The 56,898-nt window shown below is 70.5% G+C and carries 52 protein-coding genes and 2 pseudogenes (1 of these 54 cut by a window edge); 25 read left to right on the forward strand and 29 right to left on the reverse strand.

Features of this window, described 5'->3' with window-relative positions:
* From C5H89_RS09510 to C5H89_RS09530, 5 genes and pseudogenes are all read right to left on the reverse strand, one after another.
* A pseudogene (locus C5H89_RS09510) lies at nt 1-379 on the reverse strand (30S ribosomal protein S12 methylthiotransferase RimO); the annotation flags it as partial.
* A gap of 128 nt (nt 380-507) precedes the next feature.
* Nucleotides 508-2,313 carry a helix-turn-helix domain-containing protein gene (locus C5H89_RS09515; RefSeq protein ID WP_104106736.1) on the reverse strand — a complete coding sequence of 602 codons (1,806 nt, stop codon included), beginning with the start codon at nt 2,311-2,313 and terminating at the stop codon, nt 508-510.
* Entirely contained in the window at nt 2,313-4,898 is a 2,586-nt protein-coding gene (locus tag C5H89_RS09520; RefSeq protein WP_104106737.1) for a DNA translocase FtsK, read from the reverse strand. Before C5H89_RS09520 ends, C5H89_RS09515 begins: the two co-directional genes overlap by 1 nt.
* Before the next feature lie 81 nt (nt 4,899-4,979).
* The gene (locus tag C5H89_RS09525) at nt 4,980-5,840 is read right to left on the reverse strand and encodes a M56 family metallopeptidase (RefSeq protein ID WP_104106738.1); all 861 of its coding nucleotides are present in this window, start codon (nt 5,838-5,840) and stop codon (nt 4,980-4,982) included.
* An 18-nt stretch (nt 5,841-5,858) separates the two neighbouring features.
* A complete protein-coding gene (locus C5H89_RS09530; protein ID WP_104106739.1) occupies nt 5,859-6,239 on the reverse strand; it encodes a BlaI/MecI/CopY family transcriptional regulator in 381 nt (126 codons plus the stop codon).
* A gap of 130 nt (nt 6,240-6,369) precedes the next feature.
* Between C5H89_RS09530 and C5H89_RS09535 the strand changes: the two genes are divergently transcribed.
* The 3 genes from C5H89_RS09535 to cydD are packed head-to-tail and all read left to right on the forward strand — an operon-like array spanning nt 6,370 to nt 12,303.
* Nucleotides 6,370-7,815, forward strand: a complete 1,446-nt coding sequence (locus tag C5H89_RS09535; protein WP_104106740.1) for a cytochrome ubiquinol oxidase subunit I — start codon at nt 6,370-6,372, stop codon at nt 7,813-7,815.
* 20 nt (nt 7,816-7,835) lie between these two features.
* Nucleotides 7,836-8,849, forward strand: a complete 1,014-nt coding sequence (gene cydB, locus C5H89_RS09540) for a cytochrome d ubiquinol oxidase subunit II (protein ID WP_104106741.1) — start codon at nt 7,836-7,838, stop codon at nt 8,847-8,849.
* A gap of 4 nt (nt 8,850-8,853) precedes the next feature.
* Nucleotides 8,854-12,303 (forward strand): thiol reductant ABC exporter subunit CydD, encoded by a 3,450-nt coding sequence (gene cydD, locus C5H89_RS09545; protein ID WP_104106742.1) that lies wholly within the window; start codon nt 8,854-8,856, stop codon nt 12,301-12,303.
* A 19-nt stretch (nt 12,304-12,322) separates the two neighbouring features.
* Here cydD and C5H89_RS09550 read toward each other — a convergent pair whose 3' ends face one another.
* The 6 genes from C5H89_RS09550 to C5H89_RS09575 are packed head-to-tail and all read right to left on the reverse strand — an operon-like array spanning nt 12,323 to nt 17,771.
* Nucleotides 12,323-14,014, reverse strand: coding sequence for a ribonuclease J (locus C5H89_RS09550; RefSeq protein ID WP_104106743.1), 1,692 nt, complete (start codon nt 14,012-14,014; stop codon nt 12,323-12,325).
* Between the two features lie 11 nt (nt 14,015-14,025).
* Nucleotides 14,026-14,922 carry a 4-hydroxy-tetrahydrodipicolinate synthase gene (gene dapA, locus C5H89_RS09555; RefSeq protein ID WP_104106744.1) on the reverse strand — a complete coding sequence of 299 codons (897 nt, stop codon included), beginning with the start codon at nt 14,920-14,922 and terminating at the stop codon, nt 14,026-14,028.
* 28 nt (nt 14,923-14,950) lie between these two features.
* A complete protein-coding gene (locus tag C5H89_RS09560) occupies nt 14,951-15,877 on the reverse strand; it encodes an LLM class F420-dependent oxidoreductase (protein WP_104106745.1) in 927 nt (308 codons plus the stop codon).
* A 57-nt stretch (nt 15,878-15,934) separates the two neighbouring features.
* On the reverse strand, nt 15,935-16,321 hold the full coding sequence (locus C5H89_RS09565; protein WP_240181785.1) for an NUDIX domain-containing protein: 387 nt from the start codon (nt 16,319-16,321) through the stop codon (nt 15,935-15,937).
* A 4-nt stretch (nt 16,322-16,325) separates the two neighbouring features.
* Nucleotides 16,326-16,838 (reverse strand): dihydrofolate reductase, encoded by a 513-nt coding sequence (locus C5H89_RS09570; protein WP_104106747.1) that lies wholly within the window; start codon nt 16,836-16,838, stop codon nt 16,326-16,328.
* A 9-nt stretch (nt 16,839-16,847) separates the two neighbouring features.
* Complete coding sequence (locus C5H89_RS09575; protein WP_104106748.1) at nt 16,848-17,771, reverse strand: LysR family transcriptional regulator; 924 nt, start codon at nt 17,769-17,771, stop codon at nt 16,848-16,850.
* Nucleotides 17,772-17,848: 77 nt separating this feature from the next.
* Here C5H89_RS09575 and C5H89_RS09580 point away from each other — a divergent pair, with 77 nt between their 5' ends.
* Nucleotides 17,849-18,559, forward strand: coding sequence for an aspartate/glutamate racemase family protein (locus C5H89_RS09580; protein WP_104106749.1), 711 nt, complete (start codon nt 17,849-17,851; stop codon nt 18,557-18,559).
* On the opposite strand, the gene C5H89_RS09585 is transcribed toward C5H89_RS09580, so the two are convergent.
* From C5H89_RS09585 to gcvT, 5 genes are read right to left on the reverse strand one after another with little or no spacing between them, the layout of a single operon-like run.
* A complete protein-coding gene (locus C5H89_RS09585) occupies nt 18,556-19,365 on the reverse strand; it encodes a thymidylate synthase (protein ID WP_104106750.1) in 810 nt (269 codons plus the stop codon). The genes C5H89_RS09580 and C5H89_RS09585 overlap by 4 nt on opposite strands.
* A gap of 36 nt (nt 19,366-19,401) precedes the next feature.
* Nucleotides 19,402-20,232, reverse strand: coding sequence for a PhzF family phenazine biosynthesis protein (locus tag C5H89_RS09590; protein ID WP_104106751.1), 831 nt, complete (start codon nt 20,230-20,232; stop codon nt 19,402-19,404).
* A 12-nt stretch (nt 20,233-20,244) separates the two neighbouring features.
* Entirely contained in the window at nt 20,245-20,748 is a 504-nt protein-coding gene (locus C5H89_RS09595; RefSeq protein WP_104106752.1) for a GNAT family N-acetyltransferase, read from the reverse strand.
* An 11-nt stretch (nt 20,749-20,759) separates the two neighbouring features.
* On the reverse strand, nt 20,760-21,011 hold the full coding sequence (locus C5H89_RS09600) for a hypothetical protein (protein ID WP_104106873.1): 252 nt from the start codon (nt 21,009-21,011) through the stop codon (nt 20,760-20,762).
* Between the two features lie 2 nt (nt 21,012-21,013).
* Nucleotides 21,014-22,171, reverse strand: a complete 1,158-nt coding sequence (gene gcvT, locus C5H89_RS09605) for a glycine cleavage system aminomethyltransferase GcvT (protein WP_104106753.1) — start codon at nt 22,169-22,171, stop codon at nt 21,014-21,016.
* 67 nt (nt 22,172-22,238) lie between these two features.
* On the opposite strand from gcvT, the gene C5H89_RS09610 reads away from it, so the two are divergent.
* Nucleotides 22,239-23,783, forward strand: coding sequence for a leucyl aminopeptidase (locus tag C5H89_RS09610; RefSeq protein ID WP_240181786.1), 1,545 nt, complete (start codon nt 22,239-22,241; stop codon nt 23,781-23,783).
* Here C5H89_RS09610 and C5H89_RS09615 read toward each other — a convergent pair.
* Nucleotides 23,780-24,148: a hypothetical protein gene (locus C5H89_RS09615; protein ID WP_240181787.1), complete on the reverse strand. Its 369-nt coding sequence runs from the start codon at nt 24,146-24,148 to the stop codon at nt 23,780-23,782. The genes C5H89_RS09610 and C5H89_RS09615 overlap by 4 nt on opposite strands.
* A gap of 137 nt (nt 24,149-24,285) precedes the next feature.
* Here C5H89_RS09615 and lpdA point away from each other — a divergent pair, with 137 nt between their 5' ends.
* Together lpdA and sucB are read left to right on the forward strand one after the other, a co-directional pair.
* Nucleotides 24,286-25,665: a dihydrolipoyl dehydrogenase gene (gene lpdA, locus C5H89_RS09620; RefSeq protein ID WP_104106756.1), complete on the forward strand. Its 1,380-nt coding sequence runs from the start codon at nt 24,286-24,288 to the stop codon at nt 25,663-25,665.
* Between the two features lie 37 nt (nt 25,666-25,702).
* Nucleotides 25,703-27,526, forward strand: a complete 1,824-nt coding sequence (gene sucB, locus C5H89_RS09625) for a 2-oxoglutarate dehydrogenase, E2 component, dihydrolipoamide succinyltransferase (protein ID WP_104106757.1) — start codon at nt 25,703-25,705, stop codon at nt 27,524-27,526.
* Nucleotides 27,527-27,553: 27 nt separating this feature from the next.
* Here the strand turns inward: sucB and C5H89_RS09630 are convergent, their stop codons facing one another.
* On the reverse strand, nt 27,554-28,594 hold the full coding sequence (locus C5H89_RS09630) for an SGNH hydrolase domain-containing protein (RefSeq protein ID WP_162799309.1): 1,041 nt from the start codon (nt 28,592-28,594) through the stop codon (nt 27,554-27,556).
* Nucleotides 28,595-28,637: 43 nt separating this feature from the next.
* On the opposite strand from C5H89_RS09630, the gene C5H89_RS09635 reads away from it, so the two are divergent.
* The gene (locus tag C5H89_RS09635; RefSeq protein ID WP_162799310.1) at nt 28,638-29,534 is read left to right on the forward strand and encodes a TIGR01777 family oxidoreductase; all 897 of its coding nucleotides are present in this window, start codon (nt 28,638-28,640) and stop codon (nt 29,532-29,534) included.
* On the opposite strand, the gene C5H89_RS09640 is transcribed toward C5H89_RS09635, so the two are convergent.
* Nucleotides 29,520-30,059 (reverse strand): hypothetical protein, encoded by a 540-nt coding sequence (locus C5H89_RS09640; protein ID WP_104106760.1) that lies wholly within the window; start codon nt 30,057-30,059, stop codon nt 29,520-29,522. The two genes, C5H89_RS09635 and C5H89_RS09640, sit on opposite strands and share 15 nt — an antisense overlap.
* Before the next feature lie 79 nt (nt 30,060-30,138).
* Here C5H89_RS09640 and lipB point away from each other — a divergent pair, with 79 nt between their 5' ends.
* From lipB to C5H89_RS09655, 3 genes are all read left to right on the forward strand, one after another.
* Nucleotides 30,139-30,894, forward strand: coding sequence for a lipoyl(octanoyl) transferase LipB (gene lipB, locus C5H89_RS09645; RefSeq protein WP_104106761.1), 756 nt, complete (start codon nt 30,139-30,141; stop codon nt 30,892-30,894).
* Nucleotides 30,895-30,931: 37 nt separating this feature from the next.
* Nucleotides 30,932-31,903 carry a lipoyl synthase gene (gene lipA, locus C5H89_RS09650; RefSeq protein WP_104106874.1) on the forward strand — a complete coding sequence of 324 codons (972 nt, stop codon included), beginning with the start codon at nt 30,932-30,934 and terminating at the stop codon, nt 31,901-31,903.
* Between the two features lie 62 nt (nt 31,904-31,965).
* Nucleotides 31,966-32,673, forward strand: a complete 708-nt coding sequence (locus C5H89_RS09655; RefSeq protein WP_101524784.1) for a DUF4191 domain-containing protein — start codon at nt 31,966-31,968, stop codon at nt 32,671-32,673.
* Between the two features lie 22 nt (nt 32,674-32,695).
* Here the strand turns inward: C5H89_RS09655 and C5H89_RS09660 are convergent, their stop codons facing one another.
* Both C5H89_RS09660 and C5H89_RS09665 read right to left on the reverse strand, forming a co-directional pair.
* Nucleotides 32,696-33,523 carry a DUF6612 family protein gene (locus C5H89_RS09660; protein WP_104106762.1) on the reverse strand — a complete coding sequence of 276 codons (828 nt, stop codon included), beginning with the start codon at nt 33,521-33,523 and terminating at the stop codon, nt 32,696-32,698.
* 38 nt (nt 33,524-33,561) lie between these two features.
* Nucleotides 33,562-33,954 (reverse strand): RDD family protein, encoded by a 393-nt coding sequence (locus tag C5H89_RS09665; protein ID WP_240181788.1) that lies wholly within the window; start codon nt 33,952-33,954, stop codon nt 33,562-33,564.
* A 190-nt stretch (nt 33,955-34,144) separates the two neighbouring features.
* On the opposite strand from C5H89_RS09665, the gene glnA reads away from it, so the two are divergent.
* The 6 genes from glnA (at nt 34,145) to C5H89_RS09695 (ending at nt 39,769) form a co-directional block, all read left to right on the forward strand.
* The gene (glnA, locus tag C5H89_RS09670; protein ID WP_104106764.1) at nt 34,145-35,563 is read left to right on the forward strand and encodes a type I glutamate--ammonia ligase; all 1,419 of its coding nucleotides are present in this window, start codon (nt 34,145-34,147) and stop codon (nt 35,561-35,563) included.
* Between the two features lie 326 nt (nt 35,564-35,889).
* Entirely contained in the window at nt 35,890-36,159 is a 270-nt protein-coding gene (locus C5H89_RS09675) for a helix-turn-helix domain-containing protein (protein WP_104106875.1), read from the forward strand.
* Nucleotides 36,160-36,267: 108 nt separating this feature from the next.
* Nucleotides 36,268-37,350: a site-specific integrase gene (locus tag C5H89_RS09680; protein WP_104106765.1), complete on the forward strand. Its 1,083-nt coding sequence runs from the start codon at nt 36,268-36,270 to the stop codon at nt 37,348-37,350.
* Nucleotides 37,351-37,734: 384 nt separating this feature from the next.
* A complete protein-coding gene (locus C5H89_RS09685; RefSeq protein WP_104106766.1) occupies nt 37,735-37,905 on the forward strand; it encodes an IS3 family transposase in 171 nt (56 codons plus the stop codon).
* 350 nt (nt 37,906-38,255) lie between these two features.
* The gene (locus C5H89_RS09690; protein ID WP_104106767.1) at nt 38,256-38,477 is read left to right on the forward strand and encodes an IS3 family transposase; all 222 of its coding nucleotides are present in this window, start codon (nt 38,256-38,258) and stop codon (nt 38,475-38,477) included.
* Nucleotides 38,478-38,881: 404 nt separating this feature from the next.
* The gene (locus C5H89_RS09695) at nt 38,882-39,769 is read left to right on the forward strand and encodes an HAD family hydrolase (protein ID WP_104106768.1); all 888 of its coding nucleotides are present in this window, start codon (nt 38,882-38,884) and stop codon (nt 39,767-39,769) included.
* 15 nt (nt 39,770-39,784) lie between these two features.
* On the opposite strand, the pseudogene C5H89_RS09700 reads toward C5H89_RS09695, so the two are convergent.
* The 3 genes and pseudogenes from C5H89_RS09700 to C5H89_RS09710 all read right to left on the reverse strand — a co-directional run.
* Nucleotides 39,785-39,868 (reverse strand): annotated as a pseudogene (locus C5H89_RS09700) (peptide-methionine (R)-S-oxide reductase); the annotation flags it as partial.
* A gap of 496 nt (nt 39,869-40,364) precedes the next feature.
* The gene (locus C5H89_RS09705; RefSeq protein WP_104106876.1) at nt 40,365-41,411 is read right to left on the reverse strand and encodes an MsnO8 family LLM class oxidoreductase; all 1,047 of its coding nucleotides are present in this window, start codon (nt 41,409-41,411) and stop codon (nt 40,365-40,367) included.
* Nucleotides 41,412-41,593: 182 nt separating this feature from the next.
* Nucleotides 41,594-43,243, reverse strand: a complete 1,650-nt coding sequence (locus tag C5H89_RS09710) for an FAD-binding protein (protein ID WP_104106769.1) — start codon at nt 43,241-43,243, stop codon at nt 41,594-41,596.
* Nucleotides 43,244-43,344: 101 nt separating this feature from the next.
* Here C5H89_RS09710 and C5H89_RS09715 point away from each other — a divergent pair, with 101 nt between their 5' ends.
* Nucleotides 43,345-43,950, forward strand: coding sequence for a TetR/AcrR family transcriptional regulator (locus C5H89_RS09715; protein WP_162799311.1), 606 nt, complete (start codon nt 43,345-43,347; stop codon nt 43,948-43,950).
* Nucleotides 43,951-44,657: 707 nt separating this feature from the next.
* On the opposite strand, the gene C5H89_RS09725 is transcribed toward C5H89_RS09715, so the two are convergent.
* The 4 genes from C5H89_RS09725 to C5H89_RS09740 all read right to left on the reverse strand — a co-directional run bounded on the left by C5H89_RS09725 (nt 44,658) and on the right by C5H89_RS09740 (nt 49,087).
* Nucleotides 44,658-46,097 carry a HAMP domain-containing sensor histidine kinase gene (locus tag C5H89_RS09725; RefSeq protein WP_205304944.1) on the reverse strand — a complete coding sequence of 480 codons (1,440 nt, stop codon included), beginning with the start codon at nt 46,095-46,097 and terminating at the stop codon, nt 44,658-44,660.
* Between the two features lie 74 nt (nt 46,098-46,171).
* On the reverse strand, nt 46,172-46,864 hold the full coding sequence (locus C5H89_RS09730; protein WP_104106772.1) for a response regulator transcription factor: 693 nt from the start codon (nt 46,862-46,864) through the stop codon (nt 46,172-46,174).
* Between the two features lie 321 nt (nt 46,865-47,185).
* Entirely contained in the window at nt 47,186-48,415 is a 1,230-nt protein-coding gene (locus tag C5H89_RS09735; RefSeq protein WP_205304945.1) for a hypothetical protein, read from the reverse strand.
* A 408-nt stretch (nt 48,416-48,823) separates the two neighbouring features.
* Complete coding sequence (locus C5H89_RS09740) at nt 48,824-49,087, reverse strand: metal-sensitive transcriptional regulator (RefSeq protein ID WP_104106773.1); 264 nt, start codon at nt 49,085-49,087, stop codon at nt 48,824-48,826.
* 262 nt (nt 49,088-49,349) lie between these two features.
* On the opposite strand from C5H89_RS09740, the gene C5H89_RS09745 reads away from it, so the two are divergent.
* The 4 genes from C5H89_RS09745 (at nt 49,350) to C5H89_RS19135 (ending at nt 52,280) form a co-directional block, all read left to right on the forward strand.
* The gene (locus tag C5H89_RS09745; protein WP_104106774.1) at nt 49,350-49,682 is read left to right on the forward strand and encodes a rhodanese-like domain-containing protein; all 333 of its coding nucleotides are present in this window, start codon (nt 49,350-49,352) and stop codon (nt 49,680-49,682) included.
* A gap of 3 nt (nt 49,683-49,685) precedes the next feature.
* Nucleotides 49,686-51,107, forward strand: coding sequence for an MBL fold metallo-hydrolase (locus C5H89_RS09750; RefSeq protein ID WP_205304946.1), 1,422 nt, complete (start codon nt 49,686-49,688; stop codon nt 51,105-51,107).
* Between the two features lies 1 nt (nt 51,108).
* Nucleotides 51,109-51,930, forward strand: coding sequence for a sulfite exporter TauE/SafE family protein (locus C5H89_RS09755; RefSeq protein WP_104106775.1), 822 nt, complete (start codon nt 51,109-51,111; stop codon nt 51,928-51,930).
* Nucleotides 51,931-52,118: 188 nt separating this feature from the next.
* On the forward strand, nt 52,119-52,280 hold the full coding sequence (locus C5H89_RS19135; RefSeq protein WP_205304947.1) for a hypothetical protein: 162 nt from the start codon (nt 52,119-52,121) through the stop codon (nt 52,278-52,280).
* A 436-nt stretch (nt 52,281-52,716) separates the two neighbouring features.
* Here the strand turns inward: C5H89_RS19135 and C5H89_RS09760 are convergent, their stop codons facing one another.
* A complete protein-coding gene (locus C5H89_RS09760; protein WP_104106776.1) occupies nt 52,717-53,214 on the reverse strand; it encodes a DUF2199 domain-containing protein in 498 nt (165 codons plus the stop codon).
* Nucleotides 53,215-53,369: 155 nt separating this feature from the next.
* Here C5H89_RS09760 and C5H89_RS09765 point away from each other — a divergent pair, with 155 nt between their 5' ends.
* The 3 genes from C5H89_RS09765 to C5H89_RS09775 all read left to right on the forward strand — a co-directional run.
* A complete protein-coding gene (locus C5H89_RS09765) occupies nt 53,370-55,043 on the forward strand; it encodes an insulinase family protein (protein WP_162799313.1) in 1,674 nt (557 codons plus the stop codon).
* A gap of 317 nt (nt 55,044-55,360) precedes the next feature.
* On the forward strand, nt 55,361-56,608 hold the full coding sequence (locus tag C5H89_RS09770) for a potassium transporter TrkG (protein WP_240181790.1): 1,248 nt from the start codon (nt 55,361-55,363) through the stop codon (nt 56,606-56,608).
* Nucleotides 56,601-56,898 carry the beginning of a TrkA family potassium uptake protein gene (locus C5H89_RS09775; RefSeq protein WP_205304948.1) on the forward strand. The gene runs 374 nt beyond the window's last position, so 298 of the gene's 672 nt are visible here — the first part of the coding sequence; it begins with the start codon at nt 56,601-56,603; the stop codon falls past the right edge of the window. The genes C5H89_RS09770 and C5H89_RS09775 overlap by 8 nt, the downstream gene beginning before the upstream one ends.

The following is a 56,898-nucleotide window of genomic DNA, read 5'->3' on the forward strand; positions in this document are numbered from 1 at the left end:
AGGGCACGTGCGGCACGTGCTTCTCACCGGCCACGATGGAGCGCAGCCGGGCCGCGATGTCGGGGTAGTCGTCGAAGCCCAGCACCGCGTCAGCCTCCGGCAGGGACTCGGCGAGGTCCTGGCCGTAGCGCTCGGCCATGCAGCCCACTGCCACCACGGCCTTGGGGCGACCGTGCTCCTTGAGGTCGGCCGCGTCCAGCAGGGTGTCGACGGAGTCCTTCTTCGCGGCCTCCACGAAGCCGCAGGTGTTCACCAGGACGGTGTCGGCGTCCTCCGGGTCGGCGACGAGCACGAAGCCATCGGCCTCGAGCCGTCCGGCCAGCTCCTCGGAGTCGACCTCGTTGCGGGCGCACCCGAGCGTCACCACGGCCACGCTCATCGGGGTCGGTGCGGAGGGTGCGGTCTCGGGGAGGATCTCGGTGGTCATAGGGGTACGAGTATGCCGCGCCCGGAGCGGTTGAGCGGATTCGGCAGGCCTGTCGGCCCCGGTGAGGCCGGACACGTCACTCAGCCTCCGGCGTAGGTGCCCTGTCCGGCCTGTCCGGACTCACCGACGGGGCCGCGGTCCCGGCCGTCCACGACGACCGTGACCGCCCCGTCGCTGGACTGCACCCGCAGCGGCGGAGAGGCGTTGACCTCGGTGCTCTCGCCGATGGCCAGGTTGCCTCGGAACACCTCGGCGCCGGAGCTGTCCCGGACCACCACGCGGGCACCACCGGTGGGAGCGGAGATGACCACCGGCACGGGGTCTGCGACCACCGCGCTGCCACCGTGCGGGCCGCCGGAGCCGTTGAGCACCGGAGTGCCGGTCACCTCGGGCGAGGAGTCCATCACCAGCCGTGCCACGGACCAGGCCAGCACCAGCGCCATCACCGCGGCGACCAGGATGGACCAGTTGGGACCACCGCGGGTGGCCCGGATCGACCCGTTCGACCCGGTCGCCAGCTCGGCCTCGAAGACGCGTCGCGGGTCGATGGGGGCGTGCGCGTACCGCTCGTCGTACGCCGTGAGCAGCGGAGCGACGTCGATCCCCAGCACCCGGGCCAGGGTCCGCAGGTGCCCCCTGGCGTAGAAGTCACCGCCGCAGGGCACGAAGTCGTCGACCTCGATGGCCTCGATGACGTGGGGACGGATCCGGGTGCGCTCGGCCAGCTGGTCGACGGTCAGCGACAACCTGGTCCGGGCCGCGCGCAGCTCCGGCCCCACCACGGGGTCGGCGGCGGGCTCCACCACGAAGTCGTGGAAGACCAGCGGTGCGACCGGCTGGCCCTCGCGGGCGATCGGACGGACCCGGTCGCCCCACGTCTGGTCGTCCTCCACCAGCTCCACCCGGGCCCGGGGAAGCACCTGGGTCTCGTCCTCCCGGGAGGGGTGCAGCACCTCGGCGCGCGAGGCCGGGACACCCTCACGGGCGGCCTCAGGCGTGGTGCTGGCCTCGGGCTCGTCCACCGGGGCCGGCTCCCCCGAGCGATCCCCGGTGGCCTCGTCGGTCTCGCTGGCCTCGTCGGTACCCCGGGACGGGAGCCGCGCGGAGACGCGCGACAAGGCGCCGGCGAGCAGCGGCCGCGGGTCCCGGACCCGGGGACGGACGACGGTCTCGTCCGCCACGTCCGCGTCCGGCTGCTCCTCGGAGCCGCCGTCGAAGTCCTCGACGTGCTCGGGCCTCGGCTCAGCGACCAGCCCGACGTCCTGCTGGTCCTCATCGGGACGCTCGGGCCCCTCGTCCAGGACCACGACCTCGGCACCCCGGTCGACGAGTCGGGCCAGGGCGGCCGCGACGTCGTCACCGGCGCCGTGGACGCGGGTCGTCAGGCCCAGCGGCAGCGCCAGGGGGCCGCCGTACAGCTTGGTCGACAGGGTCGCCTGTCGGGAGCCGCTGCGGTCCAGCTCGGCGAGCAGCAGGTCAGGGTTGCGCGGCACCACGCGAAGGCGGCCGTCGCGCAGCAGCCCGCGGCGCGGCAGGTGCTCCACGCGCTCCACCGCCGACCAGGGCAGACCTCGCCAGGTACGACCCAGTCGCAGCCGCACTCCTTGGGCGTCGGCCACCAGCAGGGGCGTGCGTGCGTCGACGAACGAGGCCAGCCAACCGGTCCCGATCGCGCCCAGGACCCCGAACAGGGCCCAGTCCAGCACCGCGGCGGTCTCCACGGCGCGCGCCAGGAAGGCGATCGCCAGCGCGGAGGCCAGCACGCCCACGGCCGCGGCGACGCCGGCGTTGCGGCGCACCTCGACGACGTCCGCGGCCAGGCTCAGGGACGGTCCGTCGACCGCCTCCTCGCCCGTGTGCTCCAGGTGCTTCTCGACTGCGCCCATCACTCTCCCTCCAGCGTCGCGATCACAGAGTCGATCTCGTCCGGCTTGACCAGCACGTCCCGGGCCTTGGAGCCCTCGCTGGGACCGACAACGCCGCGACTCTCCAGGATGTCCATCAGACGCCCGGCCTTGGCGAAGCCCACGCGCAGCTTGCGCTGGAGCATCGAGGTCGAGCCGAACTGGGTGGAGACGACGAGCTCGATGGCCTGGACCACGAGGTCCATGTCGTCCCCGATGTCGTCGTCGAGGTCGCGCTTGGCCGCCGCGGGTGCAGTGACCTCCTCGATGTACGTCGGCTCCAGCTGCTGCTTGCAGGCCTCGACCACCGTGTGGATCTCGGCCTCGGTGACCCAGGAGCCCTGGACACGGATCGGCTTGGACATGCCCATCGGCAGGAACAGGCCGTCACCCTGCCCGACGAGCTTCTCGGCGCCCGGCTGATCCAGGATGACTCGGCTGTCGCCGAGGCTGGAGGTGGCGAACGCCAGCCGGGAGGGCACGTTGGCCTTGATCAGACCGGTGACCACGTCGACCGAGGGGCGCTGGGTGGCCAGCACCAGGTGGATGCCGGCGGCTCGCGCCAGCTGGGTGATCCGGACGATGGCGTCCTCGACGTCGCGCGGCGCCACCATCATCAGGTCGGCGAGCTCGTCGACGATCACCAGCAGGTAGGGGTACGGCGAGAGCTTGCGCTCGCTGCCGAGGGGCACCTCCACCTTGCCCGCGCGCACGGCCTTGTTGAAGTCGTCCACGTGACGGAACCCGAAGTTGGCGAGGTCGTCGTAGCGCATGTCCATCTCGCGCACGACCCACTGCAGCGCCTCGGCCGCCTTCTTGGGGCTGGTGATGATCGGCGTGATCAGGTGCGGGATGCCCTCGTAGGCGTTGAGCTCGACCCGCTTGGGGTCGACCATGATCATCCGCACCTCGTCGGGGGTGGACCGCATCAGGATCGAGGTGATCATCGAGTTGATGAACGACGACTTTCCCGAGCCGGTGGCGCCGGCCACCAGCAGGTGCGGCATCTTGGCCAGGTTGGCCACCACGAAGCCGCCCTCGACGTCCTTGCCGAGGCCCGCGATCAGCGGGTGGTGGTCCGAACGGGCGGTGTTGGAGCGGAGCACGTCGCCGAGGGAGACGATCTCCTTGTCCACGTTGGGGATCTCGATGCCGATCGCGGACTTGCCGGGGATCGGGCTGAGGATCCGGACGTCGGCGGAGGCGACCGCGTAGGCGATGTTCTTCGACAGCGCCGTGACCTTCTCCACCTTGACCGCCGAGCCGAGCTCCACGATGTACCTGGTGACCGTGGGTCCCCGGGTGTAGCCGGTGACCTGGGCGTCGATGCCGAACTCCTCCAGCACCTGGGTGAGGCGGTCCACCACGGCGTCGCTGGCCTTCGACTTCGGCTTGTGCAGCGACCCGGGCTTGAGCAGGTCGCTGACGGGCAGCGAGTAGGTGATGTCGCCGGACAGGGCGAGCTGCTCCACCCGAGGCGGCAGCGGGGTGTGCGGCGGCGGCTCCACCTCGCCGGTGGGCTCGTCGGGGGTGCCGCCGGGCTGCAGGATGTCCAGCCCCTCGTCGCCCTCGGCCAGGGCGACGTCGACCGGGTCCGGCTTGCGACGGCGCTTGCGGACCTCACGGTCCTCCAGCACCGGGGTGTCGTACGCCGGGTCGCCCATGTCCTCGTCCAACGGCTCGGAGGACTTGCGCTGACGGATCGGCCGGGTCGACTCCTCGTCGGCCAGGTCGTCGTGGTGGCGACCCAGCAGCCGGTCGCGCAGCTCGGCGAGCCGGTCGGGGATCAGGTAGACCGGAGTGGCGGTGATGACCAGGAGGCCGAACACGCCCAGCAGGCCCAGGATCGGGATGACCACCCAGGCGGTGCGGAACAGGTCCAGCAGCAGGCTGGAGACCACGAAGCCGACCGCTCCCCCGGCCTGCTGGAGGGCGTAGGCGTCGCCGACCTCGGGCTGCGGGTTGCCGTTGGCGATGTGGACCAGGCCGAGCACCCCGAGGACGAGCGCCGTCCAGCCGATCACCTGACGGCCGGCGGGCCCGTTGTGCTGGGGGTCGCGCAGCGTGCGCCAGCCGATCCAGGCCAGCCACAGCGGCACCGCCCAGGCGACCTTGCCGACCGAGCCCGCGGTGACCGAGCGCACCAGGTCCATGGCACCGCCCGGCGGCTGCCACCAGACGGCTCCGGCGACCACCAGGGCCATGCCCAGCAGCGCGAGCCCTACGCCGTCGCGCCGGTGCTCGGGCGCCAGGTCGCGCGCACTGTGCCCCACGCTGCGAGCGGTGGCACCGACGCCGTGCGCCAGGCCGAGCCAGAGCGCGACCGTGCCACGGCCGAGGACACCGAAGCCGCGGGCCACCGGGCCGGGGCCGCTGCGCACGGCTCGGGGCGCGGGGCGGCGGGCCGCAGTCGATCCGCGCGCTGTCCCTTTGTTGCCCGTCTTCGGGGCAGGACGCTTTGCGCTGGAGGCTCTGGTGGAGCCTGTACTCCGTGATCGGGTGCTCGAACCCTTCTTGGACGTGCTCGAGCTCCGCGACCCCGGCGGGGAAGACGTACGGGTCGCCATGGTCGTGACAGTAGTTGATCAGTCACACCAGTCACACGCACCACAGGTGCGTGTCGCACCGCGGTCCGGGTGCGCCTCAGGTCACAGCGAGCCCAGCCAGGGCGCCACCACCAGCGCGGTCGGCAGTGCCAGCACCGCCCACGCCGTGCCCAGCACCGCGACGCCCTGGGCCGGCCGGGGGCGGCGGTCGGCCAGCACCCGGACCCGCTCGATCAGGTCCGACCCCGAGGCGCCCATCGCTCCCTCGGGCGCCCGACCCTGGGCCATCGCGAGCAGCGCCCCGCCGAGGTCCTGGGCCCGACCGACCCGGAGTGCGGCACGGTCGGCCAGGATCTCGACCAGGAGTCGGACCTCGCGGAGAGCGTGGTCGCTGGAGACCCAGGCGGGGAACGCCCGGTGCAGCACGGTGAACGCCTCCAGCACCAGGTCGTGACGGGCGGCCAGGTGGGCCCGCTCGTGGGCCAGCACCGCAGCCAGCTGGGGAGGCTGGAGAGTCGTCATGGCGGCGGCCGAGACGATCACCCTGGCCCGCGACCGGCCTGGCAGGCAGTACGCCACCGGTACGGCGTGGTCCAGCACGTGCACACCGGAGTCCCGGTCGGCGAGCAGGTCGACCTGCTCGCGGTGGTGGCGACGCAGGGCTCGCAGCGAGGTGCCGACCTGGTGGCCGCTGAGCAGCAGCCGGCCGGCGACCAGCAGCGTGACGACCAGCGCCACGCCGGCCACCAGCAGCGAGGGCAGCTCGGCGGCCCGGCGCCAGGCCCGATCGGTGACCAGGGAGAGTCCGGACCCCAGGGCGGCCAGCACCGCCGCCAGGGCGACCGCCTGCCACAGCACCATGGCCGAGAACGGCGTGTGGTGCAGCCGGCGGGCACGCGCCATCAGAGCGGGGACAGGGCCCGCCAGCAGCACGGCGAGCGCGCCGAGGAGAAGGGGGGTCATCGCGTCGTCGCCGACGCCTCAGCTGTCCAGCGCGGCCAGGGCCGCACGCAGGGCGGCGACCTCGTCGGCACTGGCGTCCTCGACGAAGGCCACCAGGGCCGGCGTCCGTTCCTCGGCTCCGAGCTCGGAGAGAGTGCCCCGCATCAGCTCCGCGGTCATCTCGGCTCGACTGGCTCGCGCTCGGTAGCGGTAGGCGCGCCCCGCCTTCTCCTGCACGACCATGCCCTTGCGGGCGAGACGATCCATCACGGTCATGACCGTCGTGTAGGCGACACCTCGGTCGTCGGCGAGCAGCGCGTGGACCTCGCGCACCGTGGTGTCGACCCCTTCGGGCAGGTCCCACATGACATCCATGACGGCCCGCTCGAGGTCTCCGAGTCCTGCTTTGGTGTGTGGCACCCCCCGAGCATACCTACGGTTCGCAACGTACTACCCTCCGACGTACTACATTGCGTCGTACGTCGTCGCGTAGTTGGTCGTGCGGCGTGAAGATCGGATCGCGAGGCGGTCCTGGAAAGCTGGAGGAAACGTGGAAGTCCTCGACATCGCTCGATGGCAGTTCGGCATCATCACCGTCTACCACTTTCTCTTCGTGCCCCTCACGATCGGCCTCACCGCCATCGTCGCGGGCCTGGAGACGGCCTGGGTGCGGACCCGCAAGGAGGAGTACCTGCGGCTGACGAAGTTCTTCGGCAAGCTGCTCCTGATCAACTTCGCCCTCGGCGTGGTGACCGGGATCGTCCAGGAGTTCCAGTTCGGCATGAACTGGTCCGACTACTCCCGGTTCGTCGGAGACGTCTTCGGCGCTCCCCTGGCCATCGAGGGCCTGCTGGCCTTCTTCCTCGAGTCCACCTTCCTGGGCCTGTGGATCTTCGGCTGGGACAAGCTGCCCCGCGCGGCGCACGCGGCCTGCATGTGGCTGGTCCACCTGGGCACGCTCGCCTCGGCGTACTTCATCCTGGCGGCCAACAGCTGGATGCAGCACCCGGTTGGACACACCTACAACGCCGAGACCGGGCGAGCCGAGCTGGTGGACTTCGCCGCGGTGATGTTCAACAAGGTCCAGCTCGTGACGTTCCCGCACGTGGTCCTGGCCGCCTACATGACGGCCGGCGCCTTCATGGCCGGTGTCGCCGCCTACCTCTACGTCAGCGGCAAGCACCGCGACGACCGTCCGCTGTACCGCAAGGCGATCCGGATCGGTGCGGTGATCGCGCTGGTCGGCGGGATCGGCGTCACGGTCTCCGGTGACATCCAGGGCAAGATCATGACCGAGGTCCAGCCCATGAAGATGGCCGCGGCCGAGGCCCTCTACGACACCACCAGCAACGCACCCTTCTCCGTCCTCACCTGGGGAGACCTCGACGGGTCCGACCCGCAGCACATCATCGAGGTCCCCGGTCTCCTCTCGTGGCTCGGCACCGGCGACATCAACGGCGAGGTCAAGGGCATCAACGACCTGCGCGACCAGTACGCCGAGGAGTACGGGCAGGACCCGGGTGCGGCGTACTACCACCCCACCGACTACGTGCCCGTCGTCCCCGTCACCTACTGGTCCTTCCGGTTCATGATGGGGCTGGGCATGGCCGTGGGCGCCGGGGCTATCGCCCTGCTGTTCGTCACCCGCAAGGGCGGACGAGGCGCCACCGGCCGGTGGGTGGCCTGGCTCGGGCTGGCTCTTCCGATCGGCGCCGTCGCCGCGAACTCCTTCGGCTGGATCTTCACCGAGATGGGCCGTCAGCCCTGGGCAGTCTTCGGGTTGATGACGACTCAGTCCGCGGTCTCCCCCGGTGTGAGCGTCTTCGAGGCGGCCACCTCGCTGATCGTGCTCACCCTGCTCTACGCGGTGCTCGCAGTCATCGAGCTCGGCCTGCTCATCAAATACGTCAAGATCGGCGCCGAGCCCTTCTCCGAGCCGCCGGAGGCCCCCGTAGGCGGCCACGACGACGACCGGCCCATGGCCTTCGCCTACTGAGGGAAGAGAGAACAACGATCATGGAACTGACAACTGTCTGGTTCGCCCTCATCGCGATCCTGTGGATCGGCTACTTCACCCTGGAGGGCTTCGACTTCGGTGTCGGCATGCTGCTCCCGGTCCTGGCCCGCGACGAGAAGGAACGCCGGGTCATGTACAACACGATCGGTCCGGTCTGGGACGGCAACGAGGTCTGGGTGCTGGTCGCCGGAGGTGCCACCTTCGCGGCCTTCCCCGAGTGGTATGCCACGCTGTTCAGCGGGTTCTACCTTCCGCTGCTGCTCATCCTGGTCGCCCTCATCATCCGCAACCTGGCCTTCGAGTACCGCGGCAAGCGGGACGACGCCAGCTGGCGCGCACGCTGGGACCTCGCCGCGATCGTGGGCTCCTGGCTGCCCGCCGTGCTGTGGGGCGTGGCCTTCGCCAACATCGTGGCGGGGGTGCCGATCGACGTCGACAAGGAGTTCACCGGCAACCTGTTCACGCTGCTCAACCCCCTCGGCCTGCTCGGCGGGCTGGTGACCGCGGCTCTGTTCGCCACCCACGGCGCCCTCTTCGTGGCGCTGAAGACGGACGGTGAGATCCGGTACCGGGCCCGCACGCTGGCCGGGCGGCTCGGGCTGGTCGCGGCGGTCCTCGCGGTGGTCTTCATGGTCTGGATGCAACTGAAGACCGGATCGATCGGCTCCGCCGTCGCGTTCGTCGCGGCTGCGCTGGCCCTGATCGCCGGGCTGGCGGCCAACCGGGCCGGCCGCGAGGGCTGGGCCTTCCTCGGCACCTTCGTCACCATCGCGCTGGCGGTGGCGGGGCTCTTCCTCGCGCTCTTCCCCGACGTCATGCCCTCGACCACGGACCCGGCCTTCTCGCTCACCACCACCAACGCCGCCGCCACGGCGTACACGCTCAAGATCATGACGTGGGTGGCGGTGATCTTCACCCCGATCGTGCTGGGCTACCAGGCGTGGAGCTACTGGGTGTTCCGCCGGCGCATCTCGGTCGAGCACATCCCCGAGGCAACCGCGGTGGGGCGCTGACGCCATGAAGCCGGTGGATCCCGCGCTCCTGCCCCACCTCCTGCCGGCCCGGCGCCCGCTGGCGCTGGGCCTGGCCGCCAGCATCACGGTGGGACTGCTCGCCGTCGCCCAGGCCGTGGCGGCCGGCCTGCTGGTGGTGCGCCTGGTCACCGACCCGGGCGCGGGCCAGTGGCACGGCCCGGCCCTGGTGCTGGCCGTGGTGGTGGCGCTGCGGGCCGGCGCCGGCTACGTGGTGGACGTCAGCGGGGCTCGGGCCGCGACCCTGGTCTCGACCGCGCTGCGCCGTCGCCTGCTGGCGGCCGCGGCCGCGATGGACCCGTGGGAGCTGAGCCGGCACCGCACCGGTGAGCTCGCTGCCCTGGCCACCCGCGGCACGGCCGCGGTCGAGCCCTACCTCACCCGCTACCTGCCGTCGCTGGTCCTGGCGGCGGTGCTGCCGGTGACCACGGTGGCGGCGATCTTCGCCCTCGACTGGCTCGCGGGCCTGATCGTGGTGGCCACCCTGCCCCTGGTGCCGGTGTTCGCGATCCTGATCGGCCTGAGCACCCGCGACCGGGCCGCCCGCCAGTGGCGAGAGCTGGCCACCCTCTCGGGCCACTTCCTCGACGTGGTCCGTGGGCTGCCGACCCTGGTCGCGCACCGCCGGGCAACCGCCCAGTCCGCCTCGATCCGCGGCATCACCGACCGGTACCGCCGGGCCACCCTGGACACCCTGCGGATCGCCTTCGCCTCCTCGGCCGCCCTGGAGCTCCTCGCCACCATCTCGGTCGCCCTGGTCGCGGTCACCGTAGGCCTGAGGCTGGCCAGCGGAGGCATCGACTTCGAGACCGCCCTGATCGTGCTGCTGCTCGCGCCCGAGGCCTACTGGCCCTGGCGGCGGGTCGGGGCGGAGTTCCACTCCGCCGCCGAGGGCACGGCCACCTTCGAGGCCGCCAACGAGCTGCTGCTGCGCTCCGGTACGGCGCTGTCCGCGGTCACCGGGTCCGGGGACTCCCCCGCTGCAGGGCCCGAGGCGAGCCCGCTCGGCAGGCCCGTCCACCTGGAGCTGGACCGCGTCGGCTTCACCTACCCGGACCGCCGCCAGCCCGCGCTGGACCCCGTCTCCGCCCGACTGCCGGCCACCGGCCTCGTCGCGGTGACCGGCGCCTCCGGCGCCGGCAAGTCGACCCTGCTCGCGGTGCTCTCGGGCGAGCTCGCTCCGAGCCTCGGCACCGTCCGGGTCAACGGCCGGGACCTGGCCGACCTCTCCCGGGAGGTCTGGCGAGCCACGCTGGCCACCGCTCCCCAGCGCCCCTGGCTGAGCGCCGGGACGGTGGCCGAGAACCTCCGGGTGGCGCACCCCGGAGCCGACGACGCCCAGCTGTGGCACGCCCTGGAGGCCGTCGACCTGGGCGAGGTCGTCGCTGGGCTTGAGGCTGGGCTCGGCACGCCACTGGGTGAGGACGGGGCCGGTCTCTCCGCAGGCCAGCGGGCTCGCCTCGCCCTGGCGCGGGTGGTGCTCGCGGACCGTCCCGTGATGCTGCTGGACGAGCCCAGCGCCCACCTGGACGCCGCCACGGAGGCGGTCCTGCTGGACACGCTGCGGTCCCTGGCCCGCACCGCCCTGGTGATCGTGGTGGCACACCGCGATCAGGTTGCCGCCGCCGCGGACCTGGTGCTCACCCTGCGCGCTCCCGCTTGCCTGCCTCCTGCGGACCCGGTGCCCACGGCCGTCGTGGCCGAGCCCCGGGCCGTCGTGGCGGAGCCCCGGGCTGTCGTGGCGGAGCCCCGGGCGACGGCCGCCCAGAAGGCGCCGATCGACGTCGCCCCCGCCCGTCGCGCCCGGTTCGACTCCCGGACCGCGACCGCGCTGGGGGCGCTCTCGGTCGCCTCCGGCGTCGCCCTGACCGCCACCGCCGCCTGGCTGATCACCCGCGCGTCCGAGCATCCCCCCGTGCTGATGCTGATGGTCGCCATCGTCGGGGTCCGGACCTTCGGGCTCGCCCGGCCGGTGCTGCGGTACGCCGAACGACTGGTGTCCCACGACGCAGCACTGCGGATGCTGGCAGAGCGACGGGCGAGCGTGTACGACGCCCTGGTCCCCCTGGTGCCAGGGCGGCTCGGCGTACGCCGTGGCGATCTCCTGACCAGCGTGGTGGACGACGTCGACGCACTCGTCGACGAGGAGCTCCGGGTCCGTCAGCCGCTGCAGACCTCGGCCCTGGTCGGGGCGACCGCGATCGTGCTGGCCGCACTCGTGGCGCCGCTCGCGGGGCTGGTCACCGCGGCGATCTGCGCCGTCGCCTGGCTCGCGCACCTGGTGACCCGGCGTCGCGTCGCGGTGGCCGAGCCGGCCTTCGTGGCGGCTCGAGCCGAGGTCTCGACGCGGGTCGAGCACATCCTGGCCAGCCTCCGTCAGCTCGAGCTGTGGCAGGCCACCACCTCGGAGCTGGACGGGCTGGCTGCTGCGGGTGGACGCCTCGGCGGGGCGGCCCAGCGCTCGGTCCGCGCCACCGCGGCGGCGCGGGCGGTCACCACGCTGGCGTGTGGAGCCGGACTGGTGCTGATGGCCGCCGGGCTGTCGGGCCCGCTGGGCCGGGGCGAGCTGTCGCCGGCGATGACGGCGCTGCTGGTGATGCTGCCACTGGCTCTGGAGGACGCTCTCTCCCCGCTGGCAGACGCTGCAGCGGTGGCGGTGCGCACCCGCGCCGCCCGTGCCAGGCTGGACGCGCTGACCGCCCAGCCGCCCGCGGTGGCGCCCGATGCCCCCGGCGCTGCCCGGGACCTGGGCCACCCCCGCCTCGAGCTCCGCGAGGTCCGCGCCGGATGGGGAGATCGTCCGGTGGTGGAGGTGGCACAGCTGGATCTGCCTGTCGGAGGACGGATCGGGCTGGTCGGTCCCTCGGGCAGCGGGAAGTCCACGGTGGCTGCCCTGCTGCTGCGCTTCCTTGATCCCGCCTCCGGCGCCGTGCTGGTCGACGGCACCGATGCCCGCGCCCTACGGGGCGACGACGTCCGAGCCCGGGTCGGCCTGGTCGACGACGACCCGCACGTCTTCGGCTCCACGGTCGCCGAGAACGTGCGCCTGGCGCGCCCCGACGCAGGGGACGCTGAGGTGGCCGACGCCCTGGTGCGAGCCCACCTGGGCCCCTGGCTCGCGGAGCTGCCGCACGGTCTGGACACCATGGTCGGCGACGGGCACGCCCACGTCTCCGGGGGTGAGCGGGCGAGGCTGGCCGTGGCCCGGAGCCTGCTCGCCGACCAGCCGGTCCTGATCCTCGACGAACCGACCGCGCACCTGGACGCCGAGACGGCGCAGGCGGTCACCGATGAGCTGCTCGGCCAGCCCAGCCGCTCGATCCTGTGGATCACTCACGGGGTCGTGGGTCTGGACGCCATGGACCAGGTCGTGCGGCTCGGCGCCCGCGAGGCCGTCGCCCCAGGCGCCACGAGTCGGGTCCCCACGGCGGTGTGAGGCGTCACGGCCCGTCGTCTCAGGCCTCGACGACCACCGGGATGATCATCGGACGGCGTCGGTGCGCCTTGCTGACCCACCGCCCGACCACACGCCGGATCGTCTGCTGGAGCTGGTAGGAGTCGGTCACCCCGTCAGCGATCGCCCGGTCCAGGGCGTCCACGATCACCGGCTTCACCTCGTCGAAGGTGGCGTCGTCCTCGGCGAACCCGCGAGCATGGATCTCCGGGCCTCCGGACACCTTGCCGGTGACCGAGTCCACGACCACGATCACCGAGATGAAGCCCTCCTCGCCGAGGATCCGACGGTCCTTCAGCGAGGCCTCGGTGATCCCGCCGATGGAGGTGCCGTCCACGAAGACGTAGCCGCAGGCGACCTTGCCGGCGATGCTGGCCACGCCGTCGACCAGGTCGACCACCACGCCGTCCTCGGCGATCACCACGTTGGCGGCCGGCACACCGGTGGCACGGGCGAGCGCCGCGTTGGCGTGCATGTGCCGGATCTCCCCGTGCACCGGCATCACGTTGCGTGGCTTGACGATGTTGTAGCAGTAGAGGAGCTCGCCGGCGCTGGCGTGCCCGGAGACGTGCACCAGGGCGTTGCCCTTGTGGACCACGTTGGCGCCCAGGCGCGAGAGCCCGTTGATCACCCGGAACACCGCGTTCTCGTTGCCGGGGATGAGCGAGCTGGCGAGGACGACCGTGTCGCCCTCCTCGAGGTGCACGAAGCTGTGGTTGCGCTGGGCGATGCGGCTCAGGGCCGACATCGGCTCTCCCTGGGAGCCGGTCGAGATCAGCACCTGGCGCTCCGGCGCGAGCTCGGCGAGCTCCTTGGCGTCGACCAGCACGCCGGCCGGCACCCGGAGGTAGCCGAGCTCCTTGGCGATCTGCATGTTGCGCACCATCGAGCGGCCGACGTAGGCCACCTTGCGCTTGTGGGCCACCGCGGCGTCGAGCGCCTGCTGGACCCGGTGCACGTGCGAGGCGAAGCAGGCCACGATGACCCGCTTCTCGCTCTTGTGGAACACCCGGTCCAGCACCGGCCCGATGTCCTTCTCGTGGGTGGTGAAGCCGGGCACCTCGGCGTTGGTGGAGTCGGTGAGGAACAGGTCGACCCCCTCCTCCCCGAGCCGGGAGAAGGCGCGCAGGTCCGTGATGCGCCCGTCGAGCGGGAGCTGGTCCATCTTGAAGTCACCGGTGTGCAGGACCATCCCGGCCCCGGTGCGGATGGCGACGGCCAGGGCGTCGGGGATGGAGTGGTTGACCGCCACGAACTCCAGGTCGAAGGGCCCGAACGAGATCCGGTCGCCCTCACGGACCTTGTGGTGCACGGTCTCGCGCAGGCGGTGCTCGCGCAGCTTCGGGTCCAGCAGCGCCAGCGTCAGCTCCGAGCCCACGAGCGGGATGTCGCCCCGCTCCCGCAGGAGGTACGGCGTGGCGCCGATGTGGTCCTCGTGACCGTGGGTCAGGACGAGCGCCTCCACCGCGTCGAGCCGGTCCCGGATCGCCTCGAAGTCGGGCAGGATCAGGTCCACCCCGGGGTGGTGCTCCTCGGGGAAGAGCACCCCGCAGTCGACGATGAGCAGCCGGCCGTCGTACTCGAAGACGGTCATGTTGCGCCCGACCTCGCCGAGCCCGCCCAGCGCGACGATCCGCAGGCCGCCGTCGGGCAGGGGTCCGGGCGCGGTCAGCTCGGGATGGGGGTGGGACACAGGCGGGTTCCTCAGATCAGGCCGGCGGCGAGGAGACCCTCGCGCAGGGCGGCGTATTCGGTCTCGTCCAGGGGAACCAGCGGTCCCCGGACGTGGCGGTTCTCGAGCACGCCCTGCAGCTGCATCGCCGCCTTGGCCGTGGTGGCTCCGTAGTTCGGGACGCCCATCACCGCCTCGAAGGCGGGGATCAGACGGTTGAAGGTCGCCAGCGCCGTGGCATGGTCACCGGAGAGGAAAGTCTCGATCATCGAGGCGAGCTCGCGGCCCGCGACGTGCCCGACCACCGAGACGAGTCCGCAGCCCCCGTGGGCCAGGAACCCCAGGGTGGCGACATCGTCGCCGGAGTAGACCGCGTAGCCCATCTGGGCCAGCTTGCTGGCGCGCACCAGGTCTCCCAGGGCGTCCTTGACCGCGATCACGTTGCTCCAGGTGAGCGCCTCGGCCAGGGTCTCGGTGGTCAGCGACATGCCGACCCGCCCGGGCACGTCGTAGAGCATGACCGGCAGGTCGGTCGCCTCGGAGACGGTGCGGAAGTGGTGCAGCACCCCGCGCTGGGAGGGCTTGTTGTAGTACGGGGTGACCAGCAGGACGCCGTCCGCGCCGATCTTGGCGGCGTTGAGGGCCAGCTCGACGGAGTGCGAGGTGGCGTTGGTGCCCACCCCGGCGATCACGGTGGCCCGGTCGCCGACGGCGTCCTTGACGGCGCGCAGGAGCTGGGCGTCCTCCTCGACGGTGGTGGTCGGCGCCTCCCCGGTGGTCCCCGACACGACGACCCCGTCGTTGCCGTGGTCCACCAGGTGGGAGGCGATCCGCGCGGTCCCCTCGAGGTCGATCGAGCCGTCGTCGTGGAAGGCCGTCGCCATCGCGGTGAGCATGCGGCCGAACGGTGCGGCTGGAGCGGTCGTCATGGGAGCAAGGCTACTGCCCCGAGCCGGCTCACAGGTGGGGCGCCACCTGCTCGGCCACCAGGCGCAGGTGGTCCAGGTCCGCGAGGTCGAGCACCTGCAGGTAGACCCGCTGCGCACCCAGGGCCGCGAACGTGCCGATCCGGTCCACGACCTCCTCGGGCGTGCCGGCCAGTCCGTTCTCGCGCAGCTCGGCGGGCTCGCGCCCGATCGCGGCGGCTCGACGCTCCACCTCCGCCTCGTCGCTGCCGACGCAGAGCACCAGGGCGTTGGACCACGTCATCGACTCCGGGTCGCGCCCGATCGACTCGCACGCGTCCCGCACCCGGCCGAACTGCTCCCGGGTCTCCTCCAGCCCCACGAACGGCAGGTTGAACTCGTCGGCGTACCGGGCCGCCAGCGCCGGGGTACGGCGCTTGCCCCGGCCGCCGATCAGCACCGGCGGGCCGGGCTGCTGCACGGGCTTGGGCAGCGCGGGACTGTCGCGCAGCGTGTAGTGCTCCCCCTCGTGGGTGAAGGTCTCACCCAGCGGGGTGCGCCACAGGCCGGTGACGACCGCGAGCTGCTCGGCGAAGCGGTCGAACCGCTCGCGGGTGTCGGGGAAGGGAATGCCGTAGGCGGTGTGCTCTTCCTCGAACCAGCCGGCGCCCAGGCCCAGCTCGACCCGGCCGCCGCTCATCTGGTCGACACCGGCGACCTGGACGGCGAGCACGCCGGGGTGGCGGAAGGTGGCCGAGGTCATCAGGGTCCCGAGCCGGATGGTGCTGGTGTCGCGGGCCAGCCCGGCCAGGGTGGTCCAGGCGTCGGTGGGCCCGGGAAGGCCGTCGGTGCCCATCGGCAGGTAGTGGTCGGAGCGGAAGAAGGCTCCGAAGCCGAGTCGCTCGGCCTCCAGTGCGACGGCGAGCAGGTCGTCGTAGGTCGCGCCCTGCTGGGGTTCAGTGAAGATTCGCAGCTCCATGACCCCACTGTTTCACGCAGGGTGTTGCCAGCAGCGCAACGAGGGCTCAGCCGGGGCTCAGCGGGCGCTCCGGATCGCCGGGATGACGTGCTGCTCCAGCATCGGCGCGAGATCGTCGTAGGACTGGTCCAGGCGGGTCCAGCGCAGCTCGGCGATCTCGCCCCCGATCACCGGCTCGCCGGTCAGGGCCGCGGTGTAGACCGTGGAGTGCAGGGTGTGACCGGGTTCGTTGGCCGCCTCGGAGGTGAACTCCCCCAGCAGCTCCAGGTCGGTGACGACCAGCCCCACCTCCTCGGCGGTCTCCCGGATCGCGCAGTCCTCGGGGTCCTCTCCGGGCTCGGGCTTGCCGCCCACCAGCATGAACCGGCTGGTGCCCTGCTTGCGCACCGTCAGCACCGCGCCGTCGCGGACGAACGCGACAGCGGAGACCACGATGTCAGCCACGACATCAGCCATGGGCGTCCAGGCCGTTGCGCTCCCACCAGACCCAGTCCAGGTCCTCGCGCGAGACCCTGCGCACCTCGCGCCACTGGCTGAGGTCGACCTCGGGGAAGAACGCGTCGCCCTCGGGTGACAGGTGCACCTCGGTGAGCACCATGTGGGTGGCCCGGTCCAGCGTCTCGGCATAGATCTGTCCGCCGCCGGCGATCACCGTGTCGCCGGGCAGCTGGTCCGCGAGCGCCAGCGCCTCGGGCACGCTGTGGGCGACCTGGACCTGGTCGCCGTACTGGCCGGGCGACCACTGGGGGTCCCGGGTGACCACCACGGTGCTGCGTCCCGGCAACGGACGCCCGATGGAGTCCCAGGTGGCACGTCCCATCACCAGGGTGTGCCCGAGCGTCTCGGCCTTGAAGTGGGCGAAGTCCTCGGGGAGGTGCCACGGGATCTCACCGCCACGACCGATCACCCGGTTCCGGGCGTGGGCCGCCACGATGACCACTCGCCTGTCCGCCTCGTGCACGCGACGACCCTACGCGGAGCGTGAGCCGGACCGGATGGCTCCCACCGCGACAGGACCAGCGACGGGACCCGCGACCTGCAGCGCAGCCAGCAGCGCGGCGACGGCCGGGACCCGCTCGATCCCGCGTCGGTGCAGCACGTCGATACGGCGCGAGCCGAGCTCCGGCAGCTCCTCGGTGCGCACCCCGGGGTGTCGGAACGCGCTCAGCGCGGTCTCGGGCAGCACCGCGACAGCGAGCCCGCGCGCGACGAGAGCCTGCACGACCACGTAGTCGTCGGTGACGTGCCGGATGCGGGGCACGAACCCGGCCCGGGCCGCGCAGGCGACCAGGTGACCTCGGCACCGCTCGCAGCCGGCGACCCACAGCCGGTCCTCGAGCTCTGCCAACCGGCGTGGCACGGCCGCGACGTCGGCCGGCAGCACCAGGCGGATCGGGTCCTCGGCCAGGGGCACGGCCACCAGCGCCTCCTCGGCGCGGTCCTCCTGGTAGCCGAAGACCAGGGCCAGGTCGACCGCGCCGCTGCGGACCAGCGCGGCGGCTTCCGGGGGCTCCGCCTCCACCAGGCTGACCTCGATCTCGGGGGCGGCGACCGCCAGCGCGGCCAACGCCGACGGGACGATGACCGCCGACCCCGAGGGGAAGGAGGCCATCCGCGCTGAGCCGGACCGCAGCTGGGCCAGGTCGTCGAGCTCGGCAGCGGCGGCCTCGAGGTGGGCTGCCACCGCGTCGGCGTGGGCCAGCAGGCGGCGACCGGCCTCGGTGAGGTCGACGCCGCCGGCGCCGCGCACCAGCAGCGGCCCCCCCACCTCGCGCTCCAGCGCCCGCAGGTGCTGGCTCACCGCCGGCTGGGTCCAGCCCAGCTCGCGGGCGCCAGCGCTGATCGAGCCCGCACGGGCCACGGTCCGGAAGATGAGCACACGACGGGAGTCCACGCCTCATAGCATTGCTTATGGGTCGTCGAAGAAGAAGCGGAGTTCCTTGGACCTCCTCAACCGGCCAGGATGGACGCATGACGACTCTGGGCATCCTCGGCGGGATGAGCTGGCACTCGACCGTCGACTACTACACCCACATCAACGAAGCGGTCGCCCGCGAGCGCGGGGGGCACCACAGCGCCGAGTTGCTGCTGGCCTCGATGGACTTCGGGACGGTACGCGCCCTGCAGGTCGCCGGCGACTGGGACGGCGCCGGCCGGCTGCTGGGCGACGCCGCCCGCAGGCTCCAGGGCGCGGGGGCCGAGGCCGTGCTGATCGCCACCAACCTGATGCACAAGGTGGCGCCGGCGGTGGAGGCCGCCGTCGACGTCCCGCTGCTCCACATCGGCGACGCGGTCGGCCACGCGGCGACCGCTGCCGGCTATGGCACGCTCGGGGTCGTGGGCACCCGCTGGGTGATGGAGGAGCCGTTCTACGCCGACCGGCTGGGCGCCCACGGGCTCGCCTGCGTGGTGCCCGGCGCGGAGGAGCGGCAGTCGCTGGACGAGGTGATCTTCTCCGAGCTGACCCTGGGCGTGGTCCGGGAGGAGTCCCGGGCGACCTTCGCCCGGGTGCTGGAGGACCTCGCGTCCCGCGGCGCGGAGGCGGTGGTGCTGGCCTGCACCGAGATCCAGCTGCTGGTGCGGCCCGAGGACAGCCCGGTGCCGCTGATCGACTCGATGGCCGTGCACGCGGCGTACGCGGCGCAGGTCGCCCTCGGCGAGCCCGCCCGCCCAGCCGCCTAGACCGCGATCGGCGCCTTGATCCCCGGGTGCGGGTCGTACCCGTGCACCGAGATGTGCTCCAGGTCGAAGGCGTCCAGCTCGGTGACCGAGCGGTCCAGCTCGAGGCGCGGCAGCGGACGGGGCTCGCGAGTCAGCTGCAGGCGCGCCTGGTCCAGGTGGTTGAGGTAGAGGTGCGCGTCGCCGAGGGTGTGCACGAAGTCGCCGACCTCCAGGCCGGTGACCTGCGCGACCATGTGGGTCAGCAGCGCGTAGGAGGCGATGTTGAACGGCACGCCGAGGAAGACGTCCCCACTGCGCTGGTAGAGCTGGCAGCTGAGCCGGCCGGGACCGGTGGCGGACGGCGCGACGTAGAACTGGAACATCGTGTGGCACGGCGCGAGCGCCATGTCACCGATGTCGGCGACGTTCCAGGCGCTCACGATGTGGCGGCGGCTGTCCGGGTTGTCCCGGATCTGCTGGACCACCTGGGCGATCTGGTCCACGTGCTGCCCGTCCGGGGTGGGCCAGGACCGCCACTGGGCGCCGTAGACCGGCCCGAGGTCGCCGTTCTGGTCCGCCCACTCGTCCCAGATGGAGATGCCGCGGTCCTGGAGCCACTTGACGTTGGTGTCCCCGCGCAGGAACCACAGCAGCTCGCCGAAGATGCTGCGGGTGTGCACCTTCTTGGTGGTCACCAGCGGGAACCCCTGGGAGAGGTCGAAGCGCATCTGGTGACCGAAGACGCTGAGCGTGCCGGTGCCGGTGCGGTCGGACTTCTCGACGCCGTCGTCGAGGATCCGCTGGAGGAGGTCGAGGTACTGCTGCACGGGGCGACTGTACGCCGTCCGGTCAGGCCAGGAGGCTCACCTGAGACGGAGGGTTCCCGAGATCGTGGTGCTGGTGTCCCCACCCACCCAGGTGGTGTCCCCGACCTGGTCCACGTGGACGCGCCCCGCCCGGCCCAGCGCAGTGCCCTGCGCGGCGACGTAGGACGGGGGCAGCACGCCGCTGCCGATCAGCCACTGAGCCACACCGGCGTTCAGCGACCCGGTGACCGGGTCCTCGGGGACGGCGAGCTCGGGGGCGAACCCGCGGACCTCGATGGCGACCTCGCCCCCCGGCGGGTACAGCCCGACCACGCCCAGGTCGAGGTCGGCCATCGCGACGTAGTCGGGGTCCAGGGCCAGCACGGCGTCGGCGTCGCGAAGCCGGGCCGCCACCCAGCCGGGACCGTTGTCGACCCACTGGGCCGCCACCACCTCCGAGGGCTCGATGCGCAGCGCGCGGGCGATCGCGCGCACCGTCTCCGCGTCGGCAGGCCCGCTGCGCAGCAGCGGCGGAGCAGCGAAGGCGAGCCGCTCCCCGCGCCGGACGGTGACCAGCCCCGCGCCGCACTCCTGCACCACGCGCTCGGGGTGCTGAGGCTGGCCCCCCGCCTCGAGCCAGGCGTGCGCCGAGCCCAGCGTCGGGTGCCCGGCGAACGGCAGCTCCCCGCCGGGGGTGAAGATCCGCAGCCGGTAGTCGGCCCCAGCGGTGGTGGGAGCCAGCAGGAAGGTGGTCTCGCTCAGGTTGGTCCAGCGCGCGAACGCCCGCATCTGCTCCTCGGTGAGGTCGTCCGCCGCGTGCACCACCGCCACCGGGTTGCCCCTCAGCGGCTCGGCGGAGAAGACGTCGACCTGTCGGAAGTCATGCATGACACGACCCTGTCACGACGGCCGGGGAGCCCGCCGCGGGCTCCCGCCCAGGACCGACAGCGCCTCGCCGTCGAGGCGGTAGGTCGTCCACTCGTCCTGGGCGACCGCCCCCAGTGCCTGGTAGAAGGCGATGGAGGGGGCGTTCCAGTCCAGCACCCACCACTCCAGCCTTGTGTAGCCCCGGTCCAGGCAGATCTCGGCCAGGGTGCGCAGCAGCTCCTTGCCCAGGCCACGACCCCGGTGCGCGGGGCTGACGAAGAGGTCCTCGAGCCAGATGCCGTGCCGACCGGTCCAGGTCGAGAAGCTCAGGAACCACACCGCGATGCCCACCACGTCCTCGCCGTCCAGGGCCACGTGGCAGAACGCCGCGGCGGGTCCGTCGGCGGGGAAGAGCACCCGCCCCAGGTCCGCCTCGGTCGTCCGCACCGCGTCCGGCTCGCGCTCGTAGACCGCGAGCTCGTGGATCAGCGCGAGGATCGCCGGTACGTCGTCCGGGGTCGCGGCGCGCACGGTCACGGCGTGCCCGCTCAGGCGTGCAGGGACATCGGGCCGTAGACCACGCGGTCGACCTCGTGCAGGGTGACCGCGTCCACCCCCTGCTCGGCCAGCTCGGCCCAGATCTCCCCCACCCAGGACTCCGCGTCGCCCTGGCTGGCGAAGCGCTGGTCGGCGTACTCGGCCGAGACCTCGACCGGCGCACCGGCGGCGTCGAGCAGCGCCCAGTGCCAGGGCAGGTCACCCGGGCCGGGGGCGGCGAAGCGGGAGGGTTCCTCGGGCATCATCAGGACTCCTTGACGGACGTGTCGACGAACGGGGGCTTGACCAGCTGGAAGATCTCACGGCGACCTCGGACATCCACACCCACCTGGGCGTCGGGGGCCACCAGGGTCGGCACCAGAGCCAGGCCGATGCCCTTCCTCAGGGTCGGGCTGAAGGTGCCGGAGGTCACCTCGCACAGCGGCACGTCGCGAGTCAGCGAGACCGACATGCCCGGGCGGGGAATGCCCCGCCCGGTGGCCACCAGGCCGCGGAGCAGGCGCTTGGGCCCGGCCTCCTTCTCGGCCACGAGCGCGTCCCGGCCCCAGAAGCGCTCCTTCTTCCAGCCCACCGCCCACCCCAGCCCAGCCTGGACGGGGGTCACCTCGGCGGTGATGTCCTGGCCGTGCAGCGGGTAGCCCATCTCGGTGCGCAGGGTGTCGCGCGAGCCCAGGCCGCAGGGCAGGATGCCGTACTCCTCACCGGCGGCGAGGATCGCGTCCCAGACCTCGCCGGCGACCTCGTTGCGCAGCAGCAGCTCGTAGCCGCGCTCACCGGTGTAGCCGGTGCGGCACACCACCACCGCGGGGCCGTCGGGGTCCCCCCAGGGAGCCTCGACGAAGGACATGTACTCGTGCCCCGCCGGAAGGCCGATCGCCTCCAGCACCTCGTCGGAGCGGGTGCCCTGGACCGCGAGCACCGCGTAGTCGTCGTGGTGGTCCACCACCGTGACCCCCTCCGGCGCCGAGGCCTGCAGCCGGCGCACCACCTCGGCGGCGTTGGCGGCGTTGGGCACCAGCAGCACGTGCTCGTCGTCGACGTAGTAGGCGATGAGATCGTCGACGATGCCGCCGGTCGCCTCGTCGCAGCACAGGGTGTACTGCGCCTTGCCCGGGCGGATCTTGGCGAGGTCGTTGGAGAGCGTGGCGTCGACGTGCGCGGCGGCACCGGGGCCGCTCACCATCGCCTTGCCCAGGTGGGAGACGTCGAAGACGCCCACGGACTCCCGCACGGCCGTGTGCTCCTTGATGACCCCCGCGGCGTACTCCAGCGGCATCGACCAGCCGCCGAACTCGGCGAGCTTGGCGCCCAGCGCCAGGTGCCGGTCGTGCAGCGGCGACTGCTTGAGCTGCGGGCCGGATCCGGCCGCTTCGGGCGTCGACGGGCTGGGGGTCGAGGACATGGTTGCCGAACCTACCGCAGGGCGCACCACGGGCGCCCCGTCCCAGAGGGGTGACTATCCTGCTCAGGTGACCTCGACCTACACGCTGCGCAGCGCCAGCCCGGCCAAGACCCGAACCGACGCCGTGGTGGTCGGCGTCCTGAAGACGGACAAGGGCCCGGTGCTGGCCGAGGGCGGCGAGGACGTCACGGCCGCCTTCGGACGCAAGCTGCGTCCGATGCTGGCCAGTCTCGGGGTCAGCGGCAAGAGCGGCGAGAGCGTCAAGATCCCCACCGCCGGCACGCTGAACGCTCCGCTGCTGGTGCTGGTCGGTCTCGGCACCGAGACCGACGTGGTCTCGGTGCGCCGGGCGGCCGGCGTGGCGGCCCGGAGCGTGCCGAACGCCTCCTCGCTGGCGCTCGCTCTGCCTGCCGGGGACGCCTCGCTGGTCGCCGCAGCGCTGCAGGGCTACCTGCTGGGCGGCTACTCCTTCACCCGCTACAAGAAGGACGCCAAGGACGACCGTCCCGCCGAGGTGGTCCTGCTCTCCCCGGTCGCGCGGGACGCGGCCGCGATCACGGCGTTCGAGGAGGCGCAGGTGGTCGCCGCTGCCGTCGCCGCCACCCGCGACTGGGTCAACGAGCCTCCGGGCAACCTGACCCCGCCCCTGTTCGCCGACGCCGTGACGGTCGCCCACAAGGCCGCGACCAAGGGCCGCGGTGCCCCCAAGATCGCCCTGCAGGTCTTCGAGGAGGACCAGCTCGCCGAGCTGGGCTGCGGCGGGATCCTCGGCGTAGGCCGCGGCTCGGACGCGCCGCCGCGGCTGGTCAGGCTGGAGTACGCCCCCGAGGCCGCCAGCACCCACCTGGCCCTGGTCGGCAAGGGCATCACCTTCGACTCGGGCGGGCTGACCATCAAGCCCGGGAGCTCGATGACCACCATGAAGTCCGACATGGCCGGCGCCGCCGCCGTGCTCCAGGCGACGTTCGCGATCGCGGCGCTGGGTCTGCCGATCAAGGTCACGGCCTGGGCCCCGATGGCCGAGAACATGGTCTCCGGTGACGCGGCGCGGCCCGGCGACGTGCTGACGATCAGGGGCGGCACGACCGTCGAGGTCCTCAACACCGACGCCGAGGGACGACTGGTGCTCGCCGACGCCCTCGCCATGGCGGTCGAGGAGCAGCCCGACCTCGTCGTCGACGTCGCCACCCTCACCGGCGCGATGGTGATGGCGCTGGGAGAGAAGGTCTGCGGCGTCGTCGGCACCGACGACGTCGTCGCCCAGGTCATCGCCGCCGGCACCCGCGCCGGGGAGGCGCACTGGGCCATGCCGATCCCGGAGGAGATGAGCGAGCGGATCCGGAGCAGCAAGATCGCCGACCTCGCGCAGCACGACTGGGTCCGCTGGGGCGGGGGGCTGTACGCCGCCGCGTTCCTGCGCGAGTTCACCGCGGGCCTGCCCTGGGCGCACCTCGACATCGCCGGGCCGTCCTTCAACTCCGGCGGTCCGTTCGGGGACTGGACCTCGGGCGGCACCGGGTTCGCGGTGACCACCCTGGTGGACCTGGCCCGCGACCTCGCGGCCGCACCTGGTTCCGGGGTCCAGGACTCCTCGACCGGCTCGGGAGACTAGCCCCGGCCCCGCTGCTTCTCCCGCGCGATGTAGTCCCGCATCCGTTGCGGGATCCCGACCACCGCCGCGTCGTAGGACGGCACCCGGTGGTGGTTGCAGAACGAGTGCGCCCACTTGACCGAGGGGACTCGTCGCCGGGTCCACTCCCCGTCGTGCGCGACGAGCAGCAGGGTCACGTCGCTGACCGCGGTGCGCGGCTCCACGAATCCCTCCACGCCGCGCCTCGCCGCGACCCACTCGTTGAGGTGACGAGTGTCGGCGCTGTCCGAGGAGCGCACCGTCGTAGAGCCGGTGCGGCCGGTGGCCTTGCCAGGCCGACGTACCCCGGCACCTCCACCACGTCGAAGACGATCGAACAATCCCATGCCGCCATTGTGACGGGTGACGCGTCACTTGTGGCGCGTATCCGGTGATGGACACCGAGGGCAGAAGTGCAAAGATGGGGCGGGACCAGCAGTGACGGCGTCCCGACGCCGACGCCTAGCACCGGAGGTAGGGATACGTGGCCGCGGCCGAATTCGACGTTCTCGTCCTCGGGGCGGGATCCGGCGGATACTCCTGCGCGCTGCGCGCGGCCCAGCTCGGGCTGAGCGTCGGCCTGGTCGAGAAGGACCTGCTCGGCGGCACCTGCCTGCACGTGGGCTGCATCCCCACCAAGGCCCTGCTGCACTCCGCCGAGGTCGCCGACTCCGCCCGGGACGGCGCCCGGTTCGGGGTGCGGACCACCTTCGAGGGCATCGACATGACCGCGGTGAACGCCTACAAGGACGGCGTCGTGCGGCGGCTGCACAAGGGCTTGACCGGACTCGTCGCCAGCCGCGACATCACCGTGATCCAGGGCGAGGGCCGGATGACCGGACCGCGTGAGGTCACCGTCGACGGAACGACGTACTCCGGGCGACACCTCGTCCTGGCCTCCGGGTCTTACTCGCGGTCGCTGCCCGGACTAGACGTCGACGGGGACCGGGTCATCAGCTCCGAGCACGCGCTGGCACTGGACCGGGTCCCGACCTCGGTCATCGTGCTGGGCGGCGGCGTGATCGGGTGCGAGTTCGCCAGTGTCTGGCGCAGCTTCGGCGCCGAGGTGACCATCCTGGAGGCCCTCCCCCGACTCCTGGCCGCCGAGGACGCCTCGTCGTCCGCAGCGCTGGAGCGGGCCTTCCGCAAGCGCGGGATCGGCTTCCGTACCGGCACCCCGTTCCAGAGCGTCAAGACCACCGACCAGGGGGTGTCCGTCACCGTCGAGGGTGGTGAGGTCCTGGAGGCCGAGCTGCTGCTGGTCGCCGTGGGACGCGGTCCCGCCACCGAAGGGCTGGGCTGTGCCGAGCAGGGCGTGGCCATGGAACGCGGCTTCGTGACCACCGACGACCGGTGCCGCACCAGCCTCGAGGGCGTGTTCGCGGTCGGCGACATCGTGCCCGGCCTGCAGCTGGCGCACCGGGGCTTCGCCCAGGGCATCTTCGTCGCCGAGGAGATCGCCGGGCTGGACCCGGCCCCCATCGACGAGACCGGGATCCCCCGCGTCACCTACAGCCACCCTGAGGTCGCCTCGTGCGGTCTCGACGAGGACGCGGCGAACGAGAGGTTCGGCGCCGACCAGATCACCACGGTGACCTACGACCTGGGGGGCAACGGCAAGAGCCAGATCCTGGGCACCCAGGGCTTCGTGAAGCTCGTGGCGCGCAAGGACGGCCCCGTCGTGGGCATCCACCTGGTCGGGGACCGCGTGGGCGAGCTCATCGGCGAGGCGCAGCTGATCTACAACTGGGAGGGCCACGCTGCCGACCTGGCGCCCCTCCTGCATGCCCACCCCACCCAGAACGAGGCGATCGGCGAGGCTCACCTGGCTCTCGCCGGCAAGCCCCTGCACGCCCACTCCTGACCCAACTACCCGCTCACCACGAGACGACAGGAATCCCATGGCCTCCGAAGTCACCCTCCCCGCACTCGGCGAATCCGTCACCGAAGGCACCGTCACCCGCTGGCTCAAGCAGGTCGGCGACGCCGTCGCCGTCGACGAGCCCCTCCTCGAGGTCTCCACCGACAAGGTCGACACCGAGATCCCCTCCCCCGTGGCCGGCACGCTGCTGGAGATCCGGGCCGCCGAGGACGACACCGTCGAGGTGGGTGCTGTGCTCGCCGTCGTGGGCGAGGAGGGCGAGGGCGCAGGTGGCCAGGAGGAGTCGACGCCTGCCGAGGAGCCCGCAGCAGAGCAGGCCCCCGCGCAGCAGGAGGAGCCCCAGCAGGAAGAGGCCCCTGCTGAGCAGGAGGAGGCCGCTCCCGCCGAGCAGGCCCCTGCCGCGCAGGAGTCCTCGTCCCAGGGTGGGGACAGCACCGCAGTGGTCCTGCCCGCGCTGGGCGAGTCGGTCACCGAGGGCACCGTGACGCGCTGGCTCAAGCAGGTCGGCGACGACGTCGCGGTCGACGAGCCCCTGCTCGAGGTCTCCACCGACAAGGTCGACACCGAGATCCCCTCCCCCGTGGCCGGAACCCTGCTTGAGGTCAAGGTCGCCGAGGACGAGACCGTCGAGGTGGGCGCCGAGCTCGCGATCATCGGCTCGGGTGCTCCGACGCAGTCCGCTCCGGCCGAGTCCGCTCCCGCCGAGTCCGCTCCCGCCGAGTCCGCTCCCGCCGAGTCCGCTCCGGCCGAGGAGCCGGCGGCCCCGGCCGAGCAGCAGCCCGTCGCCGAGCAGGAGGCCCCGGCGACCCAGCAGACCGAGGCACCGGCTCGCCAGGAGCAGCCCGCGCAGCAGGCCGCACCGGCACAGACCGAGCAGGCGCCGAGCCAGCCCGACTCTGCCCCGGCACCGGCCGGTCGCAACGACGACCAGAGCACCTACGTGACGCCGCTGGTCCGCAAGATGGCGGCCGAGCACGGCGTGGACCTGTCCACGGTGACCGGCACCGGGGTGGGCGGTCGGATCCGCAAGCAGGACGTCCTCGACGCAGCCGCGCCGAAGGCCGCTCCGGCCGCAGCCGCGGCGCCGGAGTCCGCCCCGGCGGCCTCCCAGCAGGCGCCGGCTGCCTCACCGCTGCGTGGCCGCACCGAGCCGCTCACCCGTCTGCGCAAGGTGATCGCCCAGCGGATGGTGGAGTCGCTGCAGGTCAGCGCCCAGCTCACCACGGTGGTGGAGGTCGACGTCACGGCGATCTCGCGGCTGCGCGACTCGGTCAAGGCCGACTTCGCCGCCCGCGAGGGGGTCAAGCTCTCCTTCCTCCCGTTCTTCGCCAAGGCGGCCATCGACGCGCTCAAGGCGCACCCGAGCCTCAATGCGACGATCGACACCGAGAAGGGTGAGGTGACCTACTTCGACAAGGAGAACCTCGCGATCGCGGTGGACACCGAGAAGGGCCTGCTCACTCCGGTGATCAAGGATGCCGGCGACCTGTCGATCGCCGGACTGGCCCGCAAGATCGGCGACGTGGCGGACCGGACCCGCAACAACAAGATCACCCCGGACGAGCTGTCGGGCGGCACGTTCACGCTGACGAACACCGGCAGCCGGGGCGCGCTCTTCGACACCCCGATCATCAACCAGCCGCAGGTGGCGATCCTCGGCACCGGGACCGTCGTCAAGCGGCCAGTGGTGATCGACGACGCCAACCTGGGCGAGACGATCGCGGTGCGCCAGATGATGTTCCTGGCGCTGACCTACGACCACCGCCTGGTCGACGGTGCCGACGCCGCGCGCTTCCTCACCGAGGTCAAGGACCGGTTGGAGTCCGGCCACTTCGACGTCTGAGCAGGACCCGGGTCGCTGGGTCTCCTCTCACTCGAGGAGATCCAGCGACTCGCCCAGCGCGCGGCTGAGGCCCAGGACATGGCTGCGCCCAAGGTGGAAGCTGTCCCAGTAGACGACCCGGCCGGCAACCACCGCAGGACACGTCTGCTCCGTGCAGATCCAGCTCGTCGGGTCCACGTGCTCGGCGCCGTGCTCGGTGGCGGTGGCGGCCTCGGCCTCGTTGTGCTCGGAGATGACCGCCCGGCTCCGAGGCACCGCGCATCGCCCCAGCTGCGCGCTGTTGGCCGGCAGGCAGACGCCTGCGTCCACCCCGGGGTACGGCGTGTCCCCCAGGACCACCACCCGGCTCTCGTCGCCGATCTCGTCGATGGATGAGGCGAGTCCCTGCTGCCAGATCTCGTCCCGCTCCGCATCCAGACGCCAGCCGTTGCCCGGGGCGGCGCGGCCGAGCTCCACCTGCTCGCCGTCCACCACGAACGACGAGCCGCGCACCGCCCCGCTCATCACCACCAGCTCCGGATCCACCTCGCGGATCATCTCCACCGCTGCGTCGTTGAACTCGGTGCACTCGGTGTAGGGGCGGTCCTCCGCGGGCAGCCACGGGGTCAGTCCGAGCAGCGGCGGGCACCCGTACTTCACCATCACCCGCAGGCTTCGGCCGGTCTGTGCCGCGATCTGGGTCAGCGCCGGCATCCACTGTGCCGCGTGGGAGTCACCCCACAGCACGATCTCCTCGGTCGCCTCCGGGTCGCCCACCACGCAGGGAGACTCGAGCTCCGTCGCGGCGTAGGGCGCGACGCACCGCTGCTCCGCAGGCTGGAGGGTGCCGAGCGTGGCGATCCAGGGCAGCGGGGGGTCGAGGTCGGCCGGGACCTGCGCCGTCTCTACTGCAGCGGAGACGTCCTCCACCACCCGCTCCCCGGTGGGCAGGTCGCTCAGCGAGACCGGGGTCTCCACCGCCGTGATCGGCGTGGGCTCGCCCTTGTCGTCGTTGCCGTCCTCCGAGCACGCCTGCAGCGTCCCCAGCAACGCAAGTGCGAGCAGGGCAGCGCCGACCCGATTCCTCATGCTCGGACCCTACCCATGCCCAGCCACCTGCAAGGCTGTGTCCATGCGCATCGTCATCGCCGGGGCGTCCGGGTTCCTCGGCACGAACCTGGTGCGGCACCTGCGCGGCCACGGCCACCACGTGACCACCCTGGTACGCCGCGAGCCCGGCACGGGTGAGCTCCGCTGGGACCCCTACGGCGGCGCCCTCGACCCCGCCACCCTCGAGGGCGCGCACGTGGTGGTGAACCTCGCCGGCTCCCCCACCGCTGGCAACCCGCACTCGGCCACCTGGCGCCGGGAGCTGCGGGAGAGCCGGGTACGGACCACCCAGGTGCTGGCGGAGGCCATCGCCTGCGTGGAGCGCCCGCCCGCCTTCCTGGCCGGCAACGGCATCTCGATCTACGGCGACCACGGTGCCGACCCGGTCACCGAGGCCAGTGACTCCCGTGGCGATGCCCTGCTGACCCAGGTCACCCGGGTGTGGGAGGAGGCAGCGGCCCCGGCGTCCGCCGCCGGCGCGCGGGTCTGCATCCTGCGGACCGCCCCGGTGATGGACCGGCGCTCTCCCCCGCTCAAGCAGCTGCTGCCTCTCTTCCGGGCGGGGCTCGGGGCTCGCCTGGGACGCGGCGACCAGTACTTCCCGCTGGTCTCGCTGCGCGACTGGCTCGGCTCGGTGTCCTTCCTGGCCGAGTCCCGCGACGTCTCCGGCGCCTTCAACATCTGCTGCCCCAGCACGCCCACCAACCGCGCGTTCACCCGGGCGCTGGCCGACTCCGTCAACCGGCCCACGTTCCTCGCCGTGCCGGCTCGGCTCGTCTCGCTCGCCGCCGGAGCCATGGCCCCGGAGGTGCTGGGCTCGGTCAACGCCAAGCCCGAGGGGCTGGAGCGGGCCGGCTACGACTTCGAGGACCTCGACGTGGCCGACGTGCTCGCTGCCGGGCTCTCAGCCCGGCCCTGAGCTGCCCTCCCCCGAGTCCCTGGACGGCAGGTCTCGCACCTCGACGACCAGCCAGCGCTCCCCGAGCCGACGAAGCTCGACGCGACGGCGAGACGGCCGGTCACGCGGGAGATCGGTACGGATCTCCTCTCCCACCGCCTGTGCTGCGGCGACCCGGTCCACCACGTCCAGCACCAGCCGGTCGGACCCCTGACGCACCGGTCCCAGCTCGAGCACCTGGGTCGTCAGGCCGGTCACCACGAGTCCCCGGTCGACGTACCGCTCGAGCATGCGCGCGTCCCTGCGTCCGGTTCGGGAGCCGGGGACGTAGAGCTTGCGCAGTCCCGGCACGTCGCCGTGCGCCCAGGCCCGAGCCCGCTTGGCGTCCCAGGCAGCCAGCACCTCCAGCGGCGCGCCCGGACCGGGACCGGCCGCGAGGTGCACCGGGTCGGCGCCGCGGCCCGCGCCGGCCCACACCAGGAGGGTGGCCAGCACGCTCGCCGCGGCCAGGGCGGCGAGGGCGGTGGCGATTCGCTGCACGGTCACGGGTGACACTCTGGCGGTTCCCGGCCCTGGCCGTCGTACGTCGTCCACAGCCCCGGCCCCCCGGGGTTAGGGTCGGGTCATGAGCTTCGACCTCCAGGTGGCCGGATTCGGCGCGGGCGCCGTCGAGTACCTGGCGGCCTGGGACCTCCAACGTGAGGTGCACGCTGCCGTGGCGGACGGCGAGCGAGCCGACACCGTGCTGCTGCTGGAGCACCCGCCGGTCTTCACGGCCGGCAAGCGCACCGACCCGCACGAACGCCCCGCGGACCCCGGCGGCGCCGCGGTCATCGACGTCGACCGCGGCGGCAAGATCACCTTCCACGGCCCCGGCCAGCTGGTGGGCTACCCCATCGTCCGGCTGCCCGACCACGTCAAGGTGGTCGACTACGTGCGCCGGGTCGAGGAGGCCCTCATCCAGGTGTGCGCCGACCTCGGCGTCGCCACCGCCCGCATCCCCGGGCGCAGCGGGGTCTGGCTGCGGGCCGACCCGCCCGGTCCTGCTTCCCAGGGGCGTCCCGAGCGCAAGATCGCCGCCCTCGGGATCCGCGTCAGCCGGGGGGTGACGATGCACGGCTTCTCGCTCAACTGCGACGTCGACCTGGGGTGGTACGGCCGGTTCGTGCCGTGCGGGATCGCTGACGCCGGGGTGACCTCGCTGACCGCCGAGCTGGGCCGTCCGGTGAGCGTCACCGACGTGGTCCCGCTGGTCGAGCGCCACCTGCGGACCTACCTCGACTGGGCCGACTACACCCCCACTCCCGACTACGATCCGCGCCCGGAACCGGGACGCACCCCCCGGATCCAGCTGGTGGTCCCGGGCGCCGCTCGCCCGTGAGGCGGCCACTGTGCGTCCCGGCGTACAGTTGGGCCGCGTGACCACCACCGCCGCCGGAAGCGCCTCGTCGAGCAACGTCGCACCCGATGGGCGCAAGCTCCTGCGCCTGGAGATCCGCAACGCCGAGACCCCCATCGAACGCAAGCCGGAGTGGATCAAGACCCGCGCCCGGATGGGCCCGGAGTACACCGCGCTGCAGTCCCTGGTGAAGTCCGAAGGGCTGCACACGGTCTGCCAGGAGGCAGCCTGCCCCAACATCTTCGAGTGCTGGGAGGACCGCGAGGCCACGTTCCTCATCGGCGGCGACCAGTGCACGCGACGCTGCGACTTCTGCCAGATCGACACCGGCAAGCCGCAGCCGCTGGACCGCGACGAGCCCCGACGGGTCGCGGAGTCGGTGCAGAAGATGGAGCTGCGCTACGCCACCATCACCGGCGTCGCCCGCGACGACCTCCCCGACGGGGGCGCGTGGCTGTACGCCGAGACCGTGCGCGCGATCCACGACCTCAACCCCGGGACGGGCGTGGAGAACCTCATCCCCGACTTCAACGGCAAGCCCGACCTGCTCACCGAGGTGTTCGAGTCCCGGCCCGAGGTGCTCGCCCACAACGTCGAGACCGTGCCGCGGATCTTCAAGCGGATCCGCCCGGCGTTCCGCTACGACCGCTCCCTCGACGTGATCACCCAGGCCCGTGACTTCGGCCTGGTGACCAAGTCCAACCTGATCCTGGGCATGGGCGAGACCCGCGAGGAGGTCTCCCAGGCGCTGCGCGACCTGCACGAGGCGGGTTGCGAGCTGATCACGATCACCCAGTACCTCCGCCCGTCCGCACGCCACCACCCGGTCGAGCGCTGGGTCAAGCCCCAGGAGTTCGTCGAGCTCAAGAACGAGGCCGACGAGATCGGCTTCTCCGGCGTGCTGTCCGGGCCCCTGGTGCGTTCGTCCTACCGCGCCGGCCGCCTGTACCGTCAGGCCATGGACGCCCGTGCGTCCGTCCAGACCGCATAAGCCTCTCCCCGACCGACCCCCAGCAGCCGGCTGTTCGCCGGCCCAGGCAGCAAAGGCATCACATGTCGACCCCCGCCCCGGAGAACCTCAGCCGTCGTCAGCAGTTCGTGCGGTCCTACCAGATGGCCAAGCGCACCGACCCGCGCCTCGGCCTCTACATCCTCGGCGCCGCACTGCTCGCAGGAGTGCTCGGCTTCGTCCTGATCTCCCTGCTGCCCGGTGACGGCCTGATCTCGACCATCTTCGCGGTGGTCGGGGCGCTACTGCTCGCCGTGCTGGCCGGACTGATCGTCTTCGGCCGACGCGCACAGAACGCGGCGTACGCACAGATGGAGGGCCAGCCGGGCGCGGCGGCTGCCGCCTTGGGCATGCTGCGCCGCGGCTGGAAGGTCGACCCGGTGGTGGCGTTCACCAAGCAGCAGGAAGTCGTGCACCGGGTGGTCGGGCCTCCCGGCATCGTCCTGGTCGGCGAGGGTCCCAGCCCGGCCCGACTCAAGGCCCTGATGGCGAGCGAGCGGCGCAAGCACGAGCGCGTCGTCTCCGAGGCTCCCATCCACGAGGTGGTCTGCGGACGGGGCGAGGGACAGGTCCCCTTGACCAAGCTGGTCAAGCACGTCACCAAGCTGGGCCGTCAGGTCAAGCCGGCCGAGATCACCGACATCCTCAACCGCCTCAAGGCGCTGGACGCCAACAGGTCAAACGTCCCGCTTCCCAAGGGTCCCGTGCCCTCCAGCATGAAGGGCATGCGAGGCAACCTGCGCGGCCGCTGAGAGGCGACCGCGCAGGCCCGCGTCAGCTCTGCGGACTGGGCGTCTCGGGCATCGTGGGCATCTCGGGCATCTCGGTGACCTGGTCAGCCGGCGGCGCCTCGATCTCGACGTCCTTGCCCCAGTCGCTCAGCGTCATCGTCATCGTGCCCGCCGTGTCCCCCATGTCCATGGTGGTGCGGGTGAAGCGGCCCTCGTCGTCGAACCAGATGTCGTACTCGATCTCCTCGGGCAGCCCGGTGTCCTCGGGGACGTCATCCTCGCCGGAGAGGGTCTCCTCGAGCAGCGCGGCGGAGTCGATGATGACCGTGTAGCGGTCGAGCTCCTCGCCGTCGACATCCTCCTCACCCACGTAGGTGACGGACGTGATCGACTTCTCCATCGTGCGCAACGCCGCAGTGGGGTCGAGCTGCTCGGACATGTCCTGGCCGAGGATGCCGTTGTCCTCGCCCTTCAGGTCCATCTTGAAGTACTTGCCGCCGGAGAGCTCGCCCATCTGCACGTACATGACGCCGTCGACCATGACGACCTTGATCTCCTCGTCGCCGGCCATCTCGTTGGTCATGGTGAGCGTGCTCGAGGGCGGCTCGCTGGCGTAGTCCACGTCACCCTCCATGCTCGTGGCCATCTGACCCTCGCTGGTCATGGTCACGTGCGCGGTGGTCGCGTTCTCCAGGGAATCGCTCAAGGTGTCCATGAACTCGCTGGTCTCCACCTGCTCGCCCGCCTTCACCCCCGGGTCAGCCGCCTTGTCGGAGCCGGATGAGTCGCTGCCGCACGCAGCCACCGAGGTCAGGGCCACGGGGAGCACGAGTGCCGCTGCGGCACGGCGCAGGGTGGTCTTTCGACGCATGGGGTCAACCTTTCGAGAGGAGAGCAGATCCCCCGAGCCTACTGGCCGCCCTTACGCAGGGAGTCGAGCGTGAGGACCGCGGACCCCACGGCCATGTCGTGCAGCCCGCGCCCGTCCGGCCGAAAGACCAGCGGCGGGATCACCAGCGCGACCAGCACCTGGCGGTACAACGCGCGCGGCAGGCTCAGCGGCCGGTATCCGCCCTCCACCCGCAGGACTCGCAGCCGGGTGGCGAGCTGCCCGAAGGAGCCGCCGGCGAAGGCGACGAGCAGTGACGACTCGAGCACGAAGACCCCCAGCGTGTACCACCCGGCCGCCGGGTCCTCGGCCCAGCCGCGGTAGCCCAGGAAGAGCATCACGACGAGGATGGAGGCGAACCAGTCGACGAGCAGAGCCACGATGCGCTGTCCCCAGGAGGCGGTCTCGATCACGCTGTTCAGGCTATCCGGGGCTGCCTGGGCGCCCATCAGCCGACCCAAGTGTTACGTGCCCGAAACAATCGGGATACCGTCTAGAAATCGGGCGTGCATAGTTTGCACCCTGCCGGTGCAGCGCCGCACCGGCAAGCTCCAACCCCTGACTTTGCCGGTCCCGCCCCCGTGGTGCGACCAAGGAGGACGAATGTTCGCAAACAGCGACGAACTGCTGAAGTACCTCAAGGACGAGCGCGTCGAGATGGTCGACGTCAGGTTCTGTGACCTGCCGGGCGTGATGCAGCACTTCACGGTGCCCGTGTCCTCCTTCGACCAGTCGGTGTTCGACGACGGACTCGGCTTCGACGGGTCCTCGATCCGCGGGTTCCAGGCCATCCACGAGTCCGACATGCAGCTCTTCCCGGACCCGACCACGGCCTACATCGACCCCTTCCGGGTCGCCAAGACCCTGGTCGTCAACTTCTTCATCCACGACCCGCTCACCGGCGAGGCCTACTCGCGCGACCCGCGCAACATCGCCCGCAAGGCGATGGCGTACCTGGCGAGCACCGGCATCGGCGACACGGCGTACTTCGCCCCCGAGGCCGAGTTCTACGTCTTCGACAACGTGCGCTTCGAGACCTCCGCGAACGCCGGTTTCTACCACATCGACTCCGCGGCGGGCGCCTGGAACAGCGGCTCCGAGGACAACAACCGCGGCTACAAGGTCAAGTACAAGGGCGGGTACTTCCCGGTCGCGCCGTACGACCACTTCGGCGAGCTGCGCGACGAGATGGTCATCGAGATGGAGCGCGCCGGCCTCCACGTCGAGCGTGCCCACCACGAGGTCGGCACCGCCGGCCAGGCCGAGATCAACTACAAGTTCGACGAGCTACTCAAGGCCGCCGACGACGTGATGAAGTTCAAGTACATCGTCAAGAACGTGGCGTGGCGCAACAACAAGACCGCGACCTTCATGCCGAAGCCGATCTTCGGTGACAACGGTTCGGGCATGCACTGCCACCAGTCCATCTGGAACGAGGGCGAGCCGCTCTTCTACGACGAGACCGGCTACGGCGGGCTCTCGGACATGGCCCGCTACTACATCGGCGGCATCCTCAAGCACGCCCCGTCGCTGCTGGCCTTCACCAACCCGACGGTGAACTCCTACCACCGCCTGGTGCCGGGCTTCGAGGCCCCGATCAGCCTGGTCTACAGCCAGCGGAACCGTTCGGCCTGCGTGCGCATCCCGATCACCGGCTCCAACCCGAAGGCCAAGCGCATCGAGTTCCGGTGCCCCGACCCGTCGGCCAACCCCTACCTGGCGTTCTCCGGCCTGCTCCTGGCCGGGCTCGACGGCATCAAGAACAAGATCGAGCCGCCGGCCCCGGTCGACAAGGACATCTACGAGCTGCCGCCGGACGAGATGGCCGAGATCGCCCAGGTCCCCACCTCGCTGGACGCCGTGCTCAACAACCTCGAGCGCGACCACGAGTTCCTGACGGTCGGCAACGTGTTCACGCCCGACCTGATCGAGACCTGGATCGACTACAAGCGCAAGAACGAGATCCTGCCCGTGCAGCTGCGCCCGCACCCGCACGAGTTCGAGCTGTACTACGACATCTAATCCAGGCCCCCCAAGGGTCCCTGGAACGACCACGAACAACCGCAATAAACAGCCTCTGACCTGCACAAACGCCGTCCGCCGACCTTTCGGTCGGTGGGCGGCGTTTGCCGTTGTTAGCCACTCGGCTGTTACAAATTTGCGACATATTCGGGATCGGGTGCGGGCCCGGTCGGCGGGACCGAGCGGGGGCCAACACCCCAGGGCGGTCGCGGTCTCTTCGGGTCGAGTCCGGCAAGTTCGGACGGGTCGGCTGATCGCTCACCTGCTCGCGGTCGACCTAGGTGCTCACAGAGACCGTGACCACCCACGCCACCGGGAGGGCCCCGATGCCCGCGAACCCCACCCGATCCGGGACAGCACCGCACCCCTTCGGCTCGCGTCGCCACGCCCCTCCGGGCCAGTCCCCCATCCTGGTCGACGAGCGGGCGCTGTGGGACATCGACGACGTGGCGCGCTTCCTGAGGGTCACCAAGCAGACCATCTACTCTTGGCGCAGCACCGGCTATGGGCCCGCCGACTTCCGGGTCGGCAAGCACCTGCGCTGGCGAGCGGCCACGGTCATCCAGTGGACGCTGTCTCTCGAAGCGGCCCAATGACCCAAGGCCAGGCACCCTGGCCGACACGACCCCGGTCTCGGTGCCCCCGAGCCGTCATTGACGCTCGATGTGCGCTCACCACCTTGTGTCGGGCAAAGCGGGGCGACGATGGCCAGCATTAGTCCCGGTAAGCCGGCGGCCGCGTTCGCCGACACCGTCGAAGCAGACAAACTGCGCGGCACCTACCTCGACGTCGACGCCGGGAAGGTCACCTTCGGCGTCTACTCCCAGGACTGGCTGGAGAACCGCACCTTCAGCCGACTCACCCACGAGGCCACCGAGCTGCGGCTTCGCCTGCACGTCTGGCCCGCGCTCGGACACCTCTGGCTGCGCCACATCAGGCCCTCGACGATCCAGAAGATGATGCGGTCCATGGACCTGGCGGAGACCTACCGTCGGGTGATCTTCTCCAACGTCTCGGCCATCCTGTCCGCGGCGGTCGACGACGACCTGATCGCCAAAAACCCGTGCCGGGCCAGCTCCGTCACCAAGCCGTCCACCTCACGACGCAAGGTCGTGCCGTGGCCGGCGGACTGGGTCATCTCGATGCACGAGGCCATTCCGACCAAGTACGCACTCGCGGTCACGCTCGCGTCGGGCCTCGGACTGCGCCAGGGCGAAGTCTTCGGTCTGGCGGTCGAGGACATCGACTTCCTCCGTGGGAACGTCGCGGTCCGACGTCAGGTCAAGGTCTTCAACGGCAACAAACTCGCGCTCGGGGCTCCCAAAGGACAGAAGACCCGAACCGTCCCGCTCCCCCACAGCGTCGCACGCGAACTCAACTCCCACCTCGCCCGGTTCCCACCGCAGAAGGTGACCCTGCCCTGGGACGTGCCCGACGCCCAGGAGACCGTCACCACCGCCCTGCTGCTCACCACCCGGGAGCGCAAGGCGCTGAACCGCAACTACTTCAACACCAGCGTCTGGAAACCCGCCCAGATACGAGTCGATATCCCGCTCGCCCGCGAGAACGGGATGCACGCCCTGCGGCACTGGTACGCCTCGGTCTTCCTCGACGCCGGCGAATCCATCCGCGCCGTCTCGGAGTATCTCGGACACAGCGACCCCGGTTTCACCCTTAGGACCTACACCCATCTCATGCCCGCCAGTGCAAAACGGACCCGCGACGCCATCGACCAAGCGTTGACGAGCGAAGTACCCAGCCCTGTCCGACATCTGCACCTGGCGTGACGACCCCGTGAAGCGCACGTCGTGCACCCGCCTCGGCGTTCGAGTGGTGCTGGCATCGACCACAGCGCAGCAGGCCGGGCCTGCGTTTCGGGGAGCCCGGCCCTGCCCGCGTCGTGCGACATCGCTGGGTCAGGCGAGCGGAAATTGAACCTGCGACCCCTTGCTCCGTTGCGCAGCGGCGACCGCGTTTGACCCAATCAGCCCATCATGCCTCTGACCTGGGGAAACAGTGTCCTTGAACATGCTGTCCTTTGTTCACCAGTGCTCGCATCGGCCCCCATTTGGCCGAATATATGGTGAATAAGTGGTGCACTGCTGCGGGCCATCCGAAGATCTTCCTGTGCCCTCTTGTGGTCCCGAGTCGCACTCGGCAGGCTATGCGCGATGTACTCACCCCTCATCACCCAGATTCACCCCGAGTGTCACGGCATCTACGGCGCCCGCAGGATCCATGCCGAGCTCACCATCGGCTGCGGCATTCTGGTCGGCCACGGGCAGGTCGAGCCGTTGATGCAGCGCGCGGGCCTGCAGGGCCTCAGCTGGAGGAAGAAGTAGCGACGGATCAAGCCGGAGACCATCGCCACCGACCTCGTCGAGCGCCACTTCAACCGCGACGGCCCGAACCATCTGTGGGTCACCGACATCACGGAGCACCCGACCCCTTGGATTCCAGGCCCGTGAAGGGAAGGTCTACTGCTGCGTCGTCCTGGACACCTACTCACGCCGGGTCGTCGGCTGGTCGATCGACGCATCGCCGACCGCAGCGTTGGTCACGAACGCGCTCGGGATGGCCATCGACAGCCGGCTGGGCACCGGGCGAACCCGGGGACCATCATCCACTCGGACCAGGGCGTTCAATTCGGGCCTTCACCCGCCGGGCGAAGGAATCCGGGCTGCTCGCGTCGATGGGCAGCATCGGCGACTGCTACGACAACTCCATGATCGAGAGCTTCTGGTCACGGATGCAGGTCGGGCTGCTCGACCGGAAGAAGTGGAATACACGCATCGAGCTGAGCAACGCGATGTTCGAGTACCTCGAGATCTGGCCCAACCGGCGACGTCGTCACAGCCAGCTCGGATGGCTCACGCCGATAGAGTTCGAATGCAACCGCATCACCGTGGCATGAGAATCCCAGGAATCTCGACTACGCGGAACCCGGAGCACACCAGTCCCAACCGCCGACGTCGCCAGCGCGCCCTGGGCAAGCTCACGCCCGCCGAGTTTGGGATGATCTACGCGACCGCAGAAGCGGCCTGATTACTGCAAACCCGAGTGTCAACCAGACCGGGGACAGTCCCGCGTTCCTCATTCTTGACGAGTGCCTTCAGAGCCCACTAGCGTCGCCTGCGGCCTTAGGAGGCGTGACTTTGCGGTACTCCTGGAGGGTTCTGGAATGGACTCGGAAGGGGAATCCTTGACACGCCGCAAGTGGTCGCAATCTGTTCTGCAAACACCCCCAAAGTGCGACCATTTTGCTCACGACCAGCGGAATGGTCCGCAAATTGTCCGCGGCCGCCGCTGGGGGTACAGATGACGACCCCCGCTCCACGTGCGTTGCACGTGTGCGACCTGGACGGGACCTTGCTGCGATCCGATGGCTCGTTGAGTCCGGGCACACGAGACACGTTGAACCACCTGCTCGATCGTGGACTCCTCCTGACCGTCGCGAGTGCAAGAAGTGCCGTCGCGATGCGGTTCCTCCTCGACGGCTTAGACATCCGGCTACCGGTGATCGAACTCAACGGTGCAGCGATCACCGACCTTCGGTCCGGTCGGCGGTCGGACACCCAGACCCTGTCACCTGACGCCGCCCGAACAGCCATCTCAGTGCTAGAGGCAGCGGGCGGCGGTACACCTATCGTCACTGGCTGGGACCACGAGACCGACCTGGTCCACTATGGCGCACCGCTGAACCGCGCCGCCTCTTGGTATGTCGCCGAAAAGCGGGAGTACGGCGATCCGCGGCTCCGTGCCTGCAGCGATCTCTCTGCCGTCCCCGGTCGGTCGCAGGTGGCTACTGTGGTGGGTTTTGTCTCAGACGATCGCAGCGCCGACGTCGCAAGCGCGCTCACCACCGGCCTGGGTCCCGGTGCGTCCGTGAGCTGCGCGAGCAACTTCTACGTCCCCGGTTGGTCCGAAGTGGCGGTTGCGCATCCCTGCGCGGAGAAGGGGCTCGCGGTGCGTCGCTTACGTGAACTGGCGGGCCTATCGGATGCCCGTATCACCGTCTACGGGGACCACCTGAACGACCTGACGATGTTTGCCGTCGCCGATCGCAGCGTCGCTCCTAGCAACGCCCACCCAGACGTCCTTCGTCGAGCGGACCTCGTCATCGGTCATAACGACGACGACTCCGTGGCGGGTCACCTCGCGCTCCAGGAACGAGGCTTCTCCAAGGGTGTGTCATGTTTGTCGTGATCGAAGGTTGATGCACTACCGGTCGCCGGTCGGGGTGCCGTAGCCGTCGGGGAAGACGTGGCCCAGGTGGGAGCCGCAGTTCGCGCACCGCACCTCAACCTCCTTTCGACGGGGCGGCGCGAACAGTCGTGCGAGTGCTCTGTCGCAGGTCCGCGGCACCCTGACCGCCGCAGCGGCCGCCGACTACGACTCCGAGTCGCTGCTGCTGAGCGACTCCGAGTACGACGCCGGCATCACGAAGATCGAGCAGGCTCTACGCGAGCACCGAACTCTTCCGCTTGAGATCATCGGCAATGTCAACATCTTCGGGCGCTCCGCACGCGGCTAGGACCCGCCGCTCCCGATCCACTGGTTGGTGGTCATCCGGTCAGCGGGGTTCGACTGCTTCTTCGCCCGGTAACGGTCGAGCATCTTCTGCTCCCGCCGCGCACTCGCGGTCGCCTCTCGCGCCTCCGCCAGAGCGTCTGCTTTCGGACGTGCAGTGGCCCGCCATCGGAAGAGTCTCACGGCGCCATCTTACGGTGGTTCCCCGTCATCACTACGGTCCCTTCTCGGGCAGCGGCCGGACGCCGCGTTCCTAAGTAGCCCTCGAACTTCAACGACGGGAATCCGTGCGGGCCGCGTCGCTGGGTGTGAGCGCGAACATGTCGGCGAGCAGCTCGTGGGAGCGCATGCGGTCGGCTGGATCGGCGATGAGGTTCTGGATCATCAACTCGTCTGCACCGCTCTCCTCGACCATCTGCTCCAGGGTCGCGCGGACGTCGTCGGGGCCACCGGCGACGAACCGCGGCCACTGACCCTCGGTGATGCTGGTCGGCTCCGTCTGCTGGGTCGGGGTGAGCTCACGGGCGGCCTCGTCGGCCGAGGGGATCGTGGCCCCGCCGCCCATCCGGCCCAACCGGGCGTAGAAGCCCTTGGCCGAGCCCACCAGTCGCTCACCGTCGGCCGCTCTCTCTCCGACGGTGACGTTGACCGCGAGGATCGCGCGCGGCGACTCCAGGCCGAAGCCCTGAGGGCGGAACGACTCGCGGTAGTGGCGCAGGGCCGGGGCAGCCCCGGGCGGGTTGATGAATCCTGCAAACGTGTAGCCGATACCGAGCCCGGCCGCCAGGCTGGAACCGTTCGGGCTCGATCCCAGCAACCACGTCTGCGGGAGATGCGGCACCGTGGGCATCAGAGGATTCCCGGCGAATGCGTGGCCCTCAGGGAACGTCCCATACAGCCAGGACAGCGTCTCCAGCACCTGCTGCTGGTGGTCCAACCGCAGGCGCTTCTGCCGGTCCTGCTGAAGCGCGAGGTCGATCACCGGGCCGGCCGTGGCGCGTCCCATCCCCAGGTCGACGCGGCCCGGGGCCATCGCCTCGAGCTGCTGGAACAGCTCAGCGACCTTGAACGGGCTGTAGTGGTTCATCAGCACCGCCCCGGAGCCCAACCTGATGCTCGAGGTCTGCACGGCCGCTGCGGCGATCAGCAACTCGGGGTGGTGCGAGGCGCCGGAGCGACTCAGGTGGTGCTCGGCGAACCAGACCCGGTGGAATCCGAGCCGCTCCGCATGCCGCGCGAGCGCCAGCGAGTCAGCCAAGGCGTCGCTCTCGGAGGTACCGGGCGCGACGGTCCCGAGGTCGACGATCGACAGCTTCAAGGTCATGCTCCTTGCAGGCGGGTCTGGTTGACCATGGGGTCGGGACAACGGCGCTGCGAAGTGCTCGCTGTCGTCGGGACGTGCACTCAAACCGAACTACGTCATCCCAGCCTCTCCTATCCGAACTGCCCCACCGGTTTACCGCCGCTGTTCAGCTCAGCGAACTGAACAGCGGCGGCGAACTAGACGTCGTCCGAGAGCCGCCCCGCAGCGTGACTGGCGGCGATGTAGCCGAACACCAGACCTTGGGCAATTGTCGCACCTGGTCCGGGGTAGACCCGACCGAAGGCGTTGCCAACTGCGTTGCCTGTTGCGTACAGGCCCTCGATGACCGATCCGTCTGGGCGCAGCGCGCGGGCGAATTCGTCGGCCTTCACGCCGCCGCAGGTGCCCAGGTCGCCGGGGACCACCTTGACCGCGTAGAACGGCCCTTGGTCGACCGGGCCCAGGCACGGATTCGGCTTGACGGCTGGGTCGCCGTAGTAGCGGTCATAGGCGCTGTCGCCGCGGCCGAAATCGTCATCGTGCCCGGAAGCGCACATGGTGTTGAAGCGTTGGACGCTTTGCGGCAGCGCCGCCATGCCCAACTCTGCGGCCAGCTTCTCCAGCGAGTCGGCCTTCTTGACCACGCCGGCGTCGTACCACTCTTGCGGGAAGGACTGGCGCGGAAATATTGACCCGCCGAACACGTACCGGTTGCGGTAGCGCTGGTCGAAGACCATCCACACCGGCAGGTCCTCACGAAGCATCTCCTTCCCGGCGGTCATGTAGTTGACGGCCTCGTTCATGAAGCGCTCGCCAGCCTGGTTGACGATGATCTGGCCGGGTAGTGAACGCTCGGCCAGCAGCGTGCCGGGCATGGGGCCGGGGATCGGCACCGCCGGGAACCACCATGATTCCTCCATGAAGGCCAGGTCCGCGCCGACCGCCTGCGCCGCGAGGGTGATCGCGTCGCCGGTGTTCGCCGGGTTGCCCAACGCCCAGTCTGTGTCGAGCTTCTCGGACTGGTAGGTGTGCCGCATCGCCTCATTGCGGTCGAAACCGCCCGCTGCGAGAACCACGCCGCGCTTCGCCCGGACGCTGATGTCCTTGCCATCACGGCGAACCACCACGCCGACGACTCGATCATCCTCGACGAGAAGTTCCTTCAGTGGCGAGTCGAGCCACACCGGGATGTTTCGGGCCCGGACCCCGGCGTACAGCCCGGCGGCCAACGCGCCACCACCGGCGATGTACTCGCGGCCGATGGCCAGACCGCCCACGCCCATGCCCAGTAGGCGCGCCGCGACGGCGATGCCGCGCGGGGTCCGGGCGACCAGGTTGAGCCACTTGTAACTGCTGCCGGTCACCGGCATCGGGAACGGCGCTTTCAGAGCGGGTGGACGCAACTTGTCACGGTCGGCCCCCAGCTTGCGGGCGTTGAAGGGCTTCGGCTCCATGGCCCTCCCGACTGCGGATCCGCCGGGGAGCTCTGGGAAGTAGTCGGCGTAGTCAGCCATGTGACCGAACTTCAGCGGCGTCAGGCGGCGCAGGGCATTGACTGCATCGGCGCCATGCGACAGGAACGACTTCCAGCGCGCCTCGGGCGCTTCCCCGCCCGTGACAGCAGCCAGGTACTCAGTCGCCTGGGACATCGAGTCCGGCGCTCCGGCCTCGGCCAGCATGGGGTTGCACGGCACCCAGAAGCCACCGCCCGACAGGGCAGTCGATCCGCCCACATACTCCGACTTCTCCACGAGCAGGACCGACATGCCGGCCTCGGCCGCCGCCAGCGCGGCCAGCATTCCGGTTCCGGTGCCGACGACCACCATGTCGAATAGCTTGTTATCCATCTCACTCCTTTGTCCCCCAATACTTACCACATGGCAGGGTTTCGGTGTCGCGGACTCCCGCGAGACCCACGCGTGGCACAGTCGTGCGAGATACTGGCGAAGTGACGAAGTTGGGGCGCGGGCCATACAAGGTCGGACTGGCGAAGCGGGCGGCGATCCTCGACGCGGCATTGGAGGAGTTCTCGCAAGCGGGTTTCGAGGCCGCCTCACTGCGATCCATCGCCACACGGGTCGGAATCACACACAGCGGCCTGCAGCACCACTTCGCATCCAAGAACGACCTTCTGCTGGGCGTGCTCGTCGCTCAGGAGGAGGCCGATCGCGAGTTCTTCGACGAGGGCGCTCTGCTGGACGTCGACGACCTCGTCAGTGCGTACGCACGCGTCGCCGAACGCCGCCGCTCCACCCCCGCCTGGACCCGGCTGTGGATCAGCCTCAAGCTGAACGTCGCAGCGCAACCCGACCACGTTGCCGCAGACTTCGTCCGACAGCGTGCCGCGGCCTGGGACCAAGAACTGACCGACGTGTTCGACCGGGCGCAGACCGCCGGTCTCATTCCCGCCGACGTCGACTGCGCTGCGGCCGCCCGCGACTTCCTCACCCTCCATGAGGGACTCATGATCCGACAGATGCTCGACCCGAGTACCGACGTGGACAGTCCACTGCGCTGGACGCTAACCCAACTCCGCGCAAGCGACCGGGAATAGTGCGCGACCGCCGAGCAAGCACAAGACTGCTTCCCGGTAGGAAGCACTGCTGGCCGAGTTCCTGCCTGGCAACTGCTCCGGCCAAGCAGACCTAGCGGGCACGGTCACTCGGAAGAAGACCTGGGCTTCGCCCTGCACCCCAGCAACCTTGGCAACGCCGAAACCCCACGGTGATGCTCAGGCGGGCCCCTAACTCACCCGCGAACTGCTCGCCACCGAGCGCCGCTGCGGCGAACTATCCGACTGGCCGAGCTTGCCGGGCCCCTCACCTCGCCCGTCACGTCAGACTCGCTGTCTGTCCTCTACGCGTCGCAGGCCGACGGCTCTGAGCAGCGTTGTGCGCGGCGTTTAGCGGCCGGCACCCTGAGCTGAAGGCGGGGTCTGGTCGGCATGACTTGATCGGAGCTCCAAGCTGGCCGCCAGTCCGTTGCGCACGATCCGCATCGCGCGAGCGACGAGATCGTCGGGCTCCCGATGACGAGACATGGTCATCGCGCCCACGACCATCTCGATGAGGCACGTCCGCGCCCTCCGATGCGAGCAAGTCGCGGGCGGCATCAAGAGGTGCTGGCCGATCAGCACGGGCATCGGGAACGGCTGGGTCTGCCCGAGGCAGAGGAATTTGCTGCGGACCCGGTGGAGTCTCGACACAGGAGCTCCGCCAGTAATTCGATCGGCTTACGACCTAGATGTCGTAGTACTGAAGTTCAGCGAGCCGGAGGACTACGCCGGCCCGGTGCTGGGTCGCTTGTCCTGTGCCGTGCGGCCGGAGCTGGAGTCGGCGCAGCGTGTCCTGCCCCGACGGTGAGCTTCGCGATTGGGGCGGGCGGGGCCGCGGCCGGAAGGTCGACCCGAAGCAGCGCGCCACCGCGTGCCGAGCGGGCCACGGTGGCCCGGCCGCCGTGGGCGTCAACGACCCGCTGCACGATCGACAGCCCCAGACCGGATCCCGGCAACGCCCGCGCGCTGTCGGCACGGTAGAACCGGTCGAATACCCGCGGCACGTCGGCGGCGTCGATGCCCGGCCCGGCGTCGTCGACCTCGAGCACCGCCGACGCGCCCTCGGCACGGAGCCGGACCTGGACAGGCTGGTCCGCGGGGGACCATTTGCCGGCGTTGTCGATGAGGTTGAGCACCGCCCGCTGGAGCGCAGCGGGACGCCCGCTCACCCACACAGAGGTCACGTCGAGCGCGACCTCGATGTCGGGCACGCGGGAACGCGCCCGGGTCGCGCCGGCCACCACCACGTCGGCGAGGTCGAGCAGCTCGGTGCTCTCGTCGCTGACGTCACCGCGCGCCAGGTCGGTCAGCTCGGCGGCAAGGGTGCTCAACTCGGCCACCTGGGCGCCGAGATCGTTGAGCAGCCGGGTCCGGCTCTCCGCCGGCAGTCCGCTGTCCAGGGTGCCGCGCCGATCGAGCCGGATCAGCAGCTCGGCGTTGAGGCGCAGGCTGGTGAGCGGGGTCTTGAGCTCGTGGGCGGCGTCCTCGGCGAGCAACCGCTGGGCCCCCCGCGAGTCCCTGAGCGCGGCGAGCATGTCGTTGATCGACTGGATCAGCCCCCGGATCTCCCCTCCGCCCTCATCCGGGATGTCGGCATCGAGATCACGCGTGTGCGCGACACGTACCGCTGCGGCGGTCAGACGGTCGATCGGTGCCAGCCCGATCCGCGCCACGGTCCGCCCGACAAGGGCGCCGCCGACCACGCAGAGCAGTCCGATCAGCAGCATGCCGAACCCGAACCGGTTGATCGGGCTGTCGTCGGCGGCGCGGGCCACCTGGACCGCGCCGTCGCCCGCCCGCAGCGTGTAGATGACGTAGCCCTCTTCGCTGTCATTCGACTCCATCAGATCGGCCGACGCGCCCTGCGCCACGCGCCCGGCGTGCTCGCTGACCGGGGGCAGCGCGGGTTGGCCGGCCGGCGTCCGGGTCGAGCCGTCGGGCAGGATGACCCGCACCAGGTGGCCGGATCCGGGATACGGCGGTAGTTGCACCTGCGTCAGACCGGCGCGCTCCGCGTTCGTCGCCAGGACGCGGGAGTCGGCGCGTAGCTGATCCGCGGCGGTGTCCTGCAGCTCCCAGTCCATGAGCTCGCTGGCCAACTGGAAGGCCACGAACACGCTGACCGCGATGGCTGTCGCCGCGATCACCGTCAGCCTGGTTCGCAGGGACCGCCGGCGCCACCAGCGGGTCAGCCGGGGCGGTTCCCGGCCGGTGGGCCTCCTCACGGAGGAGTCTCCCGCAACGTGTATCCCATGCCGCGCAGCGTGTAGATCAAGCGTGGCTCACCCGCGGCCTCCATCTTGCGGCGCAGGTAGCTCACGTATACCTGGAGGTTGTTGGCGGTGGCGCTCATGTCGAAACCCCAGATCGCCTCGAACAGCATGTCGCGGGTCACGACCCGGGTCGCGTTGCCCATGAGGACCTGCAGGAGGGAGAACTCGGTCCGGGTCAGGCGCAGCGGCCGCCCGCCCCGCGATGCCTCGAACCTGTCGGGATCGAGCCGGACGTCGGCGAACGACAGGATCTGCGACTCGCCGTCTGTCGACGTGCGCCGGCGTAGCAGAGCCCGCACCCGGGCCAGCAGCTCCTCGGTGGCGAACGGCTTGGGCAGGTAGTCGTCGGCGCCCGCGTCCAGCCCCGCGACCCGGTCGGAGACCTGGTCACGGGCGGTCAGCATCAGCACCGGCAGCTCGCGACCCGCAACCCGCAACCGCCGGCAGGTCTCGATCCCGCCGAGGCGGGGCATCATCACGTCGAGGATCAGCAGATCCAGCGTGTCACTTCCGGCCTCACCGACCTCGTCGAGCACGGCGAGACCGTTGGAGACGGTGCTGGTGTCGTAACCCTCGACCTGGAGCACTCGCTCCAGCGACTCACGGATGGCCGCGTCATCATCCGCGATCATGATCCGCACGCCGACCCGCCCCTTCCAGTCGATGCTCTTGCCGCTCCATGCCCCCGATCAACCTGAGGCCAGGATGAGCGCGTCGCTGGGGACCGCGCTCCTACGGATACCTACCGTCGGCTCATGCAGGGGGAGGCAGATGACCCGCATCGCACCCGGCGACCAGACAGCGGATCCTCCGCGCCGGTCACGGGCGCTCGGCGTCCCCCGGTGGCTCCCGCGCCCAACCCTCATCATCCTGCCGCTGCTCGGGGGTGAGGTCTACCCCCTTCGCTGTCGGTGCGCTGATCCGCAGGTGCTGCACGGGTGGAGCTCAGCGCGGACGCCTGGTCAGGACTTGCGGGGGGAGACCGTCATGATGCCGATGCACATCTCGTCGCCGGTGCCGTCGCCCCACACCACGTACCGCGGCCGCTTGCTCAGCTGCGGCACCTGTTGGCGCAGCCCCGCGTCGTGCGTACACGTCACCCGCAGAATGTCCCCCGGACCGGCCTCCACCGGCTCCGGCAGCTTCACCATCCGCTGGTTGTCGAAGTCGAACTGCGGCACGTCCAGCAGGACCTTGGCGCCTGGCGTGCCCGGGTTGAGCTCGACCTTCAAGGCACGCCCGAGCATGTGCATGTGACCGAAACCGGCGAACAACGTCACCGGCTCCTCCACCTCGTGGTCGCAGGACTGGGTGTCACCGGGCTTCGGCACGCCGCCCTCGTTGCACTCCTCCACCTGCTCGTCCGCGAATTCCCCGACCACCGGCCCGAACCGCTTCGTCACGTCAGCGATCGAGGCCGCCCGGTCACAGAGCGGACCCGACTCGTCGGCGGCACAGGGCAGGTCGGTCGGCGCGTCGAGCGACCACGTCTCGAGCTCCCGGGTCTGCGTCGTGCCGTCCGTCAGCCGCAGCCGCACCGCCGAGCGGTCCGACCCTCCCGGCTTGCCGTCGGTCGCGAGCAGGTTGTAGTGCATCTGGAAGACGATCAGGCTGCCCGGCTCCAGCTTGAAGCCTGCGTCCTGGTCGAGCAGCGTCTCCGTGACGCCCGGCGCCCAGGTGTCCACCCACGCCGCGCCCGGGTCGGCACCCTCGTCGTCGTCCTCCACGTCGGCGCCCTTCACGCCCGTCCCGCCGAAACACTGCCAGCCGAGGCCGGGAGTCCTCGCGTCCTGCTCGCGCACTGCGGCAGCGTCGCCCGGCGGCACCGCGTACACGATGCCGTGGTGCGCGATGGCGACGTTCTCCGGCATGACCTGGGTCCCCGTCAGGAACGCCCCCTTGGTCAGGCCCGGATCGAGCACCTGGCACCGGTACTCGTCCACGGCGCCCTCCGGCGGCGCGGGCGTGTAGGCCTCGGCCATCTTCAGCTCGACGAACCGCTCGCCGGCGCGCAGCGGCGGCGGTGGAGCCGACGACCCGCCCGCGTGCGCGCTGTGCGAGCCGGGCGGGGCGGGCGCCCCGCTCTTGTCGGCGTCCGAACTGCAGGCGGCGACTGCGCACGTCGTGGCCAGCGCCATGGTGGCCGCCCCGAACTTCCACCATGAACCGGACGGCGCTGCGTTGACTGCCATGACTAGCCTCCATGCGGATTGCCTCGCTTATGAGGCCTCCTTCCTACCGAGCGAAACTTAGACACCTGTTAGAGCGACGCTCAGGCCGGTTGGCCGAATCAGGTGCCCAGCGCACGCACACCGAGATGGCGTCGAGGTCCTGCCCGGTAGGCAAGGCCCAGGCGACGCAGCCGTCGGGCCGCATGAGCACGCGTTGACGTGAACCGCATCAGCTTGACGGCTGCGTCCAGGTCACGTTCAGGTCGACGGCGAACAGATCGGCGTCGCGGAGGTGACGTTCCCGATCACGGGAGTCGGCCTGATACACAGAGCGATCTGGAGCCGTGCGTTGATCGTTCGTCGGAGGGGCCTGGGTACCGCCTTCGACGTCGACCGTCGACTCCCCTCGCTTGAGCCGAGCGGGCCGCGTCACGCCAAGGAGAGGAAGAGCTTCTCCATCTTCTTCACGTCGAGGCCGTCAACGTCGTCGCCATTGGCCATGCACTGCCGCAGACCGCTGGCAACGATGGCGAAGCCGGCACGGTCGAGCGCCCGGGAGACGGCTGCGAGCTGGGTGACGACGTCTTCGCACTCGCGGCCCTCCTCGAGCATCCTCAGGACGCCGTCGAGCTGGCCTCGGGCCCGCTTGATCCGGTTGATGACGGGGGTCATCTCGTCGGGGTTGAGCTCCATCAGTTGCCTCCCTCAGATGTGGCCAACGAGGCCAGAGCGACGGTGATCCGTTGCTTGGCGTCGGTGGCGACGACATGCAGTGCTTGGTTGTCGGCAAAGACCAGCATACCCCCCATGGTATTCCAAGCGAGCGCAGCGGACCTGCCGGCGGCGACTTGAAGAATACCCCCGGGGGTGTCTAGGTTTGGATCCATGGAATACCCCGCCGGGTATCTACGCCAGGTCATCCAGGACTCCGTCCCACGAGAGGCAAACCGCACTCATGAGCCACACCACCCCCCAGATCGATGTCGAGCAGCTGGCCAGTTCTGCAGGGAGAGGGGCGACCGTGATCGACGTCCGCGAGCGGAGCGAGTACGTCGAGGGCCACGTGCCCGGCGCTGCCCTGGTGCCGATGGGCCAACTGGCTTCGCGGCTCGGCGAGCTCGACCGCAGCCGCCCGGTCTACGTGGTGTGCGCCTCGGGCAATCGCAGCGCCGCGATGACGGACCTGCTGGTCGCCAGCGGCTTCGACGCCTACTCCGTGACGGGGGGAACCGCGGCCTGGGCCCAGTCCGGCCGAGCGGTCGAGACCGGCGCCCCCGTCCGCGCCTGACCCATGACCACCCGGGAACCCGCACTGGAGCACCTGATGAACGACGACCTGACCATCATCCCGATCGAGACCCCGTCCCTGGGAGACCGCAGCTACCTCGTCCACGACGGCGAGGTCGCCTTCGTGGTCGACCCGCAGCGCGACATCGACCGCATCCTGGCGCTGCTCGAGGAGCACCAGGTGCGGCTGACCGACGTCTTCGAGACCCATATCCACAACGACTACGTCACCGGTGGCCTTGCGCTCGCGCAGCACACCGCCGCGGCGTACCACGTCAACGGCGCCGACGAGGTCGCCTTCGAGCGGACCCCGATCGGCGACGGCGACGTCGTCGAGGTCGGCGCGCGCATGCGCGTCACCGCGCTCGCCACCCCGGGCCACACCTTCACCCACCTCTCCTACGCCCTGCACGACCTGGGCCCCGGGATCGGCACCGACCGCGAGGTGGGCGTCTTCTCCGGCGGCTCGCTGCTCTTCGGCGCGACCGGCAGGCCCGACCTGCTTGGCCCCGACCACACCCAAGCCCTGGTCCGTCACCAGCACGCGTCGGCGCACCGGTTGGCCAGCCTGCTGCCCGACGCCGCCGAGGTATTCCCGACGCACGGCTTCGGGTCGTTCTGCTCCGCCGCCCAGTCCGACGCGACGTCCTCGTCGATCGGTCGCGAGAAGCAGGCCAACCCAGTCCTGACCCAGGACGAGGAGACCTACGTCCGCGAGCTGCTCGCCGGACTCGGCGCATGGCCGACCTACTACGCCCACATGGCCCCCGCCAACACGGCCGGCCCGGGCGCACCCGACCTGAGCCCGCCCGAGCGGGCCGACGCCGACGAGCTGCGCCGGCGCATCGACGCCGGGGAGTGGGTTGTCGACCTGCGCAACCGCACCGCCTTCGCCCAGGGCCACGCCCCCGGCACGCTCAACTTCGGCCTCGACGGCGGCTTCGCGACCTACCTCGGGTGGCTGGTCCCCTGGGGCACCCCGGTCACGCTGCTGGCCGCGAGCGCCGAGGACGTCGCCGAGGCCCAGCGCGAGCTGGTCCGCATCGGCATCGACCGCCCGGCCGCCCAGGCGACCGGGGGCCCCGAGGACTGGAGCACCGAGGCACCGGTCAGCTTCGCGACCGCGACCTTCGCCGACCTGGCCCAGGTCCACCACCACCGCGACGTGGTGGTCCTCGACGTCCGCCGCGCCGAGGAACACGAGGCGGCCGCCATCACCGGCGCCGTCAACGTGCCGCTCCACGAGCTGTGGAGCCGCGTCGACGACATCCCGACAGGCGAGGTCTGGGTGCACTGCGCCGGTGGCTACCGCGCCTCGATCGCCGCCTCGATGCTGCACACCCACGGTCGCACGCTGGTCGCCATCGACGACAGCTTCGACAACGCCGAGGCCGTCGGCCTGCACCTGGTCGGGCCCGAGGCCTGACATGGCCCTCGTCCTCGCGATCGTGGCCGGCGCGCTCATCGGGCTCAGCCTGGGCGCGCTCGGCGGCGGTGGCTCGATCCTGGCGGTTCCGGTCCTGGTCTACCTCCTGGACCAGAGCCCCGCCCAGGCCACGACCGGATCCCTGGTCGTCGTGGGCGTCACGGCGCTCATCGGCGCCGTGGCCGCGGGCCGCGCGGGTCACGTGATGCTGGGTCGTGGAGTCGTCTTCGGCCTCGTAGCCGTGGGCGGCGCCATCCTCGGCGCCAAGGCGTCGGTGCGCGTCGACGAGGACGTTCTGCTCGCGGCCTTCGCGGCCCTCATGCTGCTCGTCGGCGTCCTCATGGCCGTCCGGCAGCTGCGCCGCGGCCGCCGGGGGCCCCAGATCGCCGCGCGACCGAGCCTGGACGACCCGATCATCACCTTCAGCCCCACCTTCGCCTGTGCGTGCCCGCGAGCCCTCAAGGTGCTCGTCACCGCCACGTCGGTCGGCCTGCTCACCGGCTTCCTGGGCGTCGGCGGCGGGTTCCTCGTCGTGCCCGCGCTCCTGGTCTCCCTCGCCCTCCCCCTCCGGTACGCCGCCGGGACCTCGCTCGTGGTCATCACGATCACCAGTGCAGCCGCCCTCGCGACCCGCGCCGGGGTCGGCTCGGCTCCCGACTGGGGCGTCGTGCTGGCCCTCACCCTCGCGTCGGCGCTGGCCGCAGTCGCCGGCGCCCGCATCGCCGATCGTGCCGACACCCGACACCTCTCCGGCGCCTTCACCGTCCTGGTCCTCGCGATCGCCGTCTACACGGCCACCCGCGCGGTCCCAGCCCTTCTCTGATCACACCCATCGCTCACCCCTCACCGAACGGAACATCCATGAGCACCACGGCCGCCCCGTCGAGGGCGCCTCCGCCGACGTCACCCCCGACTTCTGCCCCGGACGCCCGTCCCCACGGGCGTCCTGACCACACCTCGTACCACCTTCACCTTTCCTGCACCACCACCTCGAACCGAAGGAGCTCCACCATGTGCCGAGCAGTCAGCTGCAAGAAGTGCGGCAAGACCACCTGGGCCGGCTGCGGCCAGCACGTCGACCAGGTCCTGGCCCGCGTCCCGCGCGCCGACCGGTGCGCCGGCCACCCCGAGGAAGCCGGCTCCGGCTTCTTCAGCCGCCTCTTCGCCAGGTAAGGCGTGAACCTCGACCTCCTGCAGGACATCAACCCAAAGCCGAGCGCGGGCAGGACCGATCCTGTACCGGGCTCCATCGGTCGCGCGCGAGCACTGACGGGACACTCCATGTGCGCCGACGCGGTCGTCTCATCGCGGCCATCCCGGCTGCCACCGACAGCAGCTTCGCGCAGATTCCGTGGGCGAAGGACCTGGTCAACGAGTTCCCCATGGTCGAGACCTGGGTCGTGGACGACGACGGTCGGCCGCTGGCCGTGGTCACCTGGGACACCCGGCTAGAACGCCAGGTCCGGGACGCGGGGCTACTTGTTCGGCGCTTTGCCCACAGCATCAACCGGGCTGTGATCCCCACGTCTGGTCGGAACGCCCCACCTATCCCGTCGCGGTCCACGTCGACCAGGCACTCGCGACCGCCCCACGTCCCAGCTGATGACCGTCAATCGGGCAAAGCGGCCAGAATCACCTCGTGATCCCACTCGTTCGTAATGACTGAACGCAGCTCGCCGTCCTCGCTGTCCACGCAGTACGGCGTGGCGTCCGGGTCTGTCACAGCCAACGAGACAGGCACTCCGAAGACCTCCCAGTTCGGGAGTGCGTTCGCCAGACGACCGTGGATGTGCAAGTCGCGGTACTCCGGTGCCCACCAGACATCGAAGGCCCGTTGGAGGTCTTCGGGATGAATCCCTACCCAGAGGCCGAAGGTGACCGTGTGGCCTCCGCTGAGTCGAACCGGGAGAAGCGCTCGAACAAATGCGCCTAGTGCCGGGACCTGCATCATCACCGCGCGCTCGGGGTCTGGCTCTGACATCCAGGTGCCGGCGGTGCGCTCCTGCTCTGGAAGACGCACCACTGGGTCAGGCAGGCGGAAGCGCACGTGGCGGTCGTGGCTCTCGCCTGGGCGTCCGCACATTTGGCAGGTCGGCATGCGCCGCATCTTCACATGCCGCTACACGAGCCTCCCTGCTATGCCGCAATCCGCGCACCTCGGGAAGTGAGTCGCTCCCCCGCGTGTGCAATTCCATTCACCAATGCCCGGCGGCGCTATGTTTCTGCCGCTGGTTTCATCACGTGTCGGCGTACGGGGGGTGCATGGCGAACGTCAGGCGGGGCAAAGTCGGCACCGTCGACGCGTTCTGGGTTGAGAATGTGCGTCCGACGCTGGCCGCCTCCCTGCTGTTCCGCCAGGGCATCGCGGACGAGACGCTGCCCCGGAGGGGGTGGACTCACCTGCTGGAGCACATGGCCCTGGACGGACGGGGTGGCGGTGCCCTGGAGGTCAACGGGTCGGTGTCCCTGCTGACCTGCAGCTTCGACCTGCACGGCCCTGCCGACCGCGTGATCCAGACGCTGAACGACCTCACCTCCTGGCTGACTGTGCCGGACCTCAGCGACCTGGAGCACGAGCGTTCCGTCCTGCGAGCCGAGGCGTCCCTGCGGGGTTCGGGTCCGTTGCAGGAAGCGTTGTCGTGGCGCTACGGAGCCACCGGGCCGGGGGTTGCGGGATACCACGAAATGGGGCTCTCCAACGCTGGCCCGTCTGAACTGCAGGAACTGGCCGGCCGTTGCTTCGCCAGTGGCAATGCCGCGCTGTTCCTCGACGGACCACCCCCGCCAGAGCTCGAGTTGACCCTCCCGGAAGGCGAAGGTCGCCCGGCCCCTGCCGCCGTGCCACTTCGGCTTCCCCACCTGGGGTCCTACCCCGTGCACGCCCCTGGAGGCGTCATCTCCGGGGTCGTTCCGAGGAGCCGGGCGAGTCAGCTCTTCGCGTCGGTGCTCAACGAACACCTTATGGTCGCTCTGCGCCGTGAGGCGGCTGGGGCCTACGCGCCCTGGTGCACCTACGAGCCCGTCGACGAGACCACTGCCGTCGTGCTTGCGGGGTCAGACGCGAACACAGAGCTGCTGCCGCGCCTGGTCTCTCTCATGGTCGCGGAACTACGACGCATCGTCGACGAAGGCCCCCCGGAAAACGTGCTCGCGGGTCTGCAGGAGCGTGTGCTGCAGCAGATCGACGACCCCTTCGCGGTCGCGGTGCCCGCCCGTCTCTCGGCACAACTGCACCTCCGTGGGTTGGAGCCGACCTCGCGAGCCCACCTCGCCGAGGAGCTCCGGGCCGTGACCGCCGACATGGTCAGGAGCTCTGCCCGCGCCATGCTGCGCACGGTCCTGGTCGGGGTCCCCGCAGAGTCGGAACGCGTCAATGGATCCCGTGAACTGGAGATGCCCCTCCGTGACCGTTTCGACGGCACGGTGCATCGCGCACAGGGCTGGCCGGCCGACGACAGTCGGCTCATCCTGGGTCCACAAACGCTTGCAATTGGACAAGGCGAGGACTTCCGAGCGGCTGACACCCATCAACTCGCGGCCCTGCTCCGCATCGAGGACGGCGGGCGCGTCCTGGTGCGTCGGGACGGCTGGTCGGTGACCCTCGAGCCCACTCTGTGGAAGGGCGGAACGGCCGTAGTGGACCGCGTCGACCTCATGGTGCCCGCTGCCCTCCACGTCACCCTGCCGCCTCGCGACCCAGATGCGATCCCGGCACCGCCCCCGGTGCATGCCCGGTGGCGGCACGTGCGTCGACTCGTCGTCGTCGAGCTCGTACTCCTCGGCCTCATCCTGCTGTGCCTCGCCGGAGGAGCGGCCCTGATCAACGCCGCCCTCCAGCATCCTGACCCACCACCGGTCATCATTGTGCTGTGGCTCGATGCCGTGCTTATCGCAGGTCTCGCTGGCACCATGTGGGGCCTCCTACGAGAGCGCTGACCCCCGCATGACCTAGCCGCACCACACCTTGCGGCCCATCAGAACCGGCGCCGGCGCCATGTCGGCACGCCGGTCCGGATCGGCAGCGTCACCTTCGGTCGCGTGATCGGTGGCGCGATAAACCTCGTCATGGGCGCCAGCCTCTATATGCTCACCCCGGATCCTCCGGAGAAGGAAGGCAATAGCCAGTCCGACGGATGACCGACCCGGGGGCGATGAGACGCGTGCGACGTGTGTGGAGCGGGATCGTGCATCCCGCTCGGGTAGTGCCTCTCGCGTTCCTTGCGGCAGTCCTGCTGGGCGCTGCACTGCTCTCGTTGCCGATCTCAACCCCCGGTCCGACCCGTCCTCCGGTCCTGACGGCCGCGTTCACCAGCGTCTCCGCGGTGTGCGTCACCGGCCTGACCACGGTGGACACCGCGACGTACTGGTCACCGTTCGGACAGGCTGTCATCGTGGGCCTCATCCAGATCGGCGGGTTCGGGATCATGACCTTGGCGACTCTGCTGGGGATGCTTGTGGGCAGCAAGCTACGCCTCAGGTCCTCGCTCATCGCCCAAGCTGAAACCCACAGCCTCAACATCGGCGACGTCCGTCACGTCGTGCGCCGCGTTGCCGTCACCATGCTGGCGTTCGAGGCCGTCTTCGCGATCGCGCTGACGCTGCGCTTCCGTGCCCGGTACGGCGACACTTGGGCCGAGGCCGTCTGGCACGGCATCTTCCACTCGATCTCGGCCTTCAACAACGCCGGGTTCGCGCTGTACTCCGACAACCTCATGGGATTCGTCGACGACGCCTGGATCATGTTCCCCATCTGTGTCGCCATCATCGCCGGAGGCATCGGCTTTCCGGTCCTGTTCGAACTACGCCGTCGCTGGCGACAGCCGCAGGCGTGGACGGTGCACACCCGGTTGACGGTCTACGGATCCGCGGTCCTGCTCGTCGCAGGGATCGGGGCGTTCCTCGCCCTGGAATGGACCAACGGAGGCACCCTTGGCGGACTCACCGCGTGGGGCAAGATCGTCGGCGGCGTCACCGGCGGCGTCGTGCCCCGTACGGCGGGCTTCAACAGCATCGACTACGGCCAGATCACGCCCGAGACAATGTCGGTCAACTACGTCCTCATGTTCGTCGGCGGCGGCTCAGCCGGCACTGCCGGCGGCATCAAGGTCACCACCTTCTTCCTCCTCGCCTTCGTCATCTGGTCCGAGGTACGCGGCGAGCGCGACACGAACATCGCCCATCGAAGGGTCGGGGGCGACACCGTGCGCCAGGCCCTCACGGTTGTCCTGCTGGCTCTTGCCGCCATCGCCGGGGGCACCATGGTGATCCTGCTGGTCACCGACTACGCCCTCGACGTGGTCCTGTTCGAGACCATCTCCGCGTTCGCTACCGTCGGCCTGTCCACCGGCATCACCCCGAACCTGCCCCCTGCTGCCGAGATCACCCTCATGGTGCTCATGTTCGTGGGGCGCGTCGGCACCATCACGGTGGCCTCAGCGCTCGCGCTGAAGTCCCGCCACCGTCACTTCCATCTGCCCGAGGAGCGACCCGTCATTGGCTAAGTTCAGGAAGCCCGCCTCGACCACGGTGCTCATCATCGGCCTTGGCCGGTTCGGCTCCGCGGTCGCCGAGTCCTTGGTCGGCATGGGCCATGAGGTCCTGGCCATCGACGAGAACCAGGCCCTGGTCGATCGATGGGCTGATGAACTGACCCACGTCGCACAGGCTGACACCACCGACGACGAGGCGCTCCGCCAACTCGGCGTGGCCGACTTCGAGCGGGCGGTGGTCGCGATCGGCACCGACATCGAAGCCAGCGTCCTCACTGTCCTCGCGCTCGCCGAGGCTGGTG

Origin of the sequence: Nocardioides sp. 616, from assembly GCF_002930065.1 — a bacterium.
Taxonomy (GTDB): domain Bacteria; phylum Actinomycetota; class Actinomycetes; order Propionibacteriales; family Nocardioidaceae; genus Nocardioides; species Nocardioides houyundeii.

Excerpts from the sequence above, each read along its gene's own strand:
- C5H89_RS09630 (WP_162799309.1), bottom strand. The coding sequence starts at position 28,594 with ATGAGGAATCGGGTCGGCGCTGCCCTGCTCGCACTTGCGTTGCTGGGG.
- C5H89_RS09690 (WP_104106767.1), top strand. The coding sequence starts at position 38,256 with ATGGGCAGCATCGGCGACTGCTACGACAACTCCATGATCGAGAGCTTC.
- C5H89_RS09580 (WP_104106749.1), top strand. The coding sequence starts at position 17,849 with ATGACGACTCTGGGCATCCTCGGCGGGATGAGCTGGCACTCGACCGTC.
- cydD (WP_104106742.1), top strand. The coding sequence starts at position 8,854 with ATGAAGCCGGTGGATCCCGCGCTCCTGCCCCACCTCCTGCCGGCCCGG.
- C5H89_RS09710 (WP_104106769.1), bottom strand. The coding sequence starts at position 43,243 with ATGGATAACAAGCTATTCGACATGGTGGTCGTCGGCACCGGAACCGGA.
- C5H89_RS09675 (WP_104106875.1), top strand. The coding sequence starts at position 35,890 with ATGCCCGCGAACCCCACCCGATCCGGGACAGCACCGCACCCCTTCGGC.
- sucB (WP_104106757.1), top strand. The coding sequence starts at position 25,703 with ATGGCCTCCGAAGTCACCCTCCCCGCACTCGGCGAATCCGTCACCGAA.
- C5H89_RS09560 (WP_104106745.1), bottom strand. The coding sequence starts at position 15,877 with ATGGAGCTGCGAATCTTCACTGAACCCCAGCAGGGCGCGACCTACGAC.
- C5H89_RS09760 (WP_104106776.1), bottom strand. The coding sequence starts at position 53,214 with ATGCGGCGCATGCCGACCTGCCAAATGTGCGGACGCCCAGGCGAGAGC.
- C5H89_RS09520 (WP_104106737.1), bottom strand. The coding sequence starts at position 4,898 with ATGGCGACCCGTACGTCTTCCCCGCCGGGGTCGCGGAGCTCGAGCACG.
- C5H89_RS09750 (WP_205304946.1), top strand. The coding sequence starts at position 49,686 with ATGACCACCCGGGAACCCGCACTGGAGCACCTGATGAACGACGACCTG.
- C5H89_RS09765 (WP_162799313.1), top strand. The coding sequence starts at position 53,370 with ATGGCGAACGTCAGGCGGGGCAAAGTCGGCACCGTCGACGCGTTCTGG.
- cydB (WP_104106741.1), top strand. The coding sequence starts at position 7,836 with ATGGAACTGACAACTGTCTGGTTCGCCCTCATCGCGATCCTGTGGATC.
- C5H89_RS09755 (WP_104106775.1), top strand. The coding sequence starts at position 51,109 with ATGGCCCTCGTCCTCGCGATCGTGGCCGGCGCGCTCATCGGGCTCAGC.
- C5H89_RS09600 (WP_104106873.1), bottom strand. The coding sequence starts at position 21,011 with ATGCCCGAGGAACCCTCCCGCTTCGCCGCCCCCGGCCCGGGTGACCTG.
- glnA (WP_104106764.1), top strand. The coding sequence starts at position 34,145 with ATGTTCGCAAACAGCGACGAACTGCTGAAGTACCTCAAGGACGAGCGC.
- dapA (WP_104106744.1), bottom strand. The coding sequence starts at position 14,922 with ATGACGACCGCTCCAGCCGCACCGTTCGGCCGCATGCTCACCGCGATG.
- C5H89_RS09590 (WP_104106751.1), bottom strand. The coding sequence starts at position 20,232 with ATGCATGACTTCCGACAGGTCGACGTCTTCTCCGCCGAGCCGCTGAGG.
- C5H89_RS09525 (WP_104106738.1), bottom strand. The coding sequence starts at position 5,840 with ATGACCCCCCTTCTCCTCGGCGCGCTCGCCGTGCTGCTGGCGGGCCCT.
- gcvT (WP_104106753.1), bottom strand. The coding sequence starts at position 22,171 with ATGTCCTCGACCCCCAGCCCGTCGACGCCCGAAGCGGCCGGATCCGGC.
- C5H89_RS09685 (WP_104106766.1), top strand. The coding sequence starts at position 37,735 with ATGTACTCACCCCTCATCACCCAGATTCACCCCGAGTGTCACGGCATC.
- C5H89_RS09680 (WP_104106765.1), top strand. The coding sequence starts at position 36,268 with ATGGCCAGCATTAGTCCCGGTAAGCCGGCGGCCGCGTTCGCCGACACC.
- lipB (WP_104106761.1), top strand. The coding sequence starts at position 30,139 with ATGAGCTTCGACCTCCAGGTGGCCGGATTCGGCGCGGGCGCCGTCGAG.
- C5H89_RS19135 (WP_205304947.1), top strand. The coding sequence starts at position 52,119 with ATGTGCCGAGCAGTCAGCTGCAAGAAGTGCGGCAAGACCACCTGGGCC.
- C5H89_RS09655 (WP_101524784.1), top strand. The coding sequence starts at position 31,966 with ATGTCGACCCCCGCCCCGGAGAACCTCAGCCGTCGTCAGCAGTTCGTG.
- C5H89_RS09635 (WP_162799310.1), top strand. The coding sequence starts at position 28,638 with ATGCGCATCGTCATCGCCGGGGCGTCCGGGTTCCTCGGCACGAACCTG.
- C5H89_RS09660 (WP_104106762.1), bottom strand. The coding sequence starts at position 33,523 with ATGCGTCGAAAGACCACCCTGCGCCGTGCCGCAGCGGCACTCGTGCTC.
- C5H89_RS09735 (WP_205304945.1), bottom strand. The coding sequence starts at position 48,415 with ATGGCAGTCAACGCAGCGCCGTCCGGTTCATGGTGGAAGTTCGGGGCG.
- C5H89_RS09695 (WP_104106768.1), top strand. The coding sequence starts at position 38,882 with ATGACGACCCCCGCTCCACGTGCGTTGCACGTGTGCGACCTGGACGGG.
- C5H89_RS09740 (WP_104106773.1), bottom strand. The coding sequence starts at position 49,087 with ATGGAGCTCAACCCCGACGAGATGACCCCCGTCATCAACCGGATCAAG.
- C5H89_RS09615 (WP_240181787.1), bottom strand. The coding sequence starts at position 24,148 with ATGGGATTGTTCGATCGTCTTCGACGTGGTGGAGGTGCCGGGGTACGT.
- C5H89_RS09745 (WP_104106774.1), top strand. The coding sequence starts at position 49,350 with ATGAGCCACACCACCCCCCAGATCGATGTCGAGCAGCTGGCCAGTTCT.
- C5H89_RS09515 (WP_104106736.1), bottom strand. The coding sequence starts at position 2,313 with ATGGGCGCAGTCGAGAAGCACCTGGAGCACACGGGCGAGGAGGCGGTC.